The sequence below is a fragment of the Ottowia thiooxydans DSM 14619 genome (genome assembly GCF_000422885.1).
Taxonomy (GTDB): domain Bacteria; phylum Pseudomonadota; class Gammaproteobacteria; order Burkholderiales; family Burkholderiaceae_C; genus Ottowia; species Ottowia thiooxydans.
In genome coordinates this window covers 169,958-225,418 of record NZ_AUGX01000012.1, presented here as the reverse complement: position 1 = coordinate 225,418, position 55,461 = coordinate 169,958, and the positions used below count along the sequence as shown (strand labels likewise).

Annotated in this window: 57 protein-coding genes, 1 other RNA gene and 2 pseudogenes (2 of these 60 only partly in view); 24 read left to right on the top strand and 36 right to left on the bottom strand. The window is 57.6% G+C overall.

The features are described 5' to 3' along the window. Positions 1-253, top strand: a transfer-messenger RNA (tmRNA) gene (gene ssrA / locus G518_RS39280); it begins 123 nt to the left of the window's first position. A 231-nt stretch (positions 254-484) separates the two neighbouring features. Further along, positions 485-1,804: an IS4 family transposase gene (locus G518_RS0112000; protein ID WP_028602751.1), complete on the top strand. Its 1,320-nt coding sequence runs from the start codon at positions 485-487 to the stop codon at positions 1,802-1,804. Between the two features lie 33 nt (positions 1,805-1,837). Here G518_RS0112000 and G518_RS0111995 read toward each other — a convergent pair whose 3' ends face one another. The 4 genes from G518_RS0111995 to G518_RS0111980 form a co-directional block, all read right to left on the bottom strand. Next, positions 1,838-3,031: a site-specific integrase gene (locus G518_RS0111995; protein ID WP_028602750.1), complete on the bottom strand. Its 1,194-nt coding sequence runs from the start codon at positions 3,029-3,031 to the stop codon at positions 1,838-1,840. A 169-nt stretch (positions 3,032-3,200) separates the two neighbouring features. Then, entirely contained in the window at positions 3,201-3,557 is a 357-nt protein-coding gene (locus G518_RS0111990; protein WP_156909361.1) for a hypothetical protein, read from the bottom strand. A 92-nt stretch (positions 3,558-3,649) separates the two neighbouring features. Further along, positions 3,650-3,934, bottom strand: a complete 285-nt coding sequence (locus G518_RS0111985; protein WP_156909360.1) for a hypothetical protein — start codon at positions 3,932-3,934, stop codon at positions 3,650-3,652. 128 nt (positions 3,935-4,062) lie between these two features. Then, on the bottom strand, positions 4,063-4,542 hold the full coding sequence (locus G518_RS0111980; protein ID WP_028602747.1) for a hypothetical protein: 480 nt from the start codon (positions 4,540-4,542) through the stop codon (positions 4,063-4,065). Positions 4,543-4,582: 40 nt separating this feature from the next. On the opposite strand from G518_RS0111980, the gene G518_RS0111975 reads away from it, so the two are divergent. The 3 genes from G518_RS0111975 to G518_RS41530 all read left to right on the top strand — a co-directional run bounded on the left by G518_RS0111975 (position 4,583) and on the right by G518_RS41530 (position 6,690). Then, complete coding sequence (locus G518_RS0111975; RefSeq protein ID WP_156909359.1) at positions 4,583-5,674, top strand: hypothetical protein; 1,092 nt, start codon at positions 4,583-4,585, stop codon at positions 5,672-5,674. A 9-nt stretch (positions 5,675-5,683) separates the two neighbouring features. Continuing rightward, entirely contained in the window at positions 5,684-6,070 is a 387-nt protein-coding gene (locus tag G518_RS0111970) for a hypothetical protein (RefSeq protein ID WP_156909358.1), read from the top strand. A 206-nt stretch (positions 6,071-6,276) separates the two neighbouring features. After that, positions 6,277-6,690, top strand: coding sequence for a relaxase/mobilization nuclease domain-containing protein (locus tag G518_RS41530; protein ID WP_425414285.1), 414 nt, complete (start codon positions 6,277-6,279; stop codon positions 6,688-6,690). An 81-nt stretch (positions 6,691-6,771) separates the two neighbouring features. Here the strand turns inward: G518_RS41530 and G518_RS0111960 are convergent, their stop codons facing one another. After that, positions 6,772-7,020 (bottom strand): 3'-5' exonuclease, encoded by a 249-nt coding sequence (locus G518_RS0111960; RefSeq protein WP_028602744.1) that lies wholly within the window; start codon positions 7,018-7,020, stop codon positions 6,772-6,774. On the opposite strand from G518_RS0111960, the gene G518_RS39935 reads away from it, so the two are divergent. The 3 genes from G518_RS39935 (at position 7,013) to G518_RS0111945 (ending at position 7,687) form a co-directional block, all read left to right on the top strand. Beyond that, positions 7,013-7,231, top strand: a complete 219-nt coding sequence (locus G518_RS39935; RefSeq protein WP_156909356.1) for a hypothetical protein — start codon at positions 7,013-7,015, stop codon at positions 7,229-7,231. The genes G518_RS0111960 and G518_RS39935 overlap by 8 nt on opposite strands. Positions 7,232-7,291: 60 nt before the next feature. Then, positions 7,292-7,471, top strand: coding sequence for a hypothetical protein (locus tag G518_RS0111950; protein WP_028602743.1), 180 nt, complete (start codon positions 7,292-7,294; stop codon positions 7,469-7,471). Between the two features lie 63 nt (positions 7,472-7,534). Further along, the gene (locus tag G518_RS0111945) at positions 7,535-7,687 is read left to right on the top strand and encodes a hypothetical protein (RefSeq protein WP_156909355.1); all 153 of its coding nucleotides are present in this window, start codon (positions 7,535-7,537) and stop codon (positions 7,685-7,687) included. A 392-nt stretch (positions 7,688-8,079) separates the two neighbouring features. On the opposite strand, the gene G518_RS0111930 is transcribed toward G518_RS0111945, so the two are convergent. Next, positions 8,080-8,655 carry a PIN domain-containing protein gene (locus G518_RS0111930; RefSeq protein WP_156909353.1) on the bottom strand — a complete coding sequence of 192 codons (576 nt, stop codon included), beginning with the start codon at positions 8,653-8,655 and terminating at the stop codon, positions 8,080-8,082. A gap of 5 nt (positions 8,656-8,660) precedes the next feature. After that, the gene (locus G518_RS0111925; protein WP_028602740.1) at positions 8,661-9,407 is read right to left on the bottom strand and encodes a hypothetical protein; all 747 of its coding nucleotides are present in this window, start codon (positions 9,405-9,407) and stop codon (positions 8,661-8,663) included. Positions 9,408-9,644: 237 nt separating this feature from the next. Between G518_RS0111925 and G518_RS0111920 the strand changes: the two genes are divergently transcribed. The 3 genes from G518_RS0111920 to G518_RS0111910 all read left to right on the top strand — a co-directional run bounded on the left by G518_RS0111920 (position 9,645) and on the right by G518_RS0111910 (position 12,871). Further along, positions 9,645-11,024 (top strand): IS4 family transposase, encoded by a 1,380-nt coding sequence (locus G518_RS0111920; protein WP_028602739.1) that lies wholly within the window; start codon positions 9,645-9,647, stop codon positions 11,022-11,024. A 436-nt stretch (positions 11,025-11,460) separates the two neighbouring features. Then, on the top strand, positions 11,461-12,135 hold the full coding sequence (locus tag G518_RS40985; RefSeq protein WP_028602738.1) for a hypothetical protein: 675 nt from the start codon (positions 11,461-11,463) through the stop codon (positions 12,133-12,135). After that, entirely contained in the window at positions 12,128-12,871 is a 744-nt protein-coding gene (locus tag G518_RS0111910; protein WP_084651721.1) for an RES family NAD+ phosphorylase, read from the top strand. Before G518_RS40985 ends, G518_RS0111910 begins: the two co-directional genes overlap by 8 nt. A 166-nt stretch (positions 12,872-13,037) precedes the next feature. Here the strand turns inward: G518_RS0111910 and G518_RS41525 are convergent. From G518_RS41525 to G518_RS0111850, 13 genes and pseudogenes are all read right to left on the bottom strand, one after another. Then, positions 13,038-13,265: pseudogene (locus G518_RS41525) on the bottom strand (SEFIR domain-containing protein); the annotation flags it as partial. 334 nt (positions 13,266-13,599) lie between these two features. Then, the gene (locus G518_RS0111900; RefSeq protein WP_156909352.1) at positions 13,600-13,875 is read right to left on the bottom strand and encodes a hypothetical protein; all 276 of its coding nucleotides are present in this window, start codon (positions 13,873-13,875) and stop codon (positions 13,600-13,602) included. A 62-nt stretch (positions 13,876-13,937) separates the two neighbouring features. Further along, complete coding sequence (locus G518_RS39925; protein WP_156909351.1) at positions 13,938-14,453, bottom strand: hypothetical protein; 516 nt, start codon at positions 14,451-14,453, stop codon at positions 13,938-13,940. A 10-nt stretch (positions 14,454-14,463) separates the two neighbouring features. Beyond that, on the bottom strand, positions 14,464-14,613 hold the full coding sequence (locus G518_RS38435) for a hypothetical protein (protein WP_156909350.1): 150 nt from the start codon (positions 14,611-14,613) through the stop codon (positions 14,464-14,466). A gap of 81 nt (positions 14,614-14,694) precedes the next feature. Further along, positions 14,695-15,204, bottom strand: a complete 510-nt coding sequence (locus G518_RS34855; protein WP_051236482.1) for a metallophosphoesterase — start codon at positions 15,202-15,204, stop codon at positions 14,695-14,697. After that, on the bottom strand, positions 15,201-16,052 hold the full coding sequence (locus tag G518_RS0111885; protein WP_028602733.1) for a metallophosphoesterase: 852 nt from the start codon (positions 16,050-16,052) through the stop codon (positions 15,201-15,203). The genes G518_RS34855 and G518_RS0111885 overlap by 4 nt, the downstream gene beginning before the upstream one ends. Further along, positions 16,049-16,840 (bottom strand): metallophosphoesterase family protein, encoded by a 792-nt coding sequence (locus G518_RS34850; protein ID WP_051236480.1) that lies wholly within the window; start codon positions 16,838-16,840, stop codon positions 16,049-16,051. The genes G518_RS0111885 and G518_RS34850 overlap by 4 nt, the downstream gene beginning before the upstream one ends. Positions 16,841-16,868: 28 nt before the next feature. Then, the gene (locus tag G518_RS0111875; RefSeq protein WP_028602732.1) at positions 16,869-17,543 is read right to left on the bottom strand and encodes a hypothetical protein; all 675 of its coding nucleotides are present in this window, start codon (positions 17,541-17,543) and stop codon (positions 16,869-16,871) included. A 21-nt stretch (positions 17,544-17,564) separates the two neighbouring features. After that, entirely contained in the window at positions 17,565-17,915 is a 351-nt protein-coding gene (locus G518_RS0111870) for a hypothetical protein (RefSeq protein WP_156909349.1), read from the bottom strand. 99 nt (positions 17,916-18,014) lie between these two features. Next, positions 18,015-18,359 carry a hypothetical protein gene (locus G518_RS0111865; RefSeq protein WP_028602730.1) on the bottom strand — a complete coding sequence of 115 codons (345 nt, stop codon included), beginning with the start codon at positions 18,357-18,359 and terminating at the stop codon, positions 18,015-18,017. 111 nt (positions 18,360-18,470) lie between these two features. Further along, positions 18,471-19,250 (bottom strand): hypothetical protein, encoded by a 780-nt coding sequence (locus tag G518_RS0111860; RefSeq protein WP_028602729.1) that lies wholly within the window; start codon positions 19,248-19,250, stop codon positions 18,471-18,473. A 133-nt stretch (positions 19,251-19,383) separates the two neighbouring features. Continuing rightward, positions 19,384-20,400 (bottom strand): hypothetical protein, encoded by a 1,017-nt coding sequence (locus tag G518_RS0111855; RefSeq protein WP_028602728.1) that lies wholly within the window; start codon positions 20,398-20,400, stop codon positions 19,384-19,386. Positions 20,401-20,560: 160 nt separating this feature from the next. Beyond that, the gene (locus G518_RS0111850) at positions 20,561-20,881 is read right to left on the bottom strand and encodes a hypothetical protein (protein WP_028602727.1); all 321 of its coding nucleotides are present in this window, start codon (positions 20,879-20,881) and stop codon (positions 20,561-20,563) included. 143 nt (positions 20,882-21,024) lie between these two features. Here G518_RS0111850 and G518_RS0111845 point away from each other — a divergent pair, with 143 nt between their 5' ends. After that, the gene (locus G518_RS0111845; RefSeq protein ID WP_028602726.1) at positions 21,025-21,417 is read left to right on the top strand and encodes a transcriptional regulator; all 393 of its coding nucleotides are present in this window, start codon (positions 21,025-21,027) and stop codon (positions 21,415-21,417) included. A gap of 52 nt (positions 21,418-21,469) precedes the next feature. Here the strand turns inward: G518_RS0111845 and G518_RS0111840 are convergent, their stop codons facing one another. Continuing rightward, complete coding sequence (locus G518_RS0111840; RefSeq protein WP_028602725.1) at positions 21,470-22,240, bottom strand: hypothetical protein; 771 nt, start codon at positions 22,238-22,240, stop codon at positions 21,470-21,472. A gap of 110 nt (positions 22,241-22,350) precedes the next feature. Between G518_RS0111840 and G518_RS0111835 the strand changes: the two genes are divergently transcribed. Further along, positions 22,351-24,123, top strand: a complete 1,773-nt coding sequence (locus tag G518_RS0111835) for a hypothetical protein (RefSeq protein ID WP_028602724.1) — start codon at positions 22,351-22,353, stop codon at positions 24,121-24,123. A gap of 269 nt (positions 24,124-24,392) precedes the next feature. Here G518_RS0111835 and G518_RS0111830 read toward each other — a convergent pair whose 3' ends face one another. From G518_RS0111830 to G518_RS0111815, 4 genes are read right to left on the bottom strand one after another with little or no spacing between them, the layout of a single operon-like run. Continuing rightward, positions 24,393-26,429 carry an AIPR family protein gene (locus tag G518_RS0111830; protein WP_169457936.1) on the bottom strand — a complete coding sequence of 679 codons (2,037 nt, stop codon included), beginning with the start codon at positions 26,427-26,429 and terminating at the stop codon, positions 24,393-24,395. A gap of 32 nt (positions 26,430-26,461) precedes the next feature. Next, a complete protein-coding gene (locus tag G518_RS0111825) occupies positions 26,462-27,436 on the bottom strand; it encodes a PD-(D/E)XK motif protein (RefSeq protein WP_084651719.1) in 975 nt (324 codons plus the stop codon). Further along, positions 27,387-30,143 carry a Z1 domain-containing protein gene (locus tag G518_RS0111820; protein ID WP_028602721.1) on the bottom strand — a complete coding sequence of 919 codons (2,757 nt, stop codon included), beginning with the start codon at positions 30,141-30,143 and terminating at the stop codon, positions 27,387-27,389. Before G518_RS0111820 ends, G518_RS0111825 begins: the two co-directional genes overlap by 50 nt. Continuing rightward, the gene (locus G518_RS0111815; RefSeq protein ID WP_028602720.1) at positions 30,140-31,597 is read right to left on the bottom strand and encodes an ATP-binding protein; all 1,458 of its coding nucleotides are present in this window, start codon (positions 31,595-31,597) and stop codon (positions 30,140-30,142) included. The genes G518_RS0111820 and G518_RS0111815 overlap by 4 nt, the downstream gene beginning before the upstream one ends. A gap of 122 nt (positions 31,598-31,719) precedes the next feature. Here G518_RS0111815 and G518_RS0111810 point away from each other — a divergent pair, with 122 nt between their 5' ends. Beyond that, positions 31,720-32,154: a very short patch repair endonuclease gene (locus G518_RS0111810; RefSeq protein ID WP_028602719.1), complete on the top strand. Its 435-nt coding sequence runs from the start codon at positions 31,720-31,722 to the stop codon at positions 32,152-32,154. 55 nt (positions 32,155-32,209) lie between these two features. Here G518_RS0111810 and G518_RS34845 read toward each other — a convergent pair whose 3' ends face one another. The 7 genes and pseudogenes from G518_RS34845 to G518_RS0111775 all read right to left on the bottom strand — a co-directional run bounded on the left by G518_RS34845 (position 32,210) and on the right by G518_RS0111775 (position 38,253). Continuing rightward, positions 32,210-33,700: a DNA cytosine methyltransferase gene (locus G518_RS34845; protein WP_245597959.1), complete on the bottom strand. Its 1,491-nt coding sequence runs from the start codon at positions 33,698-33,700 to the stop codon at positions 32,210-32,212. A 157-nt stretch (positions 33,701-33,857) separates the two neighbouring features. Further along, positions 33,858-34,490 carry a type IV toxin-antitoxin system AbiEi family antitoxin domain-containing protein gene (locus G518_RS0111800; protein ID WP_051236475.1) on the bottom strand — a complete coding sequence of 211 codons (633 nt, stop codon included), beginning with the start codon at positions 34,488-34,490 and terminating at the stop codon, positions 33,858-33,860. Positions 34,491-34,730: 240 nt separating this feature from the next. Then, a pseudogene (locus G518_RS39265) lies at positions 34,731-34,889 on the bottom strand (transposase); the annotation flags it as partial. 50 nt (positions 34,890-34,939) lie between these two features. Next, positions 34,940-36,487: an AAA family ATPase gene (locus G518_RS38430; protein WP_169457935.1), complete on the bottom strand. Its 1,548-nt coding sequence runs from the start codon at positions 36,485-36,487 to the stop codon at positions 34,940-34,942. Between the two features lie 40 nt (positions 36,488-36,527). After that, positions 36,528-36,890, bottom strand: coding sequence for a hypothetical protein (locus G518_RS0111785; protein WP_028602716.1), 363 nt, complete (start codon positions 36,888-36,890; stop codon positions 36,528-36,530). A gap of 238 nt (positions 36,891-37,128) precedes the next feature. After that, a complete protein-coding gene (locus G518_RS0111780; protein ID WP_028602715.1) occupies positions 37,129-37,452 on the bottom strand; it encodes a hypothetical protein in 324 nt (107 codons plus the stop codon). A gap of 315 nt (positions 37,453-37,767) precedes the next feature. Continuing rightward, on the bottom strand, positions 37,768-38,253 hold the full coding sequence (locus G518_RS0111775; protein WP_483823587.1) for a tyrosine-type recombinase/integrase: 486 nt from the start codon (positions 38,251-38,253) through the stop codon (positions 37,768-37,770). On the opposite strand from G518_RS0111775, the gene G518_RS40395 reads away from it, so the two are divergent. From G518_RS40395 to G518_RS0111750, 6 genes are all read left to right on the top strand, one after another. Further along, the gene (locus G518_RS40395; protein WP_169457927.1) at positions 38,176-38,496 is read left to right on the top strand and encodes a hypothetical protein; all 321 of its coding nucleotides are present in this window, start codon (positions 38,176-38,178) and stop codon (positions 38,494-38,496) included. The two genes, G518_RS0111775 and G518_RS40395, sit on opposite strands and share 78 nt — an antisense overlap. Positions 38,497-39,118: 622 nt before the next feature. After that, positions 39,119-39,376, top strand: coding sequence for a hypothetical protein (locus tag G518_RS39920; RefSeq protein WP_028602713.1), 258 nt, complete (start codon positions 39,119-39,121; stop codon positions 39,374-39,376). A 38-nt stretch (positions 39,377-39,414) separates the two neighbouring features. Then, positions 39,415-39,663 carry a hypothetical protein gene (locus G518_RS0111765; protein ID WP_028602712.1) on the top strand — a complete coding sequence of 83 codons (249 nt, stop codon included), beginning with the start codon at positions 39,415-39,417 and terminating at the stop codon, positions 39,661-39,663. A 460-nt stretch (positions 39,664-40,123) separates the two neighbouring features. Beyond that, entirely contained in the window at positions 40,124-40,549 is a 426-nt protein-coding gene (locus G518_RS0111760) for a type III secretion system chaperone (protein ID WP_028602711.1), read from the top strand. A 16-nt stretch (positions 40,550-40,565) separates the two neighbouring features. After that, a complete protein-coding gene (locus G518_RS0111755; protein WP_028602710.1) occupies positions 40,566-41,531 on the top strand; it encodes a hypothetical protein in 966 nt (321 codons plus the stop codon). Between the two features lie 480 nt (positions 41,532-42,011). Beyond that, complete coding sequence (locus G518_RS0111750; protein ID WP_028602709.1) at positions 42,012-42,191, top strand: CsbD family protein; 180 nt, start codon at positions 42,012-42,014, stop codon at positions 42,189-42,191. A 179-nt stretch (positions 42,192-42,370) separates the two neighbouring features. Here G518_RS0111750 and G518_RS0111745 read toward each other — a convergent pair whose 3' ends face one another. The 3 genes from G518_RS0111745 to G518_RS38425 form a co-directional block, all read right to left on the bottom strand. Continuing rightward, entirely contained in the window at positions 42,371-42,595 is a 225-nt protein-coding gene (locus G518_RS0111745; protein WP_028602708.1) for a hypothetical protein, read from the bottom strand. Between the two features lie 217 nt (positions 42,596-42,812). Next, positions 42,813-43,301, bottom strand: a complete 489-nt coding sequence (locus G518_RS0111740; RefSeq protein WP_156909347.1) for a hypothetical protein — start codon at positions 43,299-43,301, stop codon at positions 42,813-42,815. A 163-nt stretch (positions 43,302-43,464) separates the two neighbouring features. Continuing rightward, complete coding sequence (locus G518_RS38425; protein ID WP_051236471.1) at positions 43,465-47,373, bottom strand: IPTL-CTERM sorting domain-containing protein; 3,909 nt, start codon at positions 47,371-47,373, stop codon at positions 43,465-43,467. Positions 47,374-47,986: 613 nt separating this feature from the next. Between G518_RS38425 and G518_RS0111725 the strand changes: the two genes are divergently transcribed. Beyond that, a complete protein-coding gene (locus G518_RS0111725) occupies positions 47,987-48,874 on the top strand; it encodes a LysR family transcriptional regulator (RefSeq protein WP_028602706.1) in 888 nt (295 codons plus the stop codon). A gap of 113 nt (positions 48,875-48,987) precedes the next feature. On the opposite strand, the gene G518_RS0111720 is transcribed toward G518_RS0111725, so the two are convergent. Beyond that, positions 48,988-49,212, bottom strand: a complete 225-nt coding sequence (locus tag G518_RS0111720) for a hypothetical protein (RefSeq protein WP_028602705.1) — start codon at positions 49,210-49,212, stop codon at positions 48,988-48,990. Between the two features lie 504 nt (positions 49,213-49,716). Between G518_RS0111720 and pgaA the strand changes: the two genes are divergently transcribed. The 3 genes in view from pgaA to pgaC are tightly spaced (each overlapping or abutting the next) and all read left to right on the top strand, a layout consistent with a single transcriptional unit that may run on beyond the window. Continuing rightward, on the top strand, positions 49,717-52,353 hold the full coding sequence (pgaA, locus tag G518_RS0111715; RefSeq protein WP_211231706.1) for a poly-beta-1,6 N-acetyl-D-glucosamine export porin PgaA: 2,637 nt from the start codon (positions 49,717-49,719) through the stop codon (positions 52,351-52,353). Next, entirely contained in the window at positions 52,350-54,422 is a 2,073-nt protein-coding gene (gene pgaB / locus G518_RS34825) for a poly-beta-1,6-N-acetyl-D-glucosamine N-deacetylase PgaB (RefSeq protein WP_156909345.1), read from the top strand. The genes pgaA and pgaB overlap by 4 nt, the downstream gene beginning before the upstream one ends. Beyond that, positions 54,419-55,461, top strand: partial view of a poly-beta-1,6-N-acetyl-D-glucosamine synthase gene (pgaC, locus tag G518_RS0111705; protein ID WP_281170527.1) — the 5' portion only. 241 nt of this gene lie beyond the right edge of the window; the window shows 1,043 of its 1,284 coding nt (coding positions 1-1,043); it begins with the start codon at positions 54,419-54,421; its stop codon lies beyond the right edge, outside the window. The genes pgaB and pgaC overlap by 4 nt, the downstream gene beginning before the upstream one ends.

Below are 55,461 nucleotides of genomic sequence, written 5' to 3'. Positions count from 1 at the left end.
TAGCGACGAGCCTCGCAACAGCAGGCCGATGGGCTGGGCAAGGGGGTCGAAAGACCTCCCGGCTGCGAGGATAATTACATTGGCTGGCTTGTATCCGGGTGCCTTGGATGCAGGTAAGACTCAAGGGTACTGGCCGTTCGGATAGCGTGCGCCTGCGCGATCCGAATAGTGAGATTTAAATCAGAACGCTAAACATGTAGATCTGCGCGAGGAAGGTTTGCGGACGGGGGTTCAAATCCCCCCAGCTCCACCATCAAAGACGGTCAACGCCAATGAGAACCCCCTCTAGCGTTGACCAAGGAAACGTCAGAAATTGGCGTTGAATGTCGTTCGATTCGCACGTGATTCGCACGCAAGTGCGATCCGATTCGCACGTGACGAAAATGAAAAAGGCCACCCTTGGCCCAATGCCAGTCAGTTAAGCCCCAAGGCCAGCTGATCCAGTAAAAAGGGAACGTGTTCAACACGTTCCCTTTTTTGCTTGATGAGCCTGTTTGAGAGCGCCCTGCGCGAGACCCTTCCCCGAGTCCCCGATCGGCTCGACGAACTCAGTGTGTTGATAGCCCCGGCCTGGATTGCGCAGGCACTTGCGGCCAGCGGCAAGGCCTCGATCCGGCGACGCAAGTTGCCTGCCGAGCATGCGGTATGGCTGGTCATCGGACTGGCGCTGTTTCGAGATCGGCCGCTTTGGCAGGTGGTGCAGCAGCTCGATTTGAGCCTAGACGGACAAGCGCTGCCCGCGCCGAGTGCCAGCGTACAGGCCCGTCAGCGCCTGGGCGAAGAGCCCTTGGCCGAACTATTCGGCCTGCTGACCCAGGCCTGGAGCCGAACAGCAGCGGATGCACAGCGGCCACTGCGCGTGCTGGCCGTGGACGGCGTGGTCTGGTCGGCACCGGACACTCCGGAGAATCGAGCCGAACTGGGCAGCTGCAGCAATCAGCACGGTCCCTCGCCCTGGCCTCAGATCCGCGCCACCTGCCTGATGGACACCCATAACCACGAGTTGCTCGACGCCAAACTCGGCGCCATGGACTGCGGCGAATTGAGCCTGGCCGCGCAGTTGCGGGGCGAAGATCACTCGGTGACCCTGTTCGACCGAGCGTACTTCTCGGCCGCGTTCCTGCTGGACTGGCAGGCTGCGGGCACGCAGCGCCACTGGCTGATGCGGGCACGGGACAATCTGCGCCACGAACTCGTCGAGCAGCTTGCACCCGGCGATGCGCTCATCCGCATGCCCGTGTCGCCACAAGCGCGCAAGGCCCGTCCGGAGCTGCCCAGCCACTGGCAGGCACGCCTGATCGAGGTGCGCGTGGGTGGTCGGCTGCGGCGCTTCATCACCTCGTTGTCCGATCCCCGCATGCATCCGGCACATGACCTAGCCGAGCTCTATCGCCAGCGTTGGGAGATCGAGTTGGGGTTGCGCGAGATCAAGCAGTCACTGCAGGAGGGTGCGCCGGTGCTGCGCAGCAAGCAGCCCGCGCTGGTGCGCCAAGAGCTGTGGGGCGTGTTGATCGCCTACACGCTGATGCGACGTTGGATGCGCGAGATGGCCGCTCATGTCAAGGTCGAACCCCAGCGCATCAGCTTCCACACGGCCAGCTATGCCATCGTGAACTTGCTGGCAGTCCCCAGCCTGGACTCCGCGGGCACCTTGCCCAGGCAGTTGGCAGCCCTGTTGGCGCAGTCCCGACACTTCGTGCTACCGCCTCGCCGCACCACGCGCAGCTTCCCCCGTGTCGTCAAAAAACGTGCTTCCAAATTCCCAACGAAAAAATGCCACTCAGCGTTAACTGACTGGCATTGACCCTTGGGTGGCCTTTTTTTGCCTAGTCGACGCTCAGACGACTTTCAGGTTCGGCTGCCTGGTCGGCTTCTGGTAGTCCTCGTGGATGAACTTCCCGTACGTCGAGAAGACGAGCGACACATCTGCATGGCCAAGCTGCTCGCCGACGTACCAGGGATTCTCCCCGGCTGTCAGGAGGCTTGATGCGTACGTGTGCCGCACCTGATAGGGGTTGCGGTATTCGATCCCGGCGCGAGGACACAGCGGGACCCAGAGCGTTTTTCGCATCTGATCCGCCGTTTCCCAAAACTGTCCCTTGCGCGGGTTATGCCACACGTGATCGTTTGCCAGAAGGGTAATCGGTTTTTGCGCCTCAAGCGCTGCGATGGCCTCAGGGCTCAGATCTACCCATCGTGTTCCTGCCGCTGTTTTTGTGAACTCCTGCTCCTTTTTCTCGACTTGCACGATGTCGACCAGCAGCCGCTTGCCAGGCAGGTCGATACGCGACCACCTCAGCGCATGCAGCTCGCTGGGTCGCAACCCAGTTTCGAACCAGAACGCCACCAGCGGTCGCTCATCGGGCCGACAGGCTTCGATCAGCTTTACACGCTCCTCCCTACTGAATGGATCGATCTTGTACTCGCTGTCGCGAGCAGTCTGCTTGAGCAGCTGTGGGAGAGCAATACGACTGAAGGGGTCGAGCGTGATTCGGTCATCATTCAACGCATCTCGCATGATCGAGCGCATCGGAGTGATGAAGTTTTTGGCCGTTTTCGCTGTGACATTGAATGCCGCGATCCACGCCCGAATCTCGCTTGGCGCCACATCACTCACGTCGCGATCACGCCACTGCTTCATCTTCTCGCTTTTGAGGGCCTTCACATACGCGGCGACAGTAGAGGCGGACATCTTTTTGTTGGCCTCCTGCCGCTCGTAGATCGCCGCCTGGGCGTCCATCAGCTTCCCGAGGTTCACCACCTTCTTGCCCGAGCCACTTTCAAACTTGGCGAGCTTGGAGCTGTTCGGGAAGTAGTCTCTGAAAACGAAGTCCCCGTTTTCGACCTTCCGCTGGATCTCCATTCGCAGGCCGCCAGCGAGCTGCACGGCCGTTTTGGTGATCTTCTGCGGGGGAAGCAGTTCGCGGCACTCGACGCCGCGGTACGAAAAAGCAACTTGAATTCGCTCTTCCGTCTTGAATGCCCGTACGCTCACGCCGCGCGGCATTTGAAACTCTGGTTTTCGATCCATTGGTTGTACTCCTGAGGATTTACATAAAGATTTCCGTCTGGGCCAATCTGGCAGTGCACGCCGTCAATCCAGACCCTCTTTCGCCGGCGGGCATGAACAGCATCAGGCGTGTCCCCGGTGTCTTCGCAGTGCTTGCCAAGGCGAACCCACCGGTAATTGCTGTCGGCGCTCACTGTGCGGCACCATTCGCCAAAGCAACTTCGATCGCCTGACTCTGTCGGCCCAAGGCCATGTTGCTTCCGTCTCCGTGTTTCAGCGCTTGATCTGTGCAACCTTCCCACTGTCGATAGGAATTTGGCATTTTTTCTCTCCGGATGCGATCTGCTTTTGTGGCGGTATTTGTGTTTTGCCGGCTTGCATGTGCTGAAGAAGTCCAATCAATACTGTAGTTGCTCTTGGAAAATTGACCAAACTCGTGCTCTGATTTTCCGGTGCCGTGCCTGATCATCATCGCGATCTCTTTTTTATCCGTCGGTTTTAGTTGAACCCGTGGCAAAGAACGTAAACGAAATTTTTTGTTATGCATGGTTTCTCTCTTTGGTAATGACAAGTTTTCTTGAAAAGAGCCCAAGTTCGAGCATGGGCCTTTCCTATCGGCTCTTAATGCTTTCGGTCGAGTTAATCGGACCACATATTTTTCTTCGCCTCTGTGAGGTCAGTAGCAAGTTGGTCTAGGCGTGACCATTTCACGCTGCACGTTGCGTTAAGCAATTGCCACAGAAGGCGTCGGTTGCTCTGATCCAAGCGATCAAAATTCTGCAAGTTACAGGCGGATCCTTTCGTGTAACTGAGCAAGGCTTCGATCAGAAATTGGCTGCCACTACCTCCTCTCGTCGCAGCTTCCTTGAAGGTGTCGACGAGGCTTTGAAAAGATTGGGTTGCGATGGAATCAAATGTTTTCATCATGGGTAACCTAGTTATCTAAAGAATCAAGATTTGTTTAAAACTTGCTGTGTTGGAACAAGTTTTAATGGAGGTGCTGATGTCGAGACGCCGCTGAATGTTTATCGACGGTTGTCTGAGTTGAGCGGCTATGCAGTCGCCTTTGCGAAGGCCATCGAGTCGATTTCCTGCAGCCCAGATGCAGCTTCCTCGACCGTAATTCGAAACTCCCGCAGCACTGCTCGAATCACCAACGTCTTCTGTCGTGACGTAAGCGATAGCACTTCTTTGCGGATCTGGCCTGGCCAAGTCGGGACTCGCTCTGCCGCAGTCATAAACCATCCGCTCGCGCGACGCTCAATGCGAAGAAGGGTGCCCGTTTGCTTGTACCCGTAGGCCTTGGCGTATGGGCCTTCCGGGACAACTACGAACGTGCTGCCAGCTCGGTAGCTCCGGGCAATCTGAGCGGACTCAAGAAGCCGTTCAGCCTCCTTCGCGAATTCGATGACTTCCAAGGCAATCAGAACGTTTGCATGTGCCTTCCCCTGGATGTCATCCAAGATTTTCTGTATCTCACTGCCGGTTTCGTCGCAAATTTTGATGGGAAGAGAGGTAAGATTTCTGTTCAAGATAAACTCCTAAATGTGTTGAAGAAGGTCCTGATAATCCATGAACGTACACATTAAAAGTAGCGGACTTAAAGCATCAGAGGTTGCTAGTTCCACAGGAAAACTGAGGCGAGATGTAGTAAAGGAACCGACGGTTTGGTGGGAAGACAGGGACATCAGTCTCATGCCGTTTTACAACTTCTACATTCTTGTTGTTCAGTATCAAATACATCATGAGCTGTCGGACTCGCGCCTTGCAGAGGAAATCGGTGTCAGCCCTCAAGCGCTTGTTTCGTGGAGAAAAGCCATCAAATCGCATGGTGTGTTAGACGGATTGAATGGCGTGATGATGGAAAAATACGCTGACTTGGCTTCGAAAGAAAATAAAAAGAGTAGGGAGTTGGATTGGGACTTGGAATTGGGCCTAGACTTGGACTGGGACTGGACCTCAGACTCGATGCCGAAACTCATGCTGCGTCTTAAAGAAAACTTAAAGGTGCAGCGCGACGCAATCGATCGCACCAAAATTCCCTTAAATCGAGATGACTTTGGCCGTCCACGTGACATCTTTCCGCTGCCAATGCCGGACCTGCGAAAGGAAACACAAGAGGGGATTTTGAAGCCACTTCACTTTGCAGTGAAAGGAGGCCCGGGCTCGACGCCAAGCATTGGTCGGTTAAAAGCGCTGGTATTGAGATTGAACTCGGCACATTTGGAGGAGCCTCCCACAGACCCTCAAATCGCCCGCGATAATTTGATGAGAAGCTTGGAAAACGCAGGTGCTCTTCAGGCCAAATTGCGATTTAGTCAAAAGTTCTTTCCTCACGAATCCCGAGAAAAAATCTCAACGGAACTGATGGAAGCAATCTCTCTTTTGAGACGGTCAGCACACCGATTTTTCACTGAGGTTGCGCTTCGTTCTATGAATGAAGGATGGTGGTGGGATTCGGTTGGGATTGCAGATTTGCACAAAGACGAATCGTTTTCGGACATCGCCAAGCCTTTTTCCACAATTGAATCATTGCCTAAGGCGGAGCAGCTTCTTGTAGCTTTCACATTTAAAAAGATCGAAAAATTTGCTTCCAGTCTTGAGGTTGCAGAGCCGAGCTTGCCATCTCCTCGACGAAATAATTCAAAGAAGAAGAGTGTGTAAACGAGAATGATGACCAAGAAGCGAAGAGTCACGACCGCTCGGAGTACCGGGGGCCAACTGCCCGGAAAGAGCTTTAACTTTCGCGCCTCACAGAGCCAACGAGACGCGTTAGAAGCTTGGGCAGACGAGGCCGGCATCAGCATGACTGCGGTGTTCTGTAATCTGCTGGACCAGGAGATTGCGAGACGTAAGCTAGCTTCACCCTCGATGACGGGCAGGGTTTCGGTTGATAAAGCTCAGCTTGTTCAGCTTAGTAACGTCGTCATGGAGTTGGGTTTTGTGCTGGAAGAGATTCAGATTCGTGCCACGAAGCGTCGCCGCGGAAAGGCCAAAGAGCTTTTCGGTGATGCGCTCCAAGGCCTGCAATTTTTGCGCGAAGACTTGTTGTGTACGTGAAATTTGGCCGGTGGACTGGCCAACGAGAGCAACGGCCAGGAGATTTGCGAATCGATCTGGAGTACCTTTTAAGTCCGAAACATTCCGAAGTCATCGGGGTGAAGAGTTCTCGTTTGGCTGGCCCACCTGAGACTCGCGGATTAATCCAGTCTGTTGCCCCCTGGGCGCCAACGGTGCGCGACGCGGCGCAGGATCTTGCGACGCAAATGGACAAATTCAGGCGTACAGTATTTCGTGTCCAGCCCACTCCTAAACAGTGGTATGTCAAAACTCTGATTAGTTTTGATCCGCGAGCGACCCAACTGCTTGCACAGCCTTCAGATCACCTTGAAATACCGAGGAAGAATGGCTCAATTCACAAAAACGCACTACGTATTGCACATGATGTCCTTGATGCCTTGGGTTGTGCGGAGGACCATGTTGGCATCTTTGTTGTCCATACCGACAGGCCACATGTGCACGTGCATGGACTGGTAGTTCTTGCGCAAGCCGGCGGACGTTGCTGGAATCCATTTGAATTGACGAAGCCCCATCTTCGGCAAGTGTCCGAAGTAGCGACAGAAGTCTTCGGGCACCCAGCGGTAGAGATTGATTTGATCGCGAGGAGGGCCGATCTTTAGAGCCCCTGATCTTGCTGTCCAAGCCTGTCTTCTGCGGAGCCACTTTCACTCAATTTGGGGAACTGCACGCATCATTGATTTTTATGGATTCCTCGCCGCGTATTCCAGGTATTCGATGTGCGGAGCCCGGCCCGCGTCCCACCTGCCGCCAAAGCCCTCCGGTCGCGCGCGATGGTGTGCGACTGCCAAGTACAGGCGGCGCTTTGCACGCGAAATTCCTACGAAATACGCAGCCCGTTCCTCGGCGGGTTTGCCCCAGAACGTTTGTGCCCCTACTCCCAGAATAACCACCGAGTCGAACTCAAGACCCTGGCACTTGTGAATGGACATGATCCGCACGGCGCCATCGCCGGAAACCCGGCCCCGCCAATGGATGGTCGAGATTGGCCTTCACATCCTGCAAGGTTGGACGGCAGGAGTTCAGACGCTTGACGCAAACCGCCAGAGGAATGATGTCGCCTTTGGGATCTGGGTTGCTCTTCATGCCGAGCACTTGCGCCTGCCAGTTTTGGATGGTGCCTGGAAGCCGCCGATGACGTAGCGAGCGACTTCGAATCTTCGGTGGCGTGACTCCCCGGCATACTGGCACCCAAGGAATGACATGAAAGCAAAAGCACCCCGCCGGAGCGAGTCCTGGGACAACTTCGAGCGCCAACGACTCGATTGCGAACGTGTCACCGAACTCGAGATTTTGCAGATCGTGAGTCGCTGCGAGGGCGGTCAGGCGCGATCATCGGACTTGCTGAAGTACCTTTACCCGAACCAAGATTCTGGTTTTTGAGAGAACCAGACCATCAACGCTCAATGGGCATTCGTGCGCGTTGCGCAAAAAAATCTGCTCTACATGACTCTGCTTCAAGACGTGCAAATGAAGAAAGGTCTGCTGCAGCCGGACCCGGTGTGGTACCTCAGTGAAGCCGGTCGGCACAACTTGATGACCCGGTCCACTGGCGCCACGGCGCGCGCCATCCTTGACAAAATCGAGGACGAAAAATGAACGACTTTGAATCTGCGGTCGCGGAAGCCCATAACGACCTCGTGCTGGCAGGCTACTCCTGGGCCAGCCGCGGGAATTGACGGAATTGGAAAAGTTCGACGCCGCAAAGCTGCCAGTGGAGTGGATTTCAGCGCGAGCGGAAAAGGCGAGGGTGGATCAGCGCCTGGTGCGCATCAGGCGCATCGATCACCTGGCCGTCAGGTTTGCTTCGCTTGCGATGATGCGGGGTGGGGCTTGAGCAGCCCATCGATCTCGATCTCCCCGTTGACGTAACGCTGGGCAGGGCTTCCAGATCTTTCGTGATCGTGAAACCTTCGAGACCGATGTTTCTGCGGGCGAAGTCGACAGCCTTGCACCGGCGTGCTCGTTCGTAGTCGGAGAGTGCGACCAAATCAAACTTTCGGGGCAGGCCTCGAACCTAGCCTAACCACCTTCAGCGGCACCGGCTTGCCATTTGGCAGAGTTTTGATTGGTTCCACCAGGTGCATCTGCCGATCGTTCTCCGACAGCTCCAGCTCCTGGATGCGCATGGCCTCCATGCCGATGCGCAGGGCATTGTTTCGCACGCCCCTGTCGTTGGAGATGATCAGCTTGGCACCGAGCGACTTGCCCGTGGCCACCAGCTGGCGATCCGTCTTGATCTTCTGCCAGTTCTCTTCCGACTCGTCCTTCTTGTCGCCGGCGCCGATCGCTGCTCGGTCGATCTGCGCCAGCTCGTACGCAGCGGCCATGTTGAAGTCGGCCATCACAATGCAGGCCTTCTTCTCCAGCGTCTTCAAGAATTCGATGCCGGCCAGCTCCGCGCCCACCAAGAATTCCGCGATGCAGACCATCGGGAAGACCACCTTCGATTTCGCTTTCTCAGCTCGTTCGATGAAGTAGTTGATCCGTGCCCGGTCATCCGGCGGTGTGGTGCTCGAGCAGTACGCAACGATAAAGTTTGCGTCCACGACGATGACTTTGGGCAAGATCTTCAATGGATACCCCGAATGTTTTCCCAGTGAGTCATCGGGTCCTTCATCTCGGACCAGCCGTTGCCAGGCACGCGTGCGGCCGCAGCGAGCACCTCTCCCAGCGGCGTGTCGTCCAGGGCCTCGAAACTGAGCACCAGGCACTTGCTCGCCTCCGGTGCCCAACCGTTGTCGTTGCGCATCCAGGGGCCACGAACCCGTAGGCGGATGGTGCCGGCGCGGAAATGGCTCAGGATCTGTCTGGCCATCGCGTCATCGCGCACGATGAGGCGGAGATCGCGGTCGAAGTGGTCGCGCACGTAGAGGTGCATCGAGTCATCGGCGCCAACGAGGCCGGTGACCCATCCGTCGACGACTCCCTCCTGGTACAGGCGCTCGTTAGTGGAAACTGGCTCAGGCTGGATGCCGAAGATGGTGTGAATGACCAAGCCGTCTTGGTCGAGGATCTGAGCCTGCTTGATCGAGTCTTGGCCCATCAGGGTCTCGATTGCGCGCAGGTGCCGGCCAGGCTTGCTGGATTCGTCGTTCTTCGCCTGCGTGATCCTTGCGCGACTCAGGTGGACGCGCTCGACGGGTACGGCAGCCATGCAGCCAATGCTCGCCTTCTTGATGCCCTTGAAGACCGGCTTGTTCTCTTCGCCGAGCAACCCGGCGAACTCCTGCAGGTACTCACCCAGATGCGCCAACGGCACCCGATCGGGATTCCGATCGAGTAGGCGGAGCATGAAGCTGAATTTTATCGCGGCCATGCATCAAATGTACCCGTCCTGGCCCTTGGTCGGCAGGGGTCGACGGTTACAAATTTTCAGTAGAGCTGGAAAACTACTGCTGGCCTGGAAACCGGTCTAAGGTGAATGGCACTTACTTTAGCGATCTGCTAACGGAGATGCCTGTAAGTTCTTGATTCCAAAGGAGGTTGGCTGACCCAGGATCGATAGGATGGTTGGTACCAAACACCCAAGCCATCTCTGCGAAGGCCAGCCAGCATGAATCGTAATGCCCGAAGCGCTTTGCATCAACGTCGCCGCAACATCGACAGACGAGCCAAGTCGACCCAGGCGGTGGAGTTCTTCAACGTGCTGACCAGCCCGCAGTGGCTGGACACAATGGAGGCGCAGTTGCCCGAGCACCGCGAACGGCTGTATCCGCCCACGGTGACGTTGTCGATGTTCATGCGCCAGGTGCTGGACGCCGATGGCTCGTGCCAGAACGCGGTCAACGGCTGGGCCGCACAGCGCGCCGCCGACGGTCTGAGCGCGTGCAGCGTGCGCACCGGTGGGTACTGCAGGGCGCGTCAGCGCCTGCCGTTGGAGATGGTCGGTGCGCTTGTGCGCCAGACCGGCCAGGCGCTGAGCAGCCAGGCGCCAACACCGTGGCTGTGGCGCGGACGCGCGGTCAAGCTGGTGGACGGCACCGGCCTGTCGATGCCCGATACCGCACAGAACCAGACGCGCTATCCCCAACCCAGCACCCAGGCCAACGGAGTCGGCTTTCCGCTGGCGCGGCTGGTCGTGGTGATGTGCCTGGCCACCGGTGCTGCACTGGATGCGGCCATCGGACCCCATCAAGGCAAAGGCAGTGGCGAACTGAGCCTGGTGCGCAGCCTGCTGGGCAACTTCTCAACAGGCGATGTGATGTTGGCCGATGCCCTGTACTGCAACTACTTCCTGATCGCCTCGCTGATGGCCGCAGGCGTGGATGTGCTGATGGCGCAGAACGGCTCGCGCACCACCGACTTTCGTCGTGGCAAGTCGCTGGGAACGAGAGACCACATCGTGTCCTGGCCCAAGCCGGCAACGCGGCCTGAGTGGATGACGCCTGAGCAGTATGCGCAGGCCCCCGAGGAGATTGTGCTGCGCGAAGTCAAGGTAGGCCACCGGGTGCTGGTCACCACGCTGGTCAACCATCGGGGGGTCAGCAAGAGCGATCTGTCGGCTCTGTACGCGCGTCGCTGGAACATCGAGCTGGACCTGCGCAACCTGAAGACCACCTGCGCCATGGACGTGCTGCGCTGCCAGACACCGCAGATGAACGACAAGCAGCTGTGGGTTCATCTGCTGGCCTACAACGTGATCCGGTTGCTGATGGCACGCGCTGCCCGCCACGCAGGCGTGGAGCCGCGAAGTCTGAGCTTCAAGCACACGGTGCAACTGTGGGGGCAGTGGACTTCGCGAGGGATGTCGGCGCACACCGACGACGTGCAACTACTCACACTGATTGCCCAATGCAAGGTGGGCCAACGACCCGGGCGCATCGAGCCGCGCATGCGAAAGCGACGGCCCAAACCCTTCCCTTGGTTGAAGATGCAACGTGCCGAAGCTCGCCGACACGTCGAACGCTACGGTCATGCGAAGAAGCCAAAGTAAGTGCCATTCGGTCTAAGGTCCGGATTCCTGTGTGCTGACAATGACTTGAGTTCATCGCCAAATTCTATTTTCAGTACATCTAATGAATTGGCTGTCGGGCTTGTTACATGAAACGGGTCACTTCCCGACAAGGAAGAGCAGCGCCACGTAGATCAGTCCAGAAACACTTCAAAGACTCGCGGAACGTCTCTACTTGGCGGTGTGAGGCACGACTGCGGCAGCCACGATGGGCGACTGAAGTCGGCGCGCCAGGCGTAGCTGAGCGTCGACTCCGCGCACGCGGCGCGGATTCGCAGTCGTGAGAGCAAATTAACACAGCGGACCGAGCCCGGAAATTCCCTCGCTGGCAGGGGTGGCACTGCCGCATGGCTTGGCAGAAAAAGATATTTAAGTTATCATTTCTATGAGTAACCTTCATCATCCCATTGGAGTTGAAATGTCCACAGTCCGTGACTTCGCCGCCTTTTCCACAGTGGTGGGAACGCCCGCCCAGGTTCGCAAGACCCTTTCCGTGTTGCCTGCAGGTGACCAACTCATCGTGCTGACACTTACCAACAGGAGCCGCGAGCAAGCCGAGCGCATGAGCGAGGCGGCGATGCGGATCCTCAAGGTGCTCGACAAGACTCTGCTTGAATCCAGCGACGTGGCATTGGAGAACTTCGTTCAGGCATCGGTGACGAGGCAGGCAGTCACGCCCGCGCAGATGATGGAAGCGACCATGAAAAGGGACGCCAAGAACCATGTGCTCAAGTCGGGAGATTGGGTGACGCCTGGCCAGATTGCCCAGATCGCAGGTCTGAGCACGACGAACCCCAGCGCCCAGCCCAACAAGTGGAAGCGTGAGGGCCGGATCTTCGCGATCAATCACAACAACAACGACTACTTCCCCATCTTTGGACTGGACCCGGAGCATGGATACCGCCCCGTCAAGGCCATGCGGACGGTGCTAGAGGCTTTCGGGAAGAGCAAGAGCGCCTGGGGTCTGGCCTACTGGTTCGCGGGCGTGAATGGCTTCTTGGGAGGCAAGCGGCCGCAAGACATTCTGTCTGTCGATCCCGAGCGCGTCGTTGCCGCTGCCGAGGATGAAGTGATGGGCGTAGTTCATGGCTAAGGCGAAGAAGCCCGCGTCATCGCCGCCGACGGCCGCGGCTCCACCGCCACCGCCACCGGGCGTGGCATCGCCTGCTCAGGCCAGCGCGCGCAAGCGCGCCATGCCAAAGCCGCACGCTGATCTTGACGTCACGACTTGCAAGCTACACAAAGCTGACGTGATGCATCGGGTTCACCAGGAAAAATTCGCAGCGGACCAGTTCAACCCTATGGCCGTCGGCAACGCACGGTTCAGTCCCATTTCGGACGTGGACGGCAAGGTGATCCCGACGATCTACGCTGCAACTACGTTTGATGGTGCGGCCATGGAAACGGTGTTTCATGACGTGCCCTTTGAGCCGGGGTTCAAACCGGTGGACAAGGCCAAGCTCAAGCATCAATCGCACTCGACAATTCAGGTTACGAGCGACCTGCTGCTTGCCGATCTGGGAACGGTGTGGCTTCGCAAGCTTGGCGTTGCCAAGACCGAGCTAATTGAAAGCGACAAGGAACAATACCCAGACACGCGCAAATGGGCCGAGGCCATCCACGCTCAACGCAAGGACATCCAGGGACTGAGCTGGATGTCGCGGCAGGACGACAGGTCGCGCGCTGTGGTTCTTTTCGGAGACCGCATAGAAGCGGGGGTGTTGCAGCAAACAGGTGCGTCGCGCAGCCTGTTGGGCGATCCTGTTGCGCACGAGGAAATTTTGGCTCTCGCCCGCAGCATCGGCGTGACCATCGTCGACGGCACGTAGCTGGGCAGTCAGTCAGTACGACGCCGGCGACTTGATTCGCGGGCACCCCGCACTTGGGCGTTGCGGCGCTCCACGATGTGGCAGTGGTGCGTGAGCCGGCCGAGCAAGGCGGTTGGCCATCGTCGTCGTACCCGCAAACGATGGGGATGAACTTGATCTGCTTGACTTTGCCGTAGAGCTCTTGGGAGATGATCTGCGACTCGGTGCCGACGCCGCCGGCTCGGTTGTTCGCCTTCTCCTGGTACTTGCGGTCGCAAAGGACGAGGACCTTGAGCACTTCAGTGTCGACAACCATCGACTCAATGAAGACGTACTTGTCTTGACCGGGCTTGAGGCCCCACTTGTCCAGGATTGCGTCGACACCATGATTGCGCAGTGACGTAGCCAGGTCCATGACGAACTGCTCGTGCTCGACGCTTGTCCAGCTGTATTAACCGCCCCGGGGCGATTCATTACTATTTGGTGCACATGTGTACTAAACCTCATTGTGATTTTAGTTAATGCTTGGTACGATTCCTGCCTCTCCCATTAGGTGCTCAAGTGCACCAAATCCCCCTACCTTCCCTGCTCCCGTCACCACACCTTCTTTGATGGGGCTTCCTCCTTCAAAAGCGATCTTTCTGCATCCAACGCAGAATGAATTGCAAGCGATGCAGAATTTGTGGCGTTGGATGCAGAATCTATAGCGTTGGAAGTAGAAAGATCCGCTCTGGAAGCAGAATTCACGTCTAGAAGTCGATGTTGGGCGGTGCGAACCATCGGTCCCACGCAGCCTGCCCCGCGTCGTCTAAAAGCTCCCGCGCACCGGGGTCCCTGCGCGGATCGACGTCGAGCGCCATCAAGCTTTTGTCCGGTATCACGCAGTCACCTTCGTCGCGAATCCGCACGACCCAGCGGTGCCCAACGGACTCCTTGATGTCGAATGGCCACAGCACCCGGACCACCTTCCCGGCCTCCGTCTCGGGCCCGAAGATGAGTGCGAGGTTGCTTGCTTGCACGTTCATTTGCATCCATCTTTCATGCCGAAAAAGTTACCATTAAACTTTCCAAGTGGTAACTCAATAAACTACCAGGGGTAGTTACCATTAACAAAGGCATAGGGACATTTTTTTGACGTCGAATGAAGCGATTCAGACTGTTTATTTACATCGCTGAGCGTGTCACTTTCAGCCGAGCGATTGCCGCAGATCGACGAGCCTATGAGCGGCATCCGATACACCTGCCGCCCAACCCTGGGAAGGCTCTGCAAGAGCTTTCCCAGGGCTTTGAAGCCATTGACAGGCATCTGGACAGACGACGTGGGTTGGACCTGAGGAGCAGCACCAGGAAGCTCTTGCGCTGGTTGACGGGCACCTGAAAGCCGGGAAACAAACGAATCCCAGGACGACTGCAGCAGCCATTCGAATGCAGTGCCTGACAAGCCCCCGATGACGCATTTTTCCGAACACGAAGATTTTCGCGATCGATAATCTCCCTCGACATCGGAATTTTCAGAAATCAGAAATGCATTTTCGTGTGCGAGCCCCGGCGAATTATCTTCGTCACCGTAAATGCATTCTCGTTGGCGATTATTTGTCGTCATCCGTAATCATTTAGCGGTTGCGCAGCGATTCGGCCGAGGCGTTGGGATCCGGCCCGCGGATCAGCTCCAGCGACGCGAAGTCGACGAAGGTGAAATGCCCCTCGCCAACCATCCAGCCGCCGGTGTCGATGTAGAAAACGTTGCCTCGCTGTTGCGCCACGGCAAGAGTCAGGTGCCCGTGAATCAGCGCCCTGACGTTTCGCACCAGAGCCGGGGAGGTTTGAGCGAAGCGCCTGGTCGATCACAGGCAACCTTCGATCTCGTCTTCGGTCAACGGCATGTCGATCACTCGCCAGTCGTCACCGGGGAAATCGCCATGGACAAGTCCGACCGGTCCGCCGGACGTCTCAACCTCGATTGCCAGCGGCAGAGCTGGCAGACGCTGCGCGATACAGCTCAGTTCCCGGTCTGGCATGTCAAGCAGCCAAGCGTGGTCGGGATGCAGTTGCTTCGGCCATGCATGTGGTTTCATCAGAGCGTATTCGCACACTAACTCTTCGTGATTGCCCCGTGTTGAGAAGAACCAGGGCTTGTCGAGCCAGTCGATGACCAGATGAGACCCCGAGCCGCGATCAACGAGATCTCCAGCACAGAACAGACGGTCAGTCGCAGGTGAGAAGCCAATCGAGTTGAGGGCGGTCTGCAAAGCCGAGAAGCAGGCGTGGATGTCGCCGACGGCGAAATCGCGACCGTGAAGGTTGCGATCGAAGCGAAGGATCTGAGGGGCGACTTTGTTGCCAGCGGTGATCATCGGGCTGACGCCGGCAGTTCGATGACGAGCGAGGGGTCGAAGTGCTCGTTCTCGGGTGTCTGAGGGCGGGATCCCAGCATGTAGCCGCGCGGGTTGGAGATCACGCGGCACCGGCCCACCCTGTAGTCGAAGCTCGTATGCGTGTGTCCGTGTACCCAAAGTACCGGCACCTGGAAGAACTCCAGGGGCAACTCGCTCACGAACGCGCCGGAGACCCAATCGGCCGCGTACCGGGCTGCCAAGGAGTCGCGATGCGGCGCGTGATGGGTCACCACCACCGTAGGGCCATCGAATGGTTCTTGCAGCTTTGCCCAAAGCCACGCGCGGTGCGCGTGATGCAAGTCCATCGAATCCTGCGGTGTGAACGGCCGCTGGGCGCTTATGCGCTGCCCGTTCGAATTGCCGGCCTCATCGTTTTCCGAAACACGAATGGCTCTAAAGTCCGCGATAACAAGCCCGGACTCCCGGGCTGAGCGCTCTGGATCGCTGTGCGCACCTTCGGGCGTGTCGATGCGCAACGTAAAGTCGGTCCAGAGCGTGCAGCCCAAAAAGCGAACACCACCGAGAACGACCTCGCCGCAATCGAGCATGTGGAAGTTGGTTTCCTGCGAAGCCCGCCGCAAGTCCGTCAGAGTGCTCGACATCACCCCGTCGTAGAACTCGTGATTGCCGAGGACAAAGACGATAGGCGTCGACTCCCCAAAATTGGTCGCACGACACGCCCAGAACGGCACCTTGCTCGCCGGGACCGCGATGTCACCCGCGAGAATGACCACGTCGAAGTCGATCTCCGGCACACGGAATTGCCCGAACTCGAGATGAAGATCGGAAAGAACAAGCAGCTTCATGTCGGCGTTTTCGGCGGCCACGCAAGGAAGTCACCCTTGTCGACGCCATGGACCAGAAAGAGAGAATCACCAGTGATGAGGCCGGCCCTGAGGTAATCGGTCGACTCGTGGTGATGACCATGCACCACCAGCTTGGCCCCCAGACTGATGGCCAGTTCGTCGATGGCCATAAATCCATGAACATGGGCCGACGGCGCCTCATGCGTCACGAGAATGTCCGCCCTGAGCCTGCCAAGCCTTTGGTAGACATCCGGAAAAATGCTCGAATGGTGCTTGCGCAGGATCCCCCCGCGCCACGTCAACCGCAGATCCACTTCGGTGCCAGACCGGCCCCTGCGCGAATACGCCGCCATCTTCTGCGCTGATCCGAAAGCGGCCTGCTCCAACGGCACAGCCGGGTTCCAGACCTTGTCCCGGAAAACTCCACCCAAGCCGGCGACTCGGTACCCCGCAATGACCTGCACCAGACCGTCCAAGTTGCGATCGCCAAGCTCGGAGTGAAACAGGTGATCGAAGTCCTCGTCACTGTCGGTGTCGTGGTTGCCGTGGATGAACCAGATGTCTGTCTTGCTTCGGATCGGCGCGAGCTCCATGTGCAGAGGTCGCTGCGCTTGCAGGTCGCCCAACATGATGATGGCTTCTGGCCGTATGCGTTCGACAGCTTCAAGCACAGGCGCGAAGTCGCCATGCGGATCCCCGAAGAAGAGGATTTTGGGCGGACTGTATGAAGCCTTCGGCGCGGACCAGCGCGCCGAGGATGCAGGCTGTTGTCGTTTGATGCTGGCCATCAGAGTACCGAAACCTGCCGTAAGAGGTTCAGACGTTTGGATTGCTGCCTGTGCCGGGCTGGCTTGTACTGAGCATCAGGTCCAACGCGTGCCGGTTCAGTTCAGGCACCAGCCGTTGCCCCTGAACTTGTTTGATAGCCCCTTGCACCAGCATAACCGGCAAGGAAATCAGGAAGCCCACAATCAGTCCACCGAAGACATACTCCATGTCTAAGCCGTTGAAAAGACTCAACAGAAAGCCAACCGTCGCACCGATGATCAGGCCCAATTTCATAAGCTTTCGGTGGAATTTTGGCGGAAGATAGAGCCCAAAAGGTCTCAACCGATCACAGTGAATGGACTTGTCAAAGTTGTGCTTGCCGGTTGTCATGTTCCTCGCAGCAAAGAACTCGCCCTCCTCGACGCCCTCGGCAGCACCATAGACCAAAGCCAAAGAGTGACCCGGTCGCAAGTCCACCGGAAAATCGCTCAGGTCATGCGCCGATTCCTGTCCATCGGCCTGCCGTATCCAGACTTTTTGGATTGACACCACCTCAGAGCTGATGTGGCCGGGGCGGAGGATGGCGGTACCGCCAATAATCTGAGTTTGATCCCGCCCCTGCGTAACAACTGCAACGGACGAGTTGGATGCATCGATGACGACACCTTGTTTGACCTCAAGCCAGATTCGCCTGGGGCCGGGAAGAACGACTGTGGTTGACATTACTGTGCCTTGTCTGCGTAGTTACCGGCCCAAGGACCAACCGTCAGAGCCCTTAACAAATCGAAATGACGCCGGCCCCTTGGCTCGACTGCCATACTGCGTGATGTCGATCTCGACATCACAGCGCCAGGACACGTCAGTGTCAGATTTGCATCCCAGCTTCTTGACGTCGTGAATCTCGCCAAGACTGCTTTTTGATCCAGTGAGATTTTGTATCTGAGCCTGACTTTGCGACATGTAGTTGCGCACCGTCTTGTCGATGTCGCCCGCGGAGGGCTCGCCGCTGCAACCTGTCAAGGCGGCTCCCAAAATGGTCAGTGAAATGACGGCAAAGCCGCGATGCATTTTGGACAGTGAAGTGTGGTGTTTCATAAAGTAGCTACTTTGTTGACTGATGAATACAAGGGGTGTGACGACGTGGCGTGCGCTGGCAAAGGACATGTGTATGTCGCCCTGCCAAGTCGATGAACATCATTCAGAAATCACGCACGTGCGGGCACCGCGAAGCGCCTGCAGTTGAGCCTCGGTCGGAGCGACGGCAAGCGGGCCGACCACAGGCATGCTGGCCGCGCCCGCGGTCTGGAAAACGAGGTAGATGGGAGCGCCCGGTTTCACCCCTTTGGGGTTGCCTTGCGAGTCGCTGATGTACACGGACTCAAGTGCACCGATGTCGCGCTTTGGACAACCCTTCAAGCCCTTGCCTTGCTCGACTGCTTGCTCGAATGTCATGGCCCGAGGGGCTGCTTGGCTGTGGAGGCAGAACCCCAACAGGATTAACGCAAACAGATTGCTAAAGCGGCAGATGCGACTATTCATGGTGACTCCTTGATCAACACGCTGTGGTTGATGGTTTGGTTGACTCGATCTATTGAACTTATCGACACCGGGAATGGCGCCGGTGTCATGAACCACGGTTGGCCCATCTCTCTACAACCCCGGCTTGTTCGCCCGAGCCGCCCCCTGCATCTTGCTTGCAGCCTCAGCCGCCAGCGCCTGTTGCCGCGCCTGCAAAGCCAGCGAATCCCGCTCCGCCGCCTGGTGGTCCATCATCCAAGTCTCAAACGTCTTATACGTGTCTGGACCCATCGGCTCTGAGAACCGCGCCTCAACGGACAATCCACAGCCCCGGCTTTGCCCACCCGGAGCACTCTCCCATTCAAATCCCCGGTGACTACACTGGGCATTCGGTTGTCCCTTGGCATCCAACATCCGCCGGTAAAAGCGGTAGGACCCCTGAGACAATTCTCCCGATCCGTACTTCTTCGTCAGCTGCGCCTCCAACTCACTGGCCGACACCCCTACCTGCTTGTTGAACACCTGCCGGTACACCGCATAGACACGCCCCTCCGTGGCCGAGAAATACACCATCACCGCCTCAGGCCTTGAATACCGGCGCGAGGTATTGATCCGGTCCGTCGGCCCGTCAGGCAGCGCTGCACCGAGCTTCCCAATCGCATTGCTGGCCTTGCCATCGGCACCACGCCAGAACACTTTGACGAACTTGTAGTCCGGGTTACGGGCCTTTAAAACAGCCTCAGCCTCATCGGGCGTCATCCCAAGCGTGACCCCCACCACATCGCGGCCTCCCTGCTGCGCCGCCGCAGGTGTTGAAAGGACCACCCCGCCCAGCAGGGCAGTCAACAAAACAGCCAGGCACCGGCGCAGCAGCCCACGCAGAAAAAACATCGACAGCGGTTTGTGAGTCATAGAAAAGTCTCCAAAGTGAATTGATTGAGTGAGTGAAGAAAAGGGAGAGTGGCGACGGGAGAAAGCACAGCCCCAAAGGCGCACGTTGATCGCACCACCCGGGCAGTGCCGGAGCAGGGCAGAAACCCCGTGGCTACCAGTTCATAAGCTGGCGGTAGCCCTCATAACCTTGCCTTGGTGCCTGGGCTGTTCGTGATTTGTCGGGCGTGATGAACTTGTCGACCGCAATCACATGTTTGACGTACACCTGCGCAGGACTCTCGCCCGTGAACACCCAGAGCGATGGCAACACCAGCACCGCGTACAGAACAGCCAGCACGACGCCCAGGGCCATGAACTGCAAACACAGGGCCGGCATCCGCATGCCGACCACGCCCCAGCTGATCGCCGCCACCAGCAGGCACAGACGTTCCGCCCAACCCACATAGCGCAGGTTGATGAAGGATTCGGGCACCACCAGTCCACCCAGCACAAACCCCGTTGCCCCCAAGGCCAGGGCAAACAGCCCCATGGCAGCCGCTGGCGTCAGTGCATTTGCACCGGTTGCGATGCCCCCTGAAAGGTCATCCACATGGCGATTGCCTGAGGAGATGGGTGCCGACACCCATGGCGTCGCCCGCTCATGCATGCCTGGGGCATCCCAGGCCAGGCGCGGTAAAGCCGAAGCCAGCATGAAAGCCAAGAGCACTGACGCAGCTGTGTAGCCCAGCAGCCGCCAGAACTGGTGTCCTGACTGGCGTTCGTGCAGTTTGATGGCCTCGAGCTTGGTCGCCTGGTTCCAGGCCTGCTGCCCCCATTTCCCATCCGTCACTGGGAACAACAAGTGCACCTTCGTGACCTTCACTGATCCTGCTGTAGACCGGTTCGGCGTCGTGTAAGACACCGTACAAAGGTAGCCAGCAGTCTCCGCCCCCGTGACCGGCACGCAACCCTCTTTGTTGACGTCCCGGGCACCGTGCACCGCGGCGACCGGAGTGCTAGCGCTGTTCCACTTGAAACCATTGAAGGCCTGCTCGACATTCGCTTGGCTGGGTTCTGGGTCGAAATACCGCACCAGCATGAAAGCTCCTGCGACCAGGAGCACAAGAATGGGTGTCAGGCGTGACCAGAACAACAGGCGGGGAATGACGCGGAAGCAAATGTCGAACATAACGTTCTCCAAACAATTTAACGCGCGAAAGGACGATCCCTCAGCACAACCGCAGATGCGGAAAACCACATCGCAAGCGGCAGGCTGCCTTGGGGTGTGCGAGAACACCAACCCCGAAGGTCGCTACGAGAAAAGTGAAAGACGGAAGAATCCGTCGGGGTCAAGGAGAAGAGGGGGACTTCGTTCTCTCGGGAGCCAGTGAGAGGGCCGGACTGGCCATGCATGCGGCGCGGATCTGTGAGATGGCGGCGGCCGATTCCAACGGTCCACCAATCGCAGTCAGAGCTTGGTTCAGAGACTCGGCATAGGTTCGATCCGCGCCATCGCCAGCCCGATCCGCACCTCCGATCAGGACAGAGCAGTGCGTCGGGCTGGCGAGGAAGGCTGCCACGCTCGGTGGCGTTTGACCGGTCACTTCGGCATAGACACCTTGCGCGCCGAGGATGAGTGCAACACAAGCAACTGAAAGCGGTAATTTCACTTTTTTCTCCTGATGGTTGTGAGACCGACGGGTCACGAGCGACGGTGATCTTCGTCAAAAATCTGTATGAATTTATCGTAACCTCGGTAAAATTATCGCATTATGGAGAAGGGTAAAAGTCAATTGATTGAGAAAATTCGTGGATGTCCTCCGCCCACAACCCTGCCGCCTTCGGCGCACGCTTTCGACAAGCGATGCGGCGCGCGGGCCATGGGGACCTTGGCGCAACCGAGCTTGCCGATAGGCTGGCGACGGAATTCCCGGAAGGGCTGTCGATCCAGAGCGTTCACAAGTGGCTGGCCGGAACAGCCATTCCCCGCGATGAGCGGCTCGCGATCTTGGCGAAATGGTTGAGCGTGTCGGAACACTGGCTGCGTTTTGGTCCTGATCCAGACGCCTCGAAAAAGTCGATCGGGGGCATTGACAGGTCCCTGAGCGCGAAAGAATTGGCACGTCGAATCCAGGCTCTTTCTGAAGCCCAACGGGAAATCGTGGAAGCGCTGCTGGTGGAGTTCGAGAGGATTCCGCCAGAGTGACGCGGCGCGGTTAGAGGTGGGCGGGCAGCTTCTTTCAAGGTCGTTCGACATCTCATGAATACCGCGGCGGCGACACGCGCATCACGTGGCATTGGTTCAAGATTTCCGGAGGGACGTGGTCGATGTCGGTGCACGACAGGAACCACCTGACGAACGATGCGTCGAAGTGAACGTCAGGGACCTCGGGGTCTTGTGCCATCTGAGCGTCTTCGACGTTCAATAACCTGGCGAGGTACTCCGCCGATTGCAGTTCTGACTGTGTGAACAGCAGCCCCAGATGCGCCAAGCCCACCGGGTTCGCCACGCCTGCGTGCGAGTCCGTACCGAACGCCAACGTTGTGAGCACCGTTGAGGGCTGGTTGTATGCCGAACCGGCCACCGCAGCGACGTCAAATTGAAAGAAGGCCACATCCAGCGCCCCCGCGACAGCGCGCACGAAAGTGGCTACCTCTTGGGCTGTTGTACCCGTCAACAGCAGAGGGGTCGGCCGAGGCAGGGCTCCGAGCGTCGCGGCTCGCAGCGACGGGCCAATGCCAGATTCGACAACTTCTTCGTACCCCGGAAAAACATGGGACAGCCATTCCAGGTTAGCCTTCCATGCCGGGCCAAGCGGCATCATTGGGCGACATGAGCCGGCAGCACACAGCCGAGCCATGAAAGTCCCCGACGCAGATTCCACGAACCCGTGTGCAGAGTAACGAGCAGCGTCCAGCTCTGTTTCGTCAAAGATTTGAAGTTGACGCCGATCCAACTTGCCCAGGCGGGCATCGGAGGGCAAAGATGTCTGCGATCCCTGTCGTAATTTTTCTTGATTTTGAGCCATGGCAGCCACTTTCTTCGAAAGAAGGACTGCCGAGTTGTCCGTTGCTGCTGTATCGTAGACAGTTCTTGACGTGACATCGTTGGACGTGCGGAAGAATCTCGAGGACCCTCATGACGCGCAACTCTTCTTTCCCACAGCAGAAAAAGACGAAATTGACCAGTTCAGAAGAATTGCTCAGTTCCGGTGCGGTGCATCAACACGGTCAGTGGCTTGAGCAGGCCGTTTCTCTCGATCTGCTCGCGTGGCTTGATCCCGTCCAAGGCGGTCGAGATGATCGAATTTCGACCCAAGTCCATCGAAAAATCCTTGCCGCATGCCGTCGGCTGAAGGCGAATCCACCGAGCACACCTGCTTCGAAGCGCACCTTGCACCGAGACAGGCTGGCTTTTCGCCGCGAACTGATCCTGGCCATCAACCGGGCATCGGAGTGCATTCCAAAGCGGGCACTCGCGGCATTGAGGTCCGCACAGCAGGCAAACGTGCGGTACGCATCGGAGGGGCCTTTTGGGCCCGACGGCGAATGGACTACAACGGACTTCGCGTTCGTTGAGATCGTGTTCGGAAACCCTGAGTGGGCTTTGGAAGCCATGGTGATGCTCAGGAAGCACACCTTGCAGGCGCAGTGCCAGGCCATGCAGTTGCTCGCCGCAATGGGGGCTGATCAGCAAAGCGCTCACAGCATGTTCAACGAAACCGTTCCGAAGCGAGTTCGGCAACGTTGGGCTCGACAAGCGGGCTCTGAGCTGCTCAAGTCGGCCGCTTCAACGGACGAGGCATTGCCCCCCTTAGTGGATGCGGTTTGGCACGGTATGCAGTGCGGTTCCGGGGTTGCACCGTTGGCGGTCGCTCTGCCGGGCGATGCGTCTAACGATGTTTTGTTTCAGGCGGCCGAGGGTTATCGTGTCTTGCGATGGTGCTTGCAAGAGAATCTCGTCAAGAATCCTGTGGGCGACGATCTCGAATGCCGGCGCGCACGTCGGGCATGGACTGCTTACGGTGACTGTGCCTTGGCTTGCAGGGTGATCGCTTCCTGGCTTTCTGCACTGGGCGCAGCAGGGCCTGGTTCACGCTGCGAACTTTGCTATCGTCATCGGGTGACGCGCCGACGGTGCCGCGTACACACAGTGCCTGAATCCGTGACACCAGAGGCACGGCTGGGTCAGGTGCTGGCGAAGCCGTTCGTACTGCGAGTCCAAACCCTGACCGCGATCCCCGAAATTCGGATCGCCTTGGCTGCGGACCTGGCTCCTCACGCTTTGGATCTTGGTGCGATGCTTGCTCAAGCGCAACTCGCCCAAGTGCCAGCTTCGCTACAGCATCAAGCTGCGGTGCTTGCGTCCCAGCTCCGAACGCTTTGGCCCGTTCTCGGAAACCGGCTGGCGCACGAAGTCGAAATGCTCTTCGCTGCCATGGTGACTTCCGTCAAGGCGTGCCACGGAGAGACTGGTGCGAAGTCGTTGCGGCAGGATGCGGGTTTCAGGGCGCAGAGAAAGCGTTCCGCTGAGATGTTGAACTTGAGGGGATTCTTGATGCTTTGGTGGGGAAGCGGTGAGCCATTCCTACCGTTGAAGCTCGAAGGTCGGGGACATGATCCTGCACACCCGCGCCAGCGGTCCAGCATCATCGATTCATCGGTTGCCCATGCGTTTCTTCGGCAACGGGCCTGGCTCGAGGCCGAAGACGAATTTGCGACGTCCACGACCGTGAACCTTGATCGGGCAATCGCATTGCAGGCCGAAGGCAAGTCGTTGCGTGAAATGGCGGTGCTGCTTGGCTGTTCGCACGAAAAAGTCCGGAAACTGCTCAAAGGGACGGTCGGCAAGCCGAGGAAACGCGCAGTTTTGAGCCCATACCTCGGCGCTAATCTTGAGCTGGGCAATTAGCAAGCTACTCCAGCTGCCTGCTGGTTGGCCTGAAACAGAAACCTCTCTGTGCATGAACCCGGCGAAGCGGTACGAGCTTCTGAACACAGAGTAGGACAAGTTTATGGCCACTACCAGCCTCAAGCAAGATCCGCCACCGTTCCCTCCCAGGATGCTCGCGAAAATGAAGAAGTGCGGTTGAAATCGGCCACAGTCAGTGGCTGTGGCTCTAATGGTTGTTCGGTAGTGCCGGTGTCGTGAGCAGGGATGCGATGTCGCTGGCTGCACTTCTATTGCCATGTACCTTCGGACCTGAGTCGCAGCAGCAACTTCATCAATTCCTTGGCTTGGCGATCCGTTGGAAGCCATTTTGGATTCGATGCCACACGCAGAAGCCCATCTTCGCTAGGCGTCGTGACCTTTGCGGCGACGGAATGCTGCCGCAGCTTCGTCCAGTTGTCGGTACCGAAGGCCATCACTTCCCGTAGTGCATCCAGGCCAGCATCGATTCTGGCCTCGGACTTGGCCGAACGTCGTGCCGAAACCGCTTCCTCCGAGGCAACCAGCTCGCCTTCGAAGTCGGCGGTGAAAGACACGTGCGTTGACTTCATCCTTTGCCATGCAAGCTCCTTCTTGCACCATTCCGTCACGTTCTGTATGCCAGCTTCCGGGCGAATAATCACTCCATACGCCGCCCTCGCGATCAAGCGGAGCTGTTCTAAAAGTACCGTCGAAATTTCCTGGGCTTTCCATGTCTTCTGGAAATTGAACTTAGAGGCGTCGGCGCGATTCTCGACCATGTGGGCGAACTTGGCTAACGAGAAGGTGACAATGTTTGCGCGGTAACCACCGTCGTACCAATCCTCTTTCGGAACGATCCTCTCGAGGGCTCGGAACATCAGCGCCTTGACGACGAGCTGTCGGAAATACTCATCATGAAAGAGTTCGGGATCTCGTTCCCACTCGGCCGTGATGTGTTCGGCAAAGCGGATGAAGTTCTTCTGCGCGCCGCGGCTGACCTCATGGGGAAGTTGACGCCAGGAGTTCTCAAATTTCGCCAGATCTGTCTTTGTGATGATCTGCTCGCGTGGAGATTCGATCTCAAAGCGCCTCCGTTCTCCAACGGAAAGCCGTCCCAATTCAACTGCATACTGACCACGCGCCCGCTCATAGAACCAAAAGCTTTCGACTTGAGTTGCCTTTTTTGCGGGAGCCCTCAGTCGACGTGAGATCTTCTCAATCCGTCGATGAAATTCGTGATTGGCGAAGAAGTCTGCGTCCGATACCTTGTTCTGGGAATTCGAGAAACGCGAAATGAGCGGAATGAAAGTGCCAGCGCGTTCGTCATCCACAACGGACAGCTTCATCTGAACCAGCACGTCGGATAGATCAAGATCACCTTTACGCCTGGCGTAGGACATCGATGCCGTCGTCTGCCCCCCGTTGACGATCTGAAAATCCGCAGCCGAGACGACGCGCTGACCGTGTGTTGTTTCGCTGATCAAGACGCTGGACGCTGTCGCTGCGATGCCATTGTTGTAAGCAAAGAACATTTCAGGCTCGCGCTGCAGCGTCTGCTGGATGCCCTTATTGACCTTCCCTGTGGTGCTCAGGAACGCTCGCACGTTACCTTCCAGAAGCCGGCTCCCATGCTTGTCATAGATGTCGGCAAGTGCGGTGCCTGGTATGACGCATAGATACCCTTCGTACGAATCGGAACTCATGCTCGCAGGAAGGCATGGCAGTCCGCCAAAGGGCAAGCTGCTGAAATCGATGACGAGCTCGTCTCTGCCTGAACGGGACAGGTGAGCTCTGTGAAAGCGCGAGAGGTCCCAGATGTGAAATTCGACGGTGCGACCTCCTATCACTCCCGCCGGCCAGTCCTTGATCGTGGTGCTGAGTGGGCGGTCGCTGGCAAGGTACAGCCTGTAACGCGACGTCTCTGCTGCCCGCGCACGGAGATCTCGTGCAAGCCCATGTTCCGGAGAGCTCTCTTCCGACATCTCGGCAACGGTACCTGCAAGCGATTCCTCGACGAAGGCCTGCAGCTCCGAAAAAAGCTTCCGAGCCTCAACCCCAGTGAGGTTGCCAGGGACTTCCTCTCCGGAGAAGTCCGCGACCATCATGCGTGCTGACTGATCTGCCTCATCGAAAGCGTATCCATCCACTGACAGCTTTCTGGATCCGGACTTCGAATGGCGGAAGAAGCACGGTGTGAAGTCGCTGAACTCCTCGGCTTCTTCCAGAAGCTCTCCGCAGAGTTCGACAAATGCCGCGTATCCGAGATTTTTGTCGGCGCTTGCACGTACAGTTGCGCGGGCCAGCAACTCGCGGCGGAAGTCCTCTAGTGAATCCATGGCTAAGGTTCCCAGGAAGTTTCGAAAGGTTCGAGGCTGTCGAGCAGCAATCGGTACTTGCCGTCCGATACTGCCTTAGGTAGCCTGCTGCGCTGCAGCCGGGGAAATTCAGCGGTCACTGAAAGCCAGCGGGTGCGAAGGAGACGGAGCTCCTCCTGAGCGTACTCGGTGCGATCAGTGAAGCCTGCCTGACGCAGCAACCCTTCAAAGCTGTCGGCGGCTTCGACCTGATCAACGACGCGTTCTCGTACCACGGAGACAAGCGATGCAAGGCTGTGTCCCCCCGTTCCCGCAGAGCATGGAGCAAACTCGCAGATCGCCAGCGTCAGCGCAGCGGAGGAGATGTCGAGTTGCTCGAGCGAACTGATTCGTATCTCGGTCGAGCCGTTGCGGATCGCCTTGACTTCTAAAAATCCGCTGGGAAGCAGAAAGTCCTGCGGTGCGTCGAGAGGACCGAGCCAACCCGCCACTGCCTTCTGGGGTCCGAAGCGATCGATGGCTTTCGACAGCACCGTCAGTTCTCCCAGCAGTCCCAACTGTGCTTCCGCTGACAGCAAGCCGTCCGGCCCGAGTGCCAAGAGTCTCTGCCATCGTGCGAGAAGTTGAAGAACGAAGCCGCCAGCCTGCGTTCCAGCTTTTGCCTTCATGCCCTCCTGCACGATCTCATTGCACATCGCTGCGAACATTGGCCGCAGGATGGGTTGCTTCAGGGAGATCGATGTGGCCCATTTCCCGTCCTCTCGCAGACCCACGCTGACATCCACTGCAGCATAGGTGGGCACCGTGCCTGGGGACTCTTCGCAAATGGCGAGTAGACCAACTCTTTCCTGAAAATCCAGTTGGGCAAACAGATCAAGAGGGTGATGGGGGGAAACTCGGCGATGGACGGGCAGGGGTAATGCGCCCGCCAATTCGGCCCATTGGCTCTCAATCATCGAGGTCTTCTCCATCGACTTCGACTTCGTCGTCGTCTTCATCGATGGCGTGATCGCGCAGCCAAGTGGTGTTGACGCGATAGGCGACCGTCTTCGTCAGCGTCTTGTCATCAAACTGAGGAAAGCTCAGGCCATACGCCATAAACAGGTCGTCTTCGGCTAGGCCTTGCCAGACCTTTCCATCACCAGCGTGATGAGGAACGACAGCATAGATCAGAAGCAGGGGTCGCTCACGCCGCGATCGAAGCATGTGATCGGCAACGTTTTTGCCCTTGGCCTTTGCTTCCGCGACCAGTTCATCCACAACGTCCTTCGAGATTCCCTCACGCTCTACGCCTCGTGAGCCAACGCGGGCCTTTGCTCCGGAGATGAGCACGGTCTGGTCACTGTCGGACGTGGTGACAACACGCCGTACTGGATTCAGCTCGATGCCGCTGCCCAGAAAATTCCTTGTTTCCTGCTCTCCCTGCGGAAAGACTACGTCCCAGAACTGGAGCGAATCTTCGCCAGTCTCGGCAATGAACTTTCCCAGTCCGAAGTCGGCCTTCTCGTCGTCGGCCACGTAGAGTTTGAAGTTGTGCGGATGAACTTCGAACGAGTCAATGAACTTGGCAATCACTTCCTTGGGGACGTTCCGAGCGATCGGATTTCCCCACTCGGACTTCGTGACTGGAATTTCATGGTCATCCAGGGCCCTGATCAAGGCCTGCGTGGTACGTCTGTTCGCGCCATTCGACCTTGCACGGAGCTTGGTGGTCTCGGCACCTTCGGCGCTCCAGGAGATCTGCTTGATCACCGTTTGCGATTTGCGCATCTTGTTGCGTGCTGTGACGATCAGAGTATCCGGATGCGAGCGAACCTTCAGCCCGAAATCCTTCGGCGTCAGATCGAGGCGGCACATTCGGCGGACCTCGTCCCTCAGTTCCTCGGTAGCTGAGGCTACATGCGAGTACCACTGCTGCGCATCGGCAGTGATCCACAGTCGGCAGAGGTCGTCGTATCCCTTGCGATAACCGAACCACCGGCCCATCTGAAGCAATGTGTCATAGGCTTGCGGGTTCCTGTGGAAGTAACTGACGCACAAGCCCTCGAGCGTCAGGCCGCGAGAAAGACTGTTGCCACCGACTGCAATGACGCGCAAGCCTGTATCCTCATGCTTGGCATAGTCAAGACTGGCCGCGCCGGACTTCTGGTTGACCGACCTGACGGCAATGGGGGCCGTGGCCTCGAACAGCGTCGTGCGCACCTTCTCCCATGTGTAGCCGCAGTCCGCGTACTCGGCGGCGAAGAGTTCGCACAGATCGTTCAGCACCGAACTCTGTTTCCAAGCATCGTCATCGAGCCTGCTGAAGTTGCGGATGTGCTGCTTTGCGTGCTCCGTCACCGCGTCGACCATGTCTCGAACGCCATCTTGGATGGCCGTGAATCGGCTGACATTGATGAGCATCGATCGGTGCGCTGTCATGTCGCCGCGCAGGTCCCGGACCGCGTTCGCGATGAGGAACTGCAGAATCGCCGTATGCAGGCTGTCCGGCAACCGGTCGAACGGCAGACTGCTCTTGTGCTTCAGCGGAAATACTTCCTCTGCATCCTCGAGGTTCTTGATGAGTCCAGAATCGACGTCTTCGCCGAAGATGCGACTCGCCCCAACATAATTCGTGGGGGCATCGAGGGCGTAGATGAAATCCCTTGGAAAAAGCTCCTCCTTGTGAAAGTCATCATCCGACGTATCCGGATCGATGAAGACGTTGGCGAATGGAGTTGCCGTGAAACCGACGTATGTACTGCGTGTGAAGATGTTGAGAAGGCCCCGGATGCTCCGGTTGATTGCGGTCGGATCCTTGTCTTCATCGTTGGTGTTGACCGAAGCATTGTCGGCCTCGTCATCGATGAGCAGCAAGCTCTCCCTGATCCTGCCACTGGTGTCGGCGTTGTAAGCCTGCAGCCATGTCGCAAGGTTCTCGATGATGCTCTTGTGTTTCTTCACAACGAAGAGAACAGGCTCTTTTACCGCGCTCAGTGTCAGCTGGCGTGAGTTGAGGACATCCTTGTTGAAATCACGGGTTCTTGAAGTGAAAACAGCGGCAAATCGCTTCTGGTTGTCCAGCCCGGCTCCCACGGCGCGCGACTTCCAGCCGTCCTTGCCCTTGGTCGGCAGGAACTCCGAACTGTCCAGACCCGCGAATCCTTCATCCATTCGTTTCTGTGTCTGACGCCTGAGGCTTTCCAGACTACCCGCGAGCAAGACGATGACTTGGTAGCCGGCGTCCGCTGCCTTGCAACAGAGGGCGGTGTAGGTCGCCGTCTTGCCTGACTGCACGTCTCCGATCACCAGCCCGCGGCGCTTCCACTGATCTTCCGGTGCTGCGGGGTTGCCACACAGATCGAGGATCGCGTCGGTAACCTTGTCGAAATTACGGAGGACCGGAGATGGCCACTCTTTCTGGAGGTGGTTGCTGAAACGGGTCCAGTAGAAAGGATCGATAGTTGCGCGCCGGGAATCTAGCCATGGCTTCAGATCTTCCGCCTTCAGTCCCGCTCCGACGTCCATGCTGACGCGCAACCGTGCCAGCAATTCCTTGAGGACGTCGTCCTGCTCGCCGATCGTCGCGCCCTGTCCAATGGTCTGCAGAAACGGAGCGAGCTGTGCCATTCGCTCCCTCAGTTGTGGTTCCGTCGGCACGACGTCGTCTTGAAACGACCTGACAACGTAGTCCGCCAGCACCTGGGCGTTGCGCGAAAGTTTCATCTGAGCTTTTCCTTGATCTTTGTCGTCATTTCGGGATGTTTGTTGAACGGCTCCAGCAAGTGAAGCCGTTCAAGCATGGCGTTTCTGGCTTCTGGAGAACTGGCCAGAACGGCAAGCAGATGCCCGGCGATTTCCAGCAGGCGATCCTCGACTTCGTCGGCCTTATCCAGAGGGGCCGTGCGTCGGTCTGAAGCCATGTCGGCGTAAACGGAGTCGAAGGGAAACGATTCCTCGATCATTTGTACGAAACGTTCGAGCAAGGGGGCCGCATGCTCCGGCACTTCCTTTCGAAGGGCACCGAAAAGGTCGTGTTGACGATTGACTTCGTACCGAACGTTCCTGTCGCGCAACTCAAGCCTTTTCCATGCAGGGACGAGATCAGTATCCCATCCGCGGTTGCCCCTGAAGGTGTAGACGCGCCGACTGCGGTCCGCAATGCGCTCGACGATCCTAGAAAGTCCCTGCCGCACTTTTTCGGGAGGATGGGCCGCAGACTTCTTGACATCGAGCGACCATAGATGGTCAAGAGAATTTGGAATGTCGACCATCACCCGTGCAAGCTTGGTCATCTCTTCTTGCTTCGCGAGTCTGAACCAAGTCCCCCAGGTGATGAGACGTCGATTTCTGTAGACGTAGAAGCCCTGGTTGCGCCTCAGACCCTCCTCGCCTCCGGCGAGTGCAATCTCTTGAGTGCTCAACTTCGAGACGTGGGGCAGGATGTGTGCTTCGACACGCACCGCATCGTGTTCCACTTGAAGCATCTCGGGCGGCAGGGTCTGTCTGCCTTTCGCATTCATGAGAAACGGATCAAGAGCCCGCACGGGGAGGCCGTTGATCGTGATCTTGAGCGCGGGGGATGTGCCTTGAAGGAAGCGATGGAACACGAGTGCGAGATGGTCTCGTGCTCGATCCATCAGGCCCATCAGCGCATTCTCTGAATTCGACTCGCCTGCCAGGGCCCTGTCCAAGTTTCGCCAGACTACCAAGGTTCCCGATTTCTGCTTCTGAAGGGCCACGACGTGCGGCACGGCGTCGATGTCCTGAGAATCCAGTTCGAGGAGCATCCAGTCTGCACAGTCGTCGAGATCCCATGCGGCACCCGTGATCTGACCCTGGGACAGGGATACAACCGTCATGCGACGACATTGGGAGAGACTGGCTGTCTTCAGACCCAAGCCGAACCTTCCCAAATCGTCGCTGTGACGTTCTTGCTGGGGATTGCGACTGCCATGTCTCATCGCAGCGAACACTTGTTCGGCATCCATTCCAGTGCCGTTGTCACTGATGGCGACGTACGCGGCGGACGCGGCAGAGAACATCACGTCGACTCTCGTGGCCGCAGCCGCGATGCTGTTGTCGACGATGTCCGCCAGCGCGGTCTCGAATGAGTAGCCAATGGCCCGCATGGCCTCGAGCAGCGTCGGTGCCAGCGGAGGTGTGTACCGCTTCTTCAAAAAGTCTCCTCCTCTTCTTGCCATAACGTAACACAATTGTTACCGCTGCCCCGAAGTTCTCTCACTTCGTGTATCGAAATTGGTCGTGCTACCAAGGGCTACTGGTCTGCGATCATGTGCGCATGCATGTTTCAACAACTCCACAGCGCAGTCGGATGATGGCGAGCATTCGCGGCAAGAACACGCGTCCTGAACTTTCGCTTCGCTCTGCGATGTTTGCTGCCGGATTTCGCTACAGACTGCACGTGCGGGGTCTGCCCGGATCCCCCGACTTGGTATTCCCGAAATACCGAGCAGTGCTTTTCGTTCATGGTTGCTTCTGGCATCGTCATGACGGCTGCCGGTACACTACGTCCCCGAAATCGAATGAAGATTTCTGGTCCCTGAAGTTCGAAGGCAACGCCAGCAGGGACGCACGCAATGTCGCTCTGTTGAAGGAACAGGGTTGGCGTGTCGCCATCGTCTGGGAATGTGAACTGAAGCGCTCGGTAGACGAGGCCGCCCAAGCGGCAGGAGAATGGTTGCGAGGGAACGGTGCCACGCTGATCATCGAGTGACTATTTCGCCTGAACCAAATCAAGCTGAGCCTGACGCCCGCTTGGGATCATCTGGTCACGTGGATCCACGTTTCGCTCCGGAAGCGGACTTCGCTTTCCGTCTGTTTCCGCGATTCAACCCAGCAAGCAGACCACGCACGGTCTTTGCCAGCTTGTTTGCGAGTAGCGGGGGGACTGCATTGCCGACCTGGGTGTACTGTTCGGTCCGGTTTCCAGCGAAAAAGTAGTTGTCCGGAAAAGTCTGCAGCCTTGCTGCTTCCCTGACCGTGAGGCTCCGGCACTGGGTCGGATCGTAGTGGATGTAGTAGTGACCATCCTTGGCGATGTGCGAGACGATCGTGGTGGCCGGGTCCCTTGCACATTGCACCCGAAATCTGTCCTTGAAGGGAATGACGTCAGTGTCCTTGTCCTTCGTCACGTTGATGTGGTTCGGCAGAAGTTTCGGAGGGAAAACATCGAGCCGTGGCGAATACCGGTAGGACTGGGCGAAGCACGCTGCGAACAGGTAACGGGCCAGATCGGAAGGCATGTGTGATCGCGCTTCATGCTGGCAGATGCCGTTCAGACTTTTGTCATGCACCCACCGTTGTAGTTCCGACTGATCCTTGAGCTTCGGCTTCCTTCCAGGCTTCTGTGCGAATGGTTTCCCCACCCCAACGCTGAGTGCAGCCTGCGCCGAGACGCGCATCAACTCCGTCATGGCCTCTTCGCTTTCCGTTCCCCAGCCCTTGACATACGAGGGGCCTGCGAGCACGGCTTCGCGCCATGCCTCCAGGGAGTCGTTTCGTGAAAGCCTGCTGCGGATCTTGGGAAGATCATCGATGGCCTGCTTCACGGTCACCGGTTTCGAGACCACCTGCAGCAGATCATGGCGAGGCGCACCTGCATCCTTTCTTACTCCAAGAAGGATCACGCGGTGTCGACATTGTGGAATGCCATGGTTTTCGGCCTGAACGACGAAATCGCCCGGCACGAGGGTTTTGCCTTCCCCTTTCTGCACGAAGGAACGAATCTCGTATTCGAGCCCAGGAACAGGCGCCGAAAGGTCGCCAAGGATCCTTTCGAACATCGGACTGCCTGAGTGCTGAGAGGACAGCAGCCCCTTGACGTTCTCCATGACGAAGATAGTCGGTCGATGCACTTGAATGATCCGCAGGTATTCCCTGTAAAGGAAGTGCTTCTCGTCCTCATGGAACTTCTTGTCGTTCGCTCGGCGGGACCTGCCCGCCAACGAGTACGCCTGGCAGGGTGGGCCACCGATGAGTACCCACGTTTCTCTGCTCTGCAGCGCTGCGCGGATGTCGGCGTCGATGCTTTCCTCATCGGCCTTGCCCAGCTCAAGACACTGAGCCTCCTTCGCTGCATGAGCGAAGGCGTCCGCAACAGCGGGAACCTTTTTGAAAGCGGCTTCATCCATCTCATTTCGGATGTAGGCGTAGTAGTGCTGGATGTATTTGGTACCTCTCAGCCGCCGGTATACCGCCCGTAGCATCAGGGTTCTGTGCGCCACGGGGTCCTTTTCGATGGAGAGACCGATCTCGAACACTGGCTCGTGACTGTGGTTTCGAAGGGAGGAAAAACCCTCTCCCAGCCCGCCAGGACCAGCAAAGAGGTCAATTATTGGAATCGGCATTGGTTACTTGACTCTGTTCCGAAATTTTTGTTTGCCGACGCTTCTGTAGTGGTGCGGTGGTTCGCTGCACTCATGCTGCAATGCTTTCCATGTAGGGCCGCATCACATTCGATACGCGGTCGATGCATGCGTAATGGAAAAGCTCGTCCATGGTCACCCTGCGCTGTGTCCATCCTTCGCGCAGCGCCTCAAGAGCAACATCGATGCCAATCTTGTTTCGGTATTTGAAGCAGTCGGCGATGGTCTTGGCCGCGTTGAAAACCGGCACCTCCAAACCGTCGATCCGAACGGGCTCGATCCCCTCGGTCAACGCTGCTCCCGACATGCGTACAGCGCGCAACGGTGGCGTACGGACGCGGGGTGTGGGCGAGTTTTGAGGGATTGCTATCCAGACCTGATGAGGTGCCTGTGTTCCGAGCCCGTGTACCCGCAGGGCCGAGAGCAGGCAGATGACTCCTCTTGGAACTCGAAGCGAAACCTCCGCGAGAGAGCGGTTTTCGCTCAAAGGTTGATCCGGAAGGGCATAGACGCCACGAGCGACTCGCTGCAACCTGCCGTCCCGGACCAGACGGCTGAGAATGACGGTCGGCAGCGAGCGGACAGCCACGTCTTTGGCGCGAAGAAGGGGGCTACTGCTGGCCAAGGACAGTACCTGTTCCTCCTGCGTTGGATAAGTTGCAAGGCTTGCTCTTGAATGTTGCATTATTTAGTTATTATTTTACATCTCAATAAAGATCGCACAGCCAGAGGCCGGTTGACACCGGCGCCTTTAAGGATGGTCTGAACAATCCGAATGCGCGAGTGGTATGCCCCGCAGTTCAACTGCCACACTCAAGTTTTCATTGATCCGGAGCAAATGCAGGCACTTCCTGCCCCATTTCGCTGCCCCTGAAGCCGCATTTGCGGCCTTTTCACGGGTTTCCGGCGCACTCATCCCCATGCCCCCATCAACGTGTGGCGCAACCATCCACAGGTTGGATGGCGCAAACAACGTCTTGAGTTGCAGCGTGTTCTTCTTCAACCCCCGGTAGTGCACTTTGGTGTAGCCAAACTGGCGCTTGATCACCCGGAATGGATGCTCCACCTTGGCCCGGATCTGGGCCAAGAAGCGCTGCTTCAGTTCGTTGAGCTGCTCCAGTTCTTTGTCCATTTTTAGAACCCCATTTTTCGTTTTGAGGCCTGCGCTTGAACAGAAAAATCCTCGATCCGTGGTTGAAAGTCACCGCGTGCCAGGGCACGGCCAACAGCCATCTGCGACAGCCGCTTGAACTCCCGCGGCGGCAAATCAGCAGCGCGTTCCAACACGGCGTCGGGCATCACGTCAACGAACTCCCGAAGCCGCATTTCTCGAACGGCGCCAGCGAAGATCCGTTCCGCCAGCGCGATTCTTTCCGCGCGCGTTGGCTCTTCGATTTCGATGATGTGCATGCGAGAAAGAATCGGCGACGGAATGCCGTTGGTGCTGTTTGCCGTGGCCACCCACCTGATTTCACTGGTGTTGAACACGACGCCGGGGATGCTTTCGTCTTCGAACTCGCGTGCGCTTTCTTCTTCTAAAAGCGCGTGCAGAGGGCCGAGCGGGTCGAACCTGCGGTCTCCCGAGCACTTGTCGAGCTCGTCGAGAAGGATTAGCGGATTGGCCACTGCCAGGTGGCCTGGCTTGCCGAATGCGAGTGTTTTGAACACTGTTCCTGGCGAGCTGTTTGCCCAGTGAATGCCGAGCCCGGAGAGGCTGGCGCCAGAGGTCATGGTGCTCATGTCTTGCTTGATCAGCGGCACAGCCAACACTCTCGCGAGCGACGTCAGGAAGAAGGTCTTTCCGATGCCAGGAGGGCCGACGAGCAACACCGGCGCCGGCCGGGCAGTGCCGCCAGCGGCCAGGATCGCAAGCGATGGGACTACGACTTCGGAGATCACGCGCGCGAAAGCTGGAAACGCCAGCGCGAGTTCTTCGAGTTCGGCTTCGTAGGACGGACTCGGCAACGCTAGCGGGCGTGTTTCTTCGAGCTGCAGTAGCTGCGCGAGCGTGAGTTCGATCCGTCGGCGATCGCCGCTGTCTCCGGTGATCGCGTCTTTGCTTTCCGCGATTTTTAGCAGCTGATCGTAATCGAACACTTTGATCATGCGATGCGATCCTGGCGGCGGCTGAAGCGTCGCCCGGTCCTTTTTCAACTTCAGCCGCGGCGAAATCATTTTGGCTTCGTCATCTGTGAGCTGATTGCCGCACTTTTCGCATGCCCAGTTCCAGCCGCCTTTTTTCACAACTCGCTGAGCGTCTTTGCAAAAGCAAGACTTGCAGATCCAGAAGATGACTTCAGTGTGCGTTTGCGAGCGCATTGGATCGTCGATTGCGTCTTCGAGGGTCTCAGAGAATGCGAGTTCGGCTTGTTTTTCTATGCCGAGGCGACGTTCAATTTCTGCAGCGCGTGCTTTTGAAAGCTCGCGCAGAAGCTGAATTGATGTTTCATCAAGCCTGCGCGAATCGCAAGATTTGTCGCGAACGAGATCGTGCTGACGAATCTTTTCTTCTACTTGCGCGAGGCGCGCTTTTCCAGCGGCGGCCTGAGCGTCCGCTTGCTCATCATGAAGGCTGAGATCTATTTGCAAATTCTTGCGTATCTGCTTTTCTATTTCACGACTGTTTGCTTTTGCGGCAAGGAATGTCGGCTGATTGAAGGGGTCGCGGCTTGCCGGGTCCACTGTTGACTTGTTTTTTGAGTTCGTCATGCCGCGACTCCGGTTACTTCGATTTCGCGCAGTTATCGAGCGTGTAGAAGTGACCGCCCTCGGCTTCTTCGTGCAGCGTGATCGTTGCAGTCACGTTGCCGCCATTGAAGTTCGGCGCCGATGTTGCGCAGATGAAGCCGATCATGTCTGCTCGGCGGACATAGAAGTCAGGCGATCCATTGCCGAACTTTTTCAGATCGAGCTGGACTTTCTTGAGCAAGACCTTGTTCGACACAACGCGCTCAGAGCCCTCGAGCTTGTCGTAACGACGGGCTTCTTTGACGATGTCGAGGTACGTTAGCGGGGCGGTTTGGGCGAGGGCCTGGCCGACGGTGACGATGGAGGCCAGGGCGGCGATTGTGAATGCGATTTTCATTTCAGACTTTCAGTAGGTAGGACGTGGAACCACAAACCCCCGAATGGGAGTAAACAAAAGTGGTTGCACGGCGTCCGGTACCGGCTGAAAAATTGTCTGATGGACCCTGTGTACGCTTCACAGGTAGCGTCCGCGGATTGCACGACAAGCGTCGTGGTCTGCGTCTCTGGCATCAAAAAGGCTCGTGACCTGATCGAATTTTCGACCCCCCGATTGTAGTGAAAGTTGACCGTTTTGACTAATTTTTTTGGGGCTGCGGCCACAGGTAGACCGCTGTTTCGTCACGTGGCCGGAGCACAACTCGACAAAGGTATCTGACGCCAGCGATGACGAAGAAAACCGACCACGGCGGCGCTGGGCGACTTCCGTAGTCGCTCTCGTCTTCGATGCACAGCACGTCGTCGCGCTCAAGACTTCGAAAAAACATCGTTGCAAGCACGCTGTCGAAATGATCGACGATTGCTGTTGCGCACTTCGCTTCGTCGTCGAAGCTGCAGCGAATCTCAAGATCAGGCAGAGAACTGCCTGTGTGCTTCATACGTGTGTGAGTGTCGGCGGTCATGTAGCATCGTATCTCCGGCCTTGAACCGTCGTCCGCATCCCTGCCTTCTGGCCTCCGCTACCATTCCTCCTTGGAGTTGGATTCCTTGGGCGGCTCTCTTATTAGAGGTGGTCAAAAAGCCCCTGGTAGAATTCGCACGTGATTCGCACGCAAGGGCCTGTAAGCCGCGCCAGGCTTGGAGCGGACGGGGGTTCAAATCCCCCCAGCTCCACCACTCAAGACACCGCCACACACTGAGACAACAAGGTGTGTGGCGGTTTTTTCTTGCCTGTGGTGTCGTGTGGTGGCTGGAAATTCGCACCGAAATCGCACCGATCAGGAATTTCCCACCATGCGCAATTCAGGCTTGGGCTTTTGGTAGTCCTCGCGTATGAACTTGCCGTAGGTGCTAAATACCAGTTCGACATTTTCATGACCCAGTTGAGCGGCCACTGCCCAAGGGTTGTGCCCATCGGTTAGAAGTGTTGAGGCGAAGGTGTGACGGACCTGATAAGGGTTCCGGTAATCGACGCCCGCTCTCTTCGTCAAAGGTAGCCAGAACGTTTTGCGCAACTGTGCATCCGTTTCCCAAGGTTCGCTTGTGCGTGGGTTGAGCCAGATCCTTAGCCCCTTGGCTTGCGAGTATGGGCGCTGCGCTTTAAGCGCCTCTAGGGCATCTGAATTCAAATCCACATCTCGCAGGCCTGCGGCGGTTTTGGGGGCCTTCCTCTGACTGATGAGCGCATGAGTGCCGCCACATTTCAGGCTCGTCAATTCGAATGGCTGGCGAGCATCGAAGGCTTTAAGGCAACCCTGCTCCATGATCATCAGGTGCTTTTGCAATCAGTGAGAGGTGAGGGATATCGCTGGTGCCCTCCAGGCGAGCAGACCCAAGCAGCAACTCGAGAGTTTGAACGTGATGCAGGCAGGGCCTTCAGAATGGCGGGCGCGAGGCTACGCAATGTGCGGCAGGGCGAGCTAACGGATGATCAGCGGCGCGACAATGTAGACGCAATGGCAAAGATTTTGCACCTGAGAGGGACGGTGCGCAAGCAACTTCGATGACGTAGCTGCAAACCCTTTATGAGAGGGTTTGAGGATGCGAGAGCATCGCATGGCCAGGTCGGGTGCGGCATGGTTAGGCGTGGCTCGGCATGGTATGCCGCGGTCGGCTGCGGCGAGGTCGGGTATGGGCTGTCAACAGCAGGTAGCGTCTTCTTCCGAGGGCGTTTCCTGATGCGATCAGCATCTTCGGTCCGGCATGGCATGGTTAGATTCGCTGTGCCAGGGCGTGGTTCGGTCCGGTATGACATGGGCCGTAAACGGCAGACAAGGGCGATCTTCGGGTCGCCCTTTTTCTTTGTGCGCCCAGCATGGGCGCACACCTGCGGGTGCAAGTCCCGCCGTAAGTTGATCACAACGAACGAAGTGAAACGCAACTGCATGAGGGCGACCGAATGTGGGAAGGAAGCGTGGAGCGTAAATCGCGAGCCGATGAACAAAAACCACATAGAAGGCGCTACTGAGCAGGGCGAGCGGGCAAAGAACCGCGAAGCTCTCGTGATCAAGGCGAGGCGGCGTAGATGCGGCGGTTGTGCGATGAAGGTGTGCGCTCTTACCTGGGGAGATCTCGCCTTGTGGGTGAAAGCTCGACGGCTTTGCCTTGGGGCCAAAAGTCGAGAGGTCGATGAAGGGCGTAGAGACGGCAGCAGTTCAAGCGGGGAAAGGTGTCGGCTCCATCGGCGCAAACGACGCCAAAGGCTTGGATGAGGTGGCAAAGGCGGGTGATGGTCAGCGAATCCTGCCAGTTCGGAGTAGAGATCGAGCCGGGGCTGCCTACTTAGTGCGAGAAATCATCATCGATTCCAAACACTGTATTAATGCGCAGTATGAATCCGTGAACGCCCTGGTAAAACATCTGGGTAAACGCTATGTTTTCCTATAAAAAGAATACGATATGATTACTTTTTTAGGAGACTTACGATGAGCAAAATTTCCAATGAGACAGCGCACCAAGCAACCCAGGAGCTGATTACGCGACTACGTGGCAAGCTCACAGTCAAGATTACGGAAGAGTGGATCAAGGCAGACCATGACCGCAAGTACCTTGAAGGCCTTCGCGCTGAGCGTGATAACCTGATGTTGCAGCGCGAGATGCTGGATCTCAAAGCATCATCAGAAATCAAAAAGCTGATGGACTCGATTGCTCGAAGGATTCAGGCGCTGGATTGAGTCGGTACAGCGGCATAGGCCAAGCAGAGCTTTAGGCCCTCATGGTCAGCGTCGGGTGGGCAAACACTCGGCGCTTGAGGACTTCCTCACGGGAAAGCTTCTGGCCGTATTGGAAGAGGGGAGAGATGCGGCAGAGCATGGCAAATAAGGTGGAAAGCCCCGATCAGAAATGACCGGGGCTTTTTTACATTCTCATTTTTCTTCGGTATTTGGGTTAAGCCCAGTCCAGTTTCGATTCATCCAGGGTGAACTCGATATTTAGAACTTTATATTTATATAAATGTCATTTTTTTGTAGGACGCTTAACTATTTCATCCTTCTGATCGGGTAAGTACCTGCACGTAAGGTTTTTTTAAGGAACCGTTTCTCCCCTGCTGTGACTTATTGAGTAGGAACCGCGAGCTGATGACGAAGCAACAGCTTATGGATTTCATTCATTCAACGCTTAACAGGGAAAAAAATGAGTCTCTATACCGAAGTGCTTGAGGACTACGCACGCCATGCGGGTCTTTCCGCGAAAGAATTGCTGTCCAGCCACGAAGTGGTCATTGCCGACATCTCTATCGGCATCAGTCCAGAAATCGATCAAAACACAGGTGATTTGATCTTTTTTTCCACACTCGGTCGCCCTTCTGCGCAAGTGAAGCACGAAAAACTTATGCAACTGATGCTGGAGGCCAATGGGCTGTGGGTAGGCACCGGCGGTTGCACGCTGGGACTGCAGGCGGGGACTGGTGTGGTTCTGTTGTGCGCGCGGTTACCGCTGACCACTATCAATGGGGCTTCGCTCTCTCAAGCGCTACAAGCGTTCACCAACGTTGCCTTACTTTGGCGCGAGGTAGTGCGAGGCAAAGTGAGCGCCGAATTGCCACAGACGATTAACTGAATTCTGGAGAATAGACATGGGAAATATCGCAATCAACACCCAACCACTGAATACCACCAATCCTTCCCAGGATGCTCAGAGTAAAGCAGCTGGCCCAAAAACTGGCGAAGGTGGACTTGACGGTCGACAAATCGAAGTGAGGAATGATCAAACGAAAGAGAGCTTGATCCTTTCGAGAGATCAAGATGCCCGGGAACTCGAGGAACCTAGCTTTTCTGGGGATTCCAGTTCTGACTCAAAATACTATTCCCTCGAAAGCTCTGACGAATCTTCTCTGGATGAATATCTTTCTGATGACGAATTTCTGAGTTCCGGGAAACTCCAGAATATAGCGACTAGTGTGCGAGCCGACGATGTGTTCGCCGCCCTGAGTAAAGATGAACAAGACGCTGTCTTGAGCACCAACCCGTTTGATGTACTGGTTGCAGCAAAAAACCGGGCAGAAAAGCAAAACATCCCGTTTGACGTGATGGGGGCCGCCAGAAGAGTTGGTGATATGGGCCACAACCCCTTCGATGAGGTGGTCGCAGGCGCCAATCTGATCACTTTCCCAGGCGAAGTGCCACTTGACGACGCGAATGGGGCTGCGAAGTTCGATGCCGTGCGCGGCCATTCCAAAAGTATCAATGTCTCAGACGATCAAAGGGAAAAAGTTGGATCCAGCTACAACCCTTTCAGCTCTGCCGGAGTGGAGGCTTCTGAAAGCGAACCCAGCTCTGCCAGGCCTCTTGGGCAGGCTGTAGTGGCTGATGGTGTAGTTCGTAACGCGACCATGAGTTTCTCGCAGCGCGTCCAGGCGGCGTTCCGGGAATTTTTCGAAGCTGCGATCGACGTCATGAGCAAAGCTCTAGATTCCACTGAAAAGGTGCTGCGTCCAATCGCTCAGTTTTTGGCGTTCGTAGAAGACGTGAACTATGTATTCGCGGGAGGTAATAAGCCGCTTCACCATCATTACGTGATCCACAACGCAATCTTTCCTTAGAAGACGTGGTTCGTATGGCTGGGATCAACAGCTTGGCTATGGATGGTTAGGGCGATTAGGTACGGCTGCAACCAGCCACTATGCTTCACGACTCTGTTCTCAGTTCACTCGGATAGCTGGGGTGGCTTGGCACAATCTCATTTGAAGTCGCGGCTAAGGATCTACCCATTCGATCCCATCGCCATCACTGCGAAACGTTGCTCGACTTGGGGTGCAGCGGAGTTAAAGTCCAGCTTCCGTTCCCTTGCTCCCCAGCAAAGACCGAAAGAGGGGCGTAAGGGGCATAGCGGTGAACGCCCTTCTTTTTAGGTCAATCGTGATGTGACGCGCTTTGGTCCGGAATGGAATGGGTTCGGTGTTTGTAGGCTTATGCTGACGCCACCTGTCGACTGTCTCCGGCGGCCGCGTGCAGGCTTAAAGCGTAATCTTGGTTCATGCAAAGCGATCCCGCTACGCATATCAGACAACCGAAGGAGCAACATGAATACCGATCAAATCAAAGGCGCTTTGAAAGAAGTGGCTGGTAAAGTGCAGCAGAAGACCGGTGAGGTCCTCAACAGCCCGGAGCAGCAAGTCAAGGGTGTGGCTAAGCAGGTCGAGGGCAATGTCCAAAAGAACTATGGCGACGCGAAAGAAAAAATCAAAGATGCGACTAAGTAAGGTTGCAGGCGGGAATTTCTCGCTGCAGCCTTAAAGGCCCCGATCAGAAATGGTCGGGGCCTTTTTGCGCTGCGCGCTTCACTGTCGGAATGCGGCGTGTAATTAACCCGGGTCGGCACTCAGCACCATGTGTTGGCGCGATGGAATCTCAACCTGAGAACCGGTGGCCGTCGCGGCGATTACCCCTGATGCATCTCATCCCGGATACGGCGCTTGGCGATGCGTAGGGCCATCCCATCAGCCTCTGCCCTGCTTGCATAGTGCTCGTCGTGTGAAACATTTTCCAAAGTCTTGCTGCCAGGCGCGACCACCAAAGAAGCATGTGGCCACCATACGCCAGGAAGCTCATTGCGTTCGAATGAATCAAGCGTAATGCTCACGCCCATGAAAAAGGTGGTGGTCATAACAATCTTCAGAAGCACCCAGCTATCTCGCAGTAACGACGCGGCCGGAGTTTAGTTTTTCGGCGACAACTACTCTAAAAACTAGTCGTGGCTTAGGGTGGAGTTTGGGCTCGACTATCGCTGAGTTCATACGTTTCAGGGCTCTGCGAACTTAACTAAATGACATGCGCGTTCGCCCACCGCTACGCTCAGAAAATTAGTGTAGCTTGGCCCTGTCTCAATTGAAACTACTGCTCAGGATCACCCATTCGATCCCATCGCCGTCTCCGCCTACATCGTCGCGCGTGGCAATATTGATGGCGAGTTCGGGGCAGTCCTGGCCATCGCCCAACCACTGGGTGTCGCGCAACGTCAGTCGCTTGGCCTTGAACTGGCGTTTGATCTTGGCGAACGTGGTGTTGCGGTGCAGGTCGATGCCTTGGTACTTGAGGTCTCCGGCTAGAAACTCGATGTCACTCACCTTGCCACTTTCATATCGCACACGGATGAAGGTGGATTTGTCTGCGGTGAGAAAATCATCTTCGTCGGGGTAGCGGCCATGCTTGGGTGGGAGAAAGGCCGCTGCCACCATCGCCTTGCGCAGCGCTTCGCGCTCCTGCCCTAGGGACACCTGCAGGTCGCGGCAAGTAATGCCTTGGCGAGGGACTAATTGCCAACTGGACTGAGTCATGGTTTTTCTGTTGCAGGCATCAAGGGGTTGAGACATCACGCTGCCGCCTAGCAGCGCAACCCAACACACAAAGGCTTTCAGGAGCCGGATCATAGACACGTCAAGGCCTCGCTTTGTTCTGGGAATTGCATAGGGTGTCCACTCGCCGTTAGCAGCGGCACCCAAGGCTTTGCTGCGCGGCTTCGATGCGGTAGCTGAATCAGCTAGACCTCACGTTGTAGGCTCTGGCCAGTCGTACCCATCCAAAGAGTGCAAACAGACCCGCCATCAAGAACAGCGTCCATTGGGATAGCGTGGGCACTGGGACAACGCTATCCATTGCAGCGGTGTCCAGATAGCCAGGTCCCCCTGCATCGACAATGACGCCGTTCGCTGTGAGGTCATCGTCACCAAGGCCTCCGTCCGTAATTCTCAGGCGCACTGTATTGCCTTCGATGACCGCGTCAGGGAATGCATACCAATGCGGTGCTGCACAAGCTGCTGTACTGCTACAGCCATGGCCTATAGGGCTGGGCCCGAATTTCCAATACGTTGCTCCTGCGGGTAGCTCGGTGGAATAAGTTATCGTCAACTCAGCCGTGCTGCCCGGAGCTCCGCCCTCGAGCACAAAGTCAAATAGGCCATGCGGAAAACTGACATTCCTTAGTGGAGTGCTCACGGTCGATGCGGCAATAAACTGAGCAGAGCGGAAGACCCAGCTTGGGGCTACATCTGCGGTTGCCGTGCCCGAAGACATTGGTGTGGCTGCCCAGTTTGCGGAGCACGCGGCTGGTTGGGCATTGCCCACTTGGCATGACCAGCTGTACACGCCGGTGGAGGAGACCACGCTAGACGCTGCCCCCACAGCGCACAGGTTGGTGCGTGGCAATATTGCAGTGGCAACACCTTGCGCACTGCCGCATTGCGCGCCTACCGGCGTAATGTTGATGGAGGCGGAAGACGGCTCGCCGGTACCCACACTGTTGCGCGCTGACACCGTACAGTTGACTGACACACCGTTGACCAGACCCGAAACGACGACTGGTGAAGCCGCCGTACTGACACTTCTCGCGCCGCAGGTTGCGATGTATTCCAGTATGTCCAAATGGCCGAGGTTGTTGGCAGGGGTGAACTCCACCTCAACCTGCCCGTCACCCCCGGTCACGGCGGAGATAGTCGGTGCGGCAGGTACCAGCGTCGCCTTCGCCACTTGCTGTAGTGCGACTGCATGGGCAGCAGATATACCCAGATCAACTGCGGCGAGTTCACCTGCGCCCAGGCTTGTCGGATCAATGCCCGAAATCCTTCCAAAGTGAACCAGAGCACTTAGGTAAGAGCCGTATTTGCTGGGATGGAAATAATCGGTGTACCAGAGGTTGAGCTTGCTGGCATCGGGGACATAAGGGTCACGCATTGCCACGCCAGTTGCCACGGCGCGCAAAAACGCGTCACCGACCGGGGATACCCCTTTGAAACCTGGATTGGCGGCGGCGCGGCCAAAGTAGCCCGCGTGGAAATCTGCGGTCATCAACTCCAGGCCTTCATTGGCCGCGTAAGTCGTGCCGTTGACATTGGAGCCGTTGGGTGCGATCAGATCCGGGCGCGCCCAGGTTTGGTACAGATAGATGTCTGCCTGCGAGTTGGCGTTCAGATTGGACTCTGGAACATTGCGCTGCGCATCGCATGTCGCCTGAGACGCACCGGTGATCGTGCTGCAATTGGCGCCAAACAATTGCGTCTCTGTGAATGAGCCGCCCGCGCCTTCATGAATCCATTTCTGAAACTTGTCTGCGTAGGCATTGAAGTAGGGCAAGTTGGCGTTGTGACTGCGCCCGGGAGGCAACGGTTCGTCACTCAAATCCTGCAGCACCACAGTGGTCCATTTCTGTGAGGCTGCATTGCCTCGCAAGTCCCAGCCTGCGGGATTGGAGTTCAGAAAGTGGCCGCGCAAAGAGGCGGCATTGCGTGCAGAGATGGAAACGTCATAGTCCAGGCCTGCCTGATCGCTCAGTTTCTTGAATACGCCAGGAATGCCGCCCCATGGATGGGGTTCGTCGGGATTCGAGCCCGTGGCATCACGTTGCCACATAGCCATGGTCAAGTCGGTGACGTTATCCGTGTTGTAGCTCATCACCGGATCAATTCGACCAAAGGTGTAGCTGTTGCCGAGAAAGAGAATAACTTTCTTCGCAAAACTCACGTCCACAGTGCAAGATTGGGTGATCGGCTTGGTTGTGTAGATATTGCCTTGCAACTGACCACCGCACGTACCACGTACCGCCACCGCGTAACCAGCATCTGGTGTGACGGTGAAGCTTGCTGTCTGCCCCTGCACCACATTCTGCGGCGTAGCGGCCATCACGCTGCCGTGGCCCTTACTGGTCGGTGTGACGCTGAAGACGGGCAATGCGGGGAAAGACGCGGTGACCGTACAGTTTCCCGTGATTGCATTGGTTGTGTAGGTCGTGCCTACCAATGCGCCACCGCAGGTTCCCCCCACCGATGCCGAGTAGCCTGCTTGTGGCACCACCGTAAATACGGCGGTGCTGCCATAGTTACGGACTTGTGGCGTTGCTGGATTGATGGAGCCATTCACGCCAGCGCTCGGCGCGACGGTGAAGTTCTGCAAGGCAAAACTGGCTGCAACGCTGCAATTACCAGAGACGGCTGAGGTCGTGTATGTCGTGCCACTCAGTGTTCCACCGCAAGTTCCCCCAACGCTGGCCACATAGCCTGCTTGCGGTTCCACAGCGAACGTTGCCGTGCTGCCTGCAATCACCGTTAACGGCAATGCTGGAGTGATGGAGCCACCGGTGCCAGCAGATGGCGTCACGGTGTGGGTAACTTGCTGCGTGAACGTCACACTGACCGAGCAATCCGCTGTAAGGGCTTGTGTGGTGTAGCTTCCCCCTGCCATTGTTCCACCGCAGGAGCCACCTACCACGGCGGTATATCCTGGATTGGGGGAGACGTTGAATGTCGTCGTTTCACCGTAAAAGACTGTCCTGCTAGGAGGCGTGATGGTGCCGTTGGGACCAGCCGACGCGTTGGCGGTCACGCTGACCTCGGGAGCCAACGCTACACCACGAAATGCCTGATTGGTACCCGCAGTAGCTATCTCAACCGGAGTCGCCACGAACTGACCACCATAGCCACTGGAGTCGACTATGGACACCAGTTGATTGGTGCCTCGGGTTGCATACAGAGTCACGGTAGTGCCTGATACCGTAGCGGTCAGGCCTTGGTAGGCATCGCTTGCCGCGCCCACCGTACCTTTGGCAACCCACGATCCTGACTCCAGAGAAAACTTGGTAACGCCCTTGGTATCGTCCGCGATATACAGCGTGTCTGATCCAGGTGTGGCGTTGAGATCTGCAAACACAAAAGCGTATGGGCTGGGCGTCAACGCATCCGTCAAACCTGGCAAACGGGTTGAAGATGTGCTGCTCGTAGGTGTACCGGAGCCAACGCGATTTACACCCTTGTACGTGTTGTTTCCGGTATTGGATGAAATGTAGAGTTGGCCATCAACGACTGCAACTGCACGCCCACCTGCTGGTGTCACGGAAACCGATGTTGAGCTGATTGCCCCGATCGTTGTAGTACGTGTCCCGTCAAGGCTGCTGGTGACCCACAAGGTGGCGCAGTCAGTGCTGGCTGCACCACGAAAATTATTGGCTCCTGATGCCAAGTCTATGAGCGTGGTTGATGTATCGATCTCACCTGCACGGGTGACCACCCCGACGACACGCGAAACGCCGATTGCACTTACTAGATTTCCGCTCGTGATCGAAGGATCGCGTCCGTAGCCGGGCACTAAAAGGCAGCGCTTGTCTTGTGAACGTGTAAGCCACCCCTCCGAGGCCGCCGTTCCACCGCCAGCGAACGGCGCGTGAGCGCCGTTTCCCACCTTTGGCATCGGGATAGATTGCACCAATCCGACACCTGGCCGGTATTCATCCAGAAACACCGGATTGCCGGTAGAGGCCAAGGCCCTGCTCCCATCTCCCACCCGAAAAATCACTACGTTTCCAGGTGTGAACGCAGCTGATAGTGCGGGCTGACTCCATACGCTGAGCAAGATGAACATCAGCGAAAGGGCTGCCCGCCAGCTGAAGATTGGTCGCATGGTTGTCTCTTTTTATGATTCTTGCCACACCGATTTAGCGCGGCTAAGAATCATTTTAGAAGCGACTCTTCTAAATTTGCAGGTATATCTAATACATGAACTTAGTATGTAATTGGCGTTGGCCTTATTGAATTAGCAAAGTAACGCTATTGATTGACTTGGCATAGGTGGGGGCGTAGAGCGATGCTGTTCAGCGCGTTGATGCATGGGGCCTTTTCAAGCGGTCTCGACCATGGCTCAGGCATTTCGCGAGAGTCGTTTAGGGGGCGTTAACGGCTCTGTATACGCATCCTTGCTAAGGCTAAGTAGGCCCAACCCCGTCGTCAGTGGCGCCCCTGAATGATGTGACTATCAACCCCCGGGCGGAACCCGAAAGCTTTCCATCACTTTCTTTTCTGCTCGCTCCAACGCGCAACGCAATTGATCAAACCATTCTGCGAATCGTGTGCGTGGTTTCGGAACTGATCCCTCATAGCGTGGCATCTGCCCCGACAGGTCGTTTTGAGCCTCGATTGCCTTGATTTTGGGCTTGTGGTTTTTCATCACCAGATGCTCGCGCCCGCACGATGTTCTGTAAAGTTGACTTATGTGAACGTAAAATTCAGAAATTCTGATGCGTAACTTGAATCTGGATCAGCTGCAGACACTCATTGCCATCGCGGACCTGGGCACGTTTGCGGCTGCGGCGCAGGCACTTCATCTCGCGCCACCCACTGTGAGTCTGCACATCAAGGAGCTTGAATCGCGTATGGAGGCGATGCTGGTGGTGCGCGGGCGAAGGCAGGCGGAACTCACCCCGGTGGGCGAAGTGCTGGTTCAGGAAGGGCGGAAGCTGCTTTCAGCCAGTGATGAGCTGATCGACCTCGTTCAGCGCCGCGCCAGCGGGCGCGAAGGCATCGTGAAGGTGGGCGTTTCGGCTGGTGTGAGCACCCGGCTGTTGCCCATGGTGCTTGAAGTGTTGAGCCGTGAGAATCCCGGGGTCGAGGTGAAGTTGGAAGCCGTGGGGTCTGCCGACGCGATGCACCGCTTGAAGACCGCCACTCTGGATATAGCCATCGTCGCAAGCCCCCAGCCGCTGATGGCAGAAGTCCACATGACGCCTTGGCGTAACGATCCCATGGTGGCTCTCCTGCCCGCCTCATGGGAGGCCCCTGAGACCGTCACTCCGGAGTGGCTAGCCGGTCGGCGCTGGGCTTCTTTTGCGCCTGCTACCCAAATGCACGGCCTCGTATCGTCATGGTTCGGGCAAGCGGGGTTCAACCCACGGCCATTTCTCACCCTGAGTTATCCCGGCGCGCTGAAAAGTCTTGCGGCCGCAAGCCAGAGCGCGGTGCTTCTCCCACTAGAGGAGGTGCAGGACCAAATGAATTCGCCGGATGTCCATGTACGGCATTTACAGCCTTCGCTTATGCGCCCAATGGCTGTAGCGCACAGGCGTTTGTCCACCCCTGACTTGGCTGTGACTGCGGTGCTGAATGTTTTGGCTGGGTTTGCGAACTGAGCAAGAGCATAGGCGGTGCCCCGGTCGAGTTTGAAGTTGGCCTAAGGCCTCTGTTCAGTCTGATTTGGGCGGCCTGCGCAGGTCATGGCTCATTTCTGTCTCTATCCGACTCGTCATCCCTGAGCATCCAGCCCCAGATGACCGGGAATCTGCCCGTTCGTACCCTGCGCGAACTGACGTGCAACGGGGGCTTGAATGCGCCGCCAAGGAACAGGTGAGGCCAACACCGCCACAGCGTGACGCAGACCGATCAAGTGATCCGTGCGCCATTGAAAAACGCCATCAATAACAGGGGCGCCAATCATTACGCCGGAAAAATCTCGGAAATTAATCGACATTTAATATTAAAGCCGTAATTTTTGATTGTGTGCGGTCACTGGGATTCGCCGTATTGGCGTAGTTTTTAAAACTTATTGATGAAGATTAATCGTTTTTTCGTTATGTAACATATCGCACACCGAGATACAGTGGTTACATGGTTGAGGAGTACTAAAGATACGAGTAGTATTTGCACCTCTTCATGATAATGCTTTGTATTTAAATATATATAAAAATATAAATAAAATTAGCTCATTTTTATGGTGAATTCTAACATCTAGTGACTTACATAGAAGATTGAATATCTGCTGTTCCGGCTGATGAAATTATCTTGAAAACCAAAAAATAATCACGCTAATCGTCTTTGGTTAAGAGTGTCAGCAAGGCTTTTGCCATTATTGTTAATGCGCGGTTCTCGGAAGATTGTTAATTGAAATAGTCGTTTAGTTATTGTTTTTGGTTGTTCGAGAGCTTTTTTATTACGGCTGACCATGGCCGGGGAAAGTTCGGGTACAGGGGTTTGAGTGTCTATCTATACACAAAGAAATAGAGGCACTGTCGTTGCGGGGTGTGAAGTTGCACTTGCCAAGGCAGTGCCGAGCTGTCTCGCCAGCGCCGTGCGGGGTTGTCTGCCGATCGTCTGCGTGCTCACCTTCGGTGCTGGCATTGCTTCGTTCGCAGACGCCGCCATCGCTGAAACGCCTTCCGGTTATGGCGAAGCGCTCGCCTATGACCTGCAATCGCACGACGCTTTGATCGCGGCCCGTCGCGACGGCCGAATGACCGCAGCGCGAGCTTTGCAGCAGCTGCGCCAATGGATGGCGGCACCGCTGGATAGCCCACAGCGCCGTCGGGTGGCATCTGACGCCATCGTGATCGCCGTGGCTGACGGCCGGTTCACTGATGCCGTGGAGTTGGGGCATCAGATGCCTGCTGCCGAGCTTAGCGACTACGCGTTGGAGCCGTTGGCGGTTGCCGCCCGGAGGATGGGCGATCTGGCTCAGCAAGGCGACACCATCAAAGTCTGGAAGGTGCGCCAGCCAGAGTCTCGTGTGCCACGCGTTCACGAAGCCTTCTGGCGACTTGCTGAAAATGACACCATGGGTGCGCAGGCCATCTACCGCGCACTGGCGCAGCCGGCACCCTCGGCGGTCTCCGACCGCGTCGCGCTGCTCGACCTGCAAGCGGCACTGGCGCGTGCCCTGGGCGAACCCTACCTAGCGTTAGCGGCCTACCAAAACATCATCAAGCTGCAACCCGAGCGCTATGACGCCGTACGTGAGGCTAGCTTTCTGCTGGCAGAGCAGGGCGGCGCTTCTGCCGCCTTCGACGATGCGCTGGCCTTTCAGCGCGCCCACCCGGGAGCACTCTCGGCATTGGCGTTGAGCACCCTCGAACACCAGGCCCTGGCGCAGCGGCTGCGCTGGGCCGTGAAGGCACGTGATCAACGGGTTGGTTCGGCGCGTGTGGTTGAGATTGACCGAGTTCTGGCTGATCAGATCTCTGCTCAGGAACGGCTCGACGCAGGAGCGGCGCAAACTACCCCGCAGGACGCTGACAACTGGCGCATCTTGCGTGCGCGCCTGCAGTCTGATCGCATGCTGGCGTTGCTGGAGCGTGGCCGTCCTGCCGACACCATCTCTCAGTACGAGACGCTGCTTGCCAGCGGCGCTGAACTACCTGCCTACGCGCTGGGCGTGGTGGCCCGTGCGATGGCGCAGGTGCGCCGGTCGGCTGACGCTGTTCCGCTCTTTGAGAAGGCCTTGGCTGATCTGCCGGTGTCAGACGATCTGACTTTCGGCCTGGTTTATGCGTATCTGGATACCGGTCGCTTTGACGACGCCGAAGCGCTGATGAGACGCATGGAGGATGACACTCCAGCCACGATGCGGCTCGCGCCGGAAGCCGGGCGTCCCAATGATCAGTACTCGTCCGTGGTTGGTATGGACTCACTGCTGCAGCTCTACGGTGACCGGCCGAAGATTGCACAACCACGCTTTGCGGCCTTGACGGGCGAGGCGCCGCTCAACGCTGGCTTCGTCTCCGGGGCCGCGCTCACCGAGCGGTTTCGAGAGCACCCCGAGGCCGCCGTTGCGCGCTTTGAGGCACTGGCAACCAATCACCCCGACAACCTGAGCGCCCGTATTGGTCATATAGAGGCTCTGCTCAATGCCGGCGAATTCCGTGAAGCCCGGCAGCGCGCCGAAGCGGTTGAAGCTGATGCGTCCGATACAAATCAGGTCCGCGAGATGACCCGCAAACGCCGTTCGCTGGTGGGCGCGCAACTTGAAATCGGCGCCGAAGGCTCGCGAGGCGGCACCGCGTTGGCGGGCCGTGAATGGCGCGCTGACAGCCGGCTCAGCTCCGGCTTGATTGACGACGCCTGGCGCGTGTTCTATGCCCAGACTCTGGGGCGCGGAGACACCTTTGAGGGCAGCGCCAGGTTGGCGCGCGCCGGGCTGGGCCTGAGCTGGCAACAAGGTCGCTGGCTGGCCGAGGGTGTTTTGCAGCATGCCAATGCCGGCCCATATCGAAACAGCGTGGCTGGCCGGGTGGCCTACCGCGCCAGTGACGCCTGGCGGCTGTCGGCGAGCTACGACGGTGACAGCAAGGACCTGCCATGGAAGGCACGCGCCGTGCCCACCGGCGCGCAGTCCATCGGTGCGCGCGACTTCGGCGCCAGTGTGACCTACCTGCGCGATGAGTCACGCCGCTTCGACCTGCAATGGCGCAGGCTTGATTTCAGCGACGGCAACCTGCGCAACAGCTTCGATATCGGCTGGCGTGAGCGCTGGATCAGCACCCCGAGCTTCCAATTCGAAACCCGCCTGGGCGCAGACACCAGCCGCAACCGACTGCAGGACGTGCGCTACTTCAGCCCCTCGCGCGACGCCAGCGTAACGCTTGCCGTGCGCGGGCAGTGGCTTACCTGGAAGCGAGATAACCAGCAGTTCATCCAGGTGGTCGAGATCGCCGGTGGCAGCTACCACCAGGCCGACTATGGAAGAGGCCCGCTTTGGAGTCTGCGTTACGAGCACATCTGGGCCCTGGGTCAGAAGCTCAGGCTGCGTTACGGCGTGAGCTTGGGTAGCCATCCATACGACGGCGTAAGCGAACGACAGCACGGCGTGTTCCTGAACCTTTCGATGCCATTGCAGTGAAAAGAGTCCACTCCTTCCTCTCCCAATGGCTGCGCGTCGTGCTGCTCGGCTTGCTTGTGACATCCGCATGGCCCGCCTTGGCGCAGCGACTGCCTCCTGCCGATCCCGACGACGGGACGAGCTTTCGCGTGCTCGCGTTTCACGACATACGCTCTAACGTGCGCGCCAGCTTCGAGGTCTCGCCCGACGACACCGCCCTTGATGAGCGCACGCTCACCGAGGTGTTCACCTGGTTGCAACACAGCGGCTACCACCCGGTCAGTCTGCAGCAGATCCTGGACTCGCGCTCCGGCGGCAAACCGCTGCCAGCGAAATCGGTCTTGCTCACCTTCGACGATGGCTATCGCAGCGACTACACCAAGGTGTTTCCGCTGCTCCAGCGTTTCAATTACCCGGCGCTCTTCGCGTTGGTGACGAGTTGGCTGGAGGTGCCCGAAGGCCAACTGGTGCACTGGGGCGACAAGCCCGTACCTCGCGAGAATTTCCTGCTGTGGAGCGAGGCCGCCGAGATGGCGCGTTCGCCGCTGGTCGAGTTCGCCACTCACACTGACGCGATGCACACCGGCATTCAGGGCAATCCGCAGGGTAACTTGCTGCCGGCTGCGGTAACGCACCGCTACGACCCCGAAACCGGCAGCTACGAGAGCGAAGCGGCCTATTTGCAACGCGTCGAGGCTGATCTGCGTCGTAGCCGCACCCTGATTGAACAACGCACTGGCGCGAAAGTGCGCGCCACCGTTTGGCCCTACGGAAGCTATAACGCTCCGGTGATCGATGCCTCGGCGCGCGCGGGCATGCCCATCACTTTGACGCTTGACCCTGGCCCCAACTCGCCAGATGTTCCGTTAACGCGCATCCGCCGCGGCTTGGCTACCTACGATGCTTCGGCGCCCGATTACGTGTACACGCTGCGCAGCCCGGCCGGCGGCGAAATCCGGCCGATCAATCGCGTGATGCACGTCGATCTTGATTACGTCTACGACCCTGACCCAGCCCGGCAGGAGCGAAACCTCTCCGCGCTGATAGAGCGCGTGGCCGCCGTGCGACCTCGCTCGGTGTTTCTGCAAGCCTACGCCGACCCGGATGGTGATGGTGTGGCCAGCGAGCTGTACTTCCCCAACCGCTACCTGCCGATGCGCGCCGACCTGTTTACCCGCGCTGCCTGGCAACTGCGCACCCGCGCTCGCGTGAAGGTCTACGCGTGGATGCCGGTGACTGCCTTCCGCTTGCCGGCGTCGAACCCGCTCGCGACGCACACCGTCCGCACGATGAAGGGTGATGCGCCCGCTGACCGTTACCACCGGCTCTCACCCTTCGACCCCGAGGTTCGTGAGCTGGTCGGAAACATCTACGAAGACCTTGGCCGCCAGGCCGCCTTCGACGGTCTGTTGTTTCACGACGACGCCATGCTCTCTGACGACGAAGATGCGAGCCCCGCTGCGCTCGAGGTGTATCGCCGCTGGGGCATGCCGGCAGACGTGGCCACACTGCGCGCAGATCCCGTATTGATGGAGCGTTGGAGCACCGCGAAGACCCGACACCTGATCGACTTTACTAAGGAGCTGGCGGCGCGCGTACGAATTTGGCGCCCAGGCCTGGAGACCGCGCGCAACCTTTACGCGCGACCAGTACTTGAACCTGCCGCAGAGCAATGGTTTGCGCAGAACTACGAAGCTTCGCTCGCAGCCTACGACTACGTTGGCCTGATGGCGATGCCGCGTATGGAGCAGGAGGCCCGAACCGCTGCCGAAAGCGACGCCTGGCTAGGCCGCCTCGCGCGCCGCGCCGCAGGCACGCCGCGTGGCCTGGATGGCACGGTGTTCGAACTGCAGGCACGCGACTGGCGTACCGGCCAGCCCGTATCTGACGACGAGCTGACCCGCCAGTGGACGCTCTTGCAGCGCGCTGGCGTGCGCCACCTTGGCTACTACCCCGACGATTTCCTGAACAACCAACCCTCGTTGGAGGTGGTTCGCCGAGCCATCTCGGTACGCGCCTTACTGCCGCGCGCCATGCCCCGTACCCCCAGCACTGCAATCGTGCCATCTGATACAGGAGCCGCCCCGTGAACGCGCTGGCCCTCTTGGTCAACTCGCTCCCGCCGGTGCTGTTCGGCTTCGTTTTCTACTACCCCTTCTTCATGGCGTGGGTGTGGATGGCGGGCGGTGTCTCGCATGCATGGTCATTCGAGAGCAAGCGTGATGTTGAAGTCGACCCACTGACGCTGCTGACCTCGTTTCCGCTGGTCACCGTGGTGGTGCCCTGCTTCAATGAGGAGCCGCACCTGCGCGAGGTGATTGAGCAGCTCATGCGCACGCGTTACCCCAACTACGAGGTGATTGCCGTCAACGACGGCAGCAGCGACGGTACCGGCCCGCTTCTCGACGCCATGACGCTGGAGTTCGACCGCTTGCGCGTGATTCACAATGCCAGCAACCAGGGCAAGGCTGTGGGCCTGAACACGGCCAGTCAGCTTGCCCTGGGTGAGTACATTCTGGGCATAGACGGCGATGCGCTGGTCGATGTCAACGCCATCGCCTGGCTGCTCACGCGCATGCTGGCCTCGGAAAACATCGGCGCGGTCACGGGCAATCCGCGCATACGCACCCGCACCACACTGCTGGGGCGCATGCAGGTGGGTGAGTTCTCGTCGATCATCGGTCTTATCAAACGCTCGCAGCAACTCATTGGCACCTTGTTCACCGTGTCGGGGGTGCTCGCCATGTTTCGTCGCCGCGCGGTGATCGACGTGGGTTTCTGGAGCACCGATGTGCTCACCGAAGACATTGATATGAGTTGGAAGCTCCAGCTCGCCGGCTGGCGGCTGCGCTTCGAACCGCGCGCGCTGTGCTGGATTCTCATGCCCGAGACTCTAAGGGGTTTGTGGAAGCAGCGGTTGCGCTGGGCCGAAGGCGGCATTCAAACCATGTTACGCATCACGCCGCGAATCTTCAATTTGCGCAGCTGGCGTCTGTGGCTCATCTATGCAGAGTACATGACGAGCGTGGTGTGGGCCTATGCGATGGCGTTGGTGCTGTTGATCAGCTTTATTCGTCCCTTTCTGCCCCAGGAGTCGAGTTGGCACTCGGCGTTGCTGCCCCAATGGCA

What these genes read in the sequence shown, in the direction of transcription:
- G518_RS40395 (WP_169457927.1), top strand. Translation starts at nt 38,176, where the DNA reads ATGAGTGCCGCCACATTTCAGGCTCGTCAATTCGAATGGCTGGCGAGC.
- G518_RS0111875 (WP_028602732.1), bottom strand. Translation starts at nt 17,543, where the DNA reads ATGTCAACCACAGTCGTTCTTCCCGGCCCCAGGCGAATCTGGCTTGAG.
- G518_RS0111820 (WP_028602721.1), bottom strand. Translation starts at nt 30,143, where the DNA reads ATGAAACTTTCGCGCAACGCCCAGGTGCTGGCGGACTACGTTGTCAGG.
- G518_RS0111775 (WP_483823587.1), bottom strand. Translation starts at nt 38,253, where the DNA reads ATGGAGCAGGGTTGCCTTAAAGCCTTCGATGCTCGCCAGCCATTCGAA.
- G518_RS0111995 (WP_028602750.1), bottom strand. Translation starts at nt 3,031, where the DNA reads ATGGATCGAAAACCAGAGTTTCAAATGCCGCGCGGCGTGAGCGTACGG.
- G518_RS0111745 (WP_028602708.1), bottom strand. Translation starts at nt 42,595, where the DNA reads ATGACCACCACCTTTTTCATGGGCGTGAGCATTACGCTTGATTCATTC.
- G518_RS0111960 (WP_028602744.1), bottom strand. Translation starts at nt 7,020, where the DNA reads ATGTCCATTCACAAGTGCCAGGGTCTTGAGTTCGACTCGGTGGTTATT.
- G518_RS41530 (WP_425414285.1), top strand. Translation starts at nt 6,277, where the DNA reads ATGGACAAATTCAGGCGTACAGTATTTCGTGTCCAGCCCACTCCTAAA.
- G518_RS0111975 (WP_156909359.1), top strand. Translation starts at nt 4,583, where the DNA reads ATGAACGTACACATTAAAAGTAGCGGACTTAAAGCATCAGAGGTTGCT.
- G518_RS0111925 (WP_028602740.1), bottom strand. Translation starts at nt 9,407, where the DNA reads ATGGCCGCGATAAAATTCAGCTTCATGCTCCGCCTACTCGATCGGAAT.
- G518_RS0111840 (WP_028602725.1), bottom strand. Translation starts at nt 22,240, where the DNA reads ATGGCTCAAAATCAAGAAAAATTACGACAGGGATCGCAGACATCTTTG.
- G518_RS0111865 (WP_028602730.1), bottom strand. Translation starts at nt 18,359, where the DNA reads ATGAATAGTCGCATCTGCCGCTTTAGCAATCTGTTTGCGTTAATCCTG.
- G518_RS0111900 (WP_156909352.1), bottom strand. Translation starts at nt 13,875, where the DNA reads ATGAACGTGCAAGCAAGCAACCTCGCACTCATCTTCGGGCCCGAGACG.
- G518_RS0111780 (WP_028602715.1), bottom strand. Translation starts at nt 37,452, where the DNA reads ATGACCGCCGACACTCACACACGTATGAAGCACACAGGCAGTTCTCTG.
- G518_RS0111855 (WP_028602728.1), bottom strand. Translation starts at nt 20,400, where the DNA reads ATGTTCGACATTTGCTTCCGCGTCATTCCCCGCCTGTTGTTCTGGTCA.
- G518_RS0111760 (WP_028602711.1), top strand. Translation starts at nt 40,124, where the DNA reads ATGAGTCTCTATACCGAAGTGCTTGAGGACTACGCACGCCATGCGGGT.
- G518_RS39920 (WP_028602713.1), top strand. Translation starts at nt 39,119, where the DNA reads ATGAAGGGCGTAGAGACGGCAGCAGTTCAAGCGGGGAAAGGTGTCGGC.
- G518_RS40985 (WP_028602738.1), top strand. Translation starts at nt 11,461, where the DNA reads ATGTCCACAGTCCGTGACTTCGCCGCCTTTTCCACAGTGGTGGGAACG.
- G518_RS0111750 (WP_028602709.1), top strand. Translation starts at nt 42,012, where the DNA reads ATGAATACCGATCAAATCAAAGGCGCTTTGAAAGAAGTGGCTGGTAAA.
- G518_RS0112000 (WP_028602751.1), top strand. Translation starts at nt 485, where the DNA reads ATGAGCCTGTTTGAGAGCGCCCTGCGCGAGACCCTTCCCCGAGTCCCC.
- G518_RS38425 (WP_051236471.1), bottom strand. Translation starts at nt 47,373, where the DNA reads ATGCGACCAATCTTCAGCTGGCGGGCAGCCCTTTCGCTGATGTTCATC.
- G518_RS0111860 (WP_028602729.1), bottom strand. Translation starts at nt 19,250, where the DNA reads ATGACTCACAAACCGCTGTCGATGTTTTTTCTGCGTGGGCTGCTGCGC.
- G518_RS0111740 (WP_156909347.1), bottom strand. Translation starts at nt 43,301, where the DNA reads ATGTCTCAACCCCTTGATGCCTGCAACAGAAAAACCATGACTCAGTCC.
- G518_RS0111785 (WP_028602716.1), bottom strand. Translation starts at nt 36,890, where the DNA reads ATGAAAATCGCATTCACAATCGCCGCCCTGGCCTCCATCGTCACCGTC.
- G518_RS0111835 (WP_028602724.1), top strand. Translation starts at nt 22,351, where the DNA reads ATGACGCGCAACTCTTCTTTCCCACAGCAGAAAAAGACGAAATTGACC.
- G518_RS0111950 (WP_028602743.1), top strand. Translation starts at nt 7,292, where the DNA reads ATGAAAGCAAAAGCACCCCGCCGGAGCGAGTCCTGGGACAACTTCGAG.
- G518_RS0111870 (WP_156909349.1), bottom strand. Translation starts at nt 17,915, where the DNA reads ATGAAACACCACACTTCACTGTCCAAAATGCATCGCGGCTTTGCCGTC.
- G518_RS0111725 (WP_028602706.1), top strand. Translation starts at nt 47,987, where the DNA reads ATGCGTAACTTGAATCTGGATCAGCTGCAGACACTCATTGCCATCGCG.
- G518_RS0111970 (WP_156909358.1), top strand. Translation starts at nt 5,684, where the DNA reads ATGACCAAGAAGCGAAGAGTCACGACCGCTCGGAGTACCGGGGGCCAA.
- G518_RS0111985 (WP_156909360.1), bottom strand. Translation starts at nt 3,934, where the DNA reads ATGAAAACATTTGATTCCATCGCAACCCAATCTTTTCAAAGCCTCGTC.
- G518_RS0111990 (WP_156909361.1), bottom strand. Translation starts at nt 3,557, where the DNA reads ATGCATAACAAAAAATTTCGTTTACGTTCTTTGCCACGGGTTCAACTA.
- G518_RS0111920 (WP_028602739.1), top strand. Translation starts at nt 9,645, where the DNA reads ATGAATCGTAATGCCCGAAGCGCTTTGCATCAACGTCGCCGCAACATC.
- G518_RS0111885 (WP_028602733.1), bottom strand. Translation starts at nt 16,052, where the DNA reads ATGAAGCTGCTTGTTCTTTCCGATCTTCATCTCGAGTTCGGGCAATTC.
- G518_RS34850 (WP_051236480.1), bottom strand. Translation starts at nt 16,840, where the DNA reads ATGGCCAGCATCAAACGACAACAGCCTGCATCCTCGGCGCGCTGGTCC.
- G518_RS0111945 (WP_156909355.1), top strand. Translation starts at nt 7,535, where the DNA reads ATGACTCTGCTTCAAGACGTGCAAATGAAGAAAGGTCTGCTGCAGCCG.
- G518_RS34855 (WP_051236482.1), bottom strand. Translation starts at nt 15,204, where the DNA reads ATGATCACCGCTGGCAACAAAGTCGCCCCTCAGATCCTTCGCTTCGAT.
- G518_RS0111825 (WP_084651719.1), bottom strand. Translation starts at nt 27,436, where the DNA reads ATGAAGACGACGACGAAGTCGAAGTCGATGGAGAAGACCTCGATGATT.
- G518_RS39935 (WP_156909356.1), top strand. Translation starts at nt 7,013, where the DNA reads ATGGACATGATCCGCACGGCGCCATCGCCGGAAACCCGGCCCCGCCAA.
- G518_RS0111755 (WP_028602710.1), top strand. Translation starts at nt 40,566, where the DNA reads ATGGGAAATATCGCAATCAACACCCAACCACTGAATACCACCAATCCT.
- G518_RS0111765 (WP_028602712.1), top strand. Translation starts at nt 39,415, where the DNA reads ATGAGCAAAATTTCCAATGAGACAGCGCACCAAGCAACCCAGGAGCTG.
- G518_RS0111910 (WP_084651721.1), top strand. Translation starts at nt 12,128, where the DNA reads ATGGCTAAGGCGAAGAAGCCCGCGTCATCGCCGCCGACGGCCGCGGCT.
- G518_RS0111845 (WP_028602726.1), top strand. Translation starts at nt 21,025, where the DNA reads ATGTCCTCCGCCCACAACCCTGCCGCCTTCGGCGCACGCTTTCGACAA.
- G518_RS0111720 (WP_028602705.1), bottom strand. Translation starts at nt 49,212, where the DNA reads ATGTCGATTAATTTCCGAGATTTTTCCGGCGTAATGATTGGCGCCCCT.
- G518_RS0111800 (WP_051236475.1), bottom strand. Translation starts at nt 34,490, where the DNA reads ATGCAACATTCAAGAGCAAGCCTTGCAACTTATCCAACGCAGGAGGAA.
- G518_RS39925 (WP_156909351.1), bottom strand. Translation starts at nt 14,453, where the DNA reads ATGACGACAAATAATCGCCAACGAGAATGCATTTACGGTGACGAAGAT.
- G518_RS0111810 (WP_028602719.1), top strand. Translation starts at nt 31,720, where the DNA reads ATGCATGTTTCAACAACTCCACAGCGCAGTCGGATGATGGCGAGCATT.